At 66.7% G+C, this 56,352-nt stretch carries 52 protein-coding genes (2 of these 52 running past the window's edge); 23 read left to right on the forward strand and 29 right to left on the reverse strand.

The annotated features are described in order from the left end of the window. The 9 genes from H2037_RS04965 to H2037_RS05005 all read right to left on the reverse strand — a co-directional run. On the reverse strand, window positions 1–383 hold the 5' portion of the coding sequence (locus tag H2037_RS04965) for a hypothetical protein (protein ID WP_292118515.1). The gene continues 28 nt to the left of window position 1, outside the view; 383 of the gene's 411 nt are visible here — the first part of the coding sequence; it begins with the start codon at window positions 381–383; its stop codon lies off the left edge, out of view. Between the two features lie 3 nt (window positions 384–386). Then, a complete protein-coding gene (locus tag H2037_RS04970; RefSeq protein ID WP_292118518.1) occupies window positions 387–827 on the reverse strand; it encodes a DUF305 domain-containing protein in 441 nt (146 codons plus the stop codon). Window positions 828–855: 28 nt separating this feature from the next. Next, window positions 856–2,910 carry a heavy metal translocating P-type ATPase gene (locus H2037_RS04975; protein WP_292118521.1) on the reverse strand — a complete coding sequence of 685 codons (2,055 nt, stop codon included), beginning with the start codon at window positions 2,908–2,910 and terminating at the stop codon, window positions 856–858. Further along, window positions 2,907–3,506 carry a cation transporter gene (locus H2037_RS04980; protein ID WP_292118522.1) on the reverse strand — a complete coding sequence of 200 codons (600 nt, stop codon included), beginning with the start codon at window positions 3,504–3,506 and terminating at the stop codon, window positions 2,907–2,909. The genes H2037_RS04975 and H2037_RS04980 overlap by 4 nt, the downstream gene beginning before the upstream one ends. Further along, the gene (locus H2037_RS04985) at window positions 3,503–6,724 is read right to left on the reverse strand and encodes a CusA/CzcA family heavy metal efflux RND transporter (protein WP_292118523.1); all 3,222 of its coding nucleotides are present in this window, start codon (window positions 6,722–6,724) and stop codon (window positions 3,503–3,505) included. The genes H2037_RS04980 and H2037_RS04985 overlap by 4 nt, the downstream gene beginning before the upstream one ends. A 12-nt stretch (window positions 6,725–6,736) precedes the next feature. Further along, window positions 6,737–7,951 carry an efflux RND transporter periplasmic adaptor subunit gene (locus tag H2037_RS04990; RefSeq protein ID WP_292118524.1) on the reverse strand — a complete coding sequence of 405 codons (1,215 nt, stop codon included), beginning with the start codon at window positions 7,949–7,951 and terminating at the stop codon, window positions 6,737–6,739. Further along, window positions 7,951–9,204 carry a TolC family protein gene (locus H2037_RS04995; RefSeq protein WP_292118526.1) on the reverse strand — a complete coding sequence of 418 codons (1,254 nt, stop codon included), beginning with the start codon at window positions 9,202–9,204 and terminating at the stop codon, window positions 7,951–7,953. Before H2037_RS04995 ends, H2037_RS04990 begins: the two co-directional genes overlap by 1 nt. 56 nt (window positions 9,205–9,260) lie before the next feature. After that, the gene (locus H2037_RS05000) at window positions 9,261–9,605 is read right to left on the reverse strand and encodes a hypothetical protein (protein WP_292118528.1); all 345 of its coding nucleotides are present in this window, start codon (window positions 9,603–9,605) and stop codon (window positions 9,261–9,263) included. Between the two features lie 273 nt (window positions 9,606–9,878). Continuing rightward, window positions 9,879–10,796: a hypothetical protein gene (locus H2037_RS05005; protein ID WP_292118530.1), complete on the reverse strand. Its 918-nt coding sequence runs from the start codon at window positions 10,794–10,796 to the stop codon at window positions 9,879–9,881. 400 nt (window positions 10,797–11,196) lie between these two features. Between H2037_RS05005 and H2037_RS05010 the strand changes: the two genes are divergently transcribed. Genes H2037_RS05010 through H2037_RS05020 form a run of 3 tightly spaced genes read left to right on the forward strand, consistent with a single transcriptional unit; the run spans window position 11,197 to window position 13,848 of the window. Next, window positions 11,197–11,406: a hypothetical protein gene (locus tag H2037_RS05010; protein ID WP_292118532.1), complete on the forward strand. Its 210-nt coding sequence runs from the start codon at window positions 11,197–11,199 to the stop codon at window positions 11,404–11,406. Beyond that, on the forward strand, window positions 11,372–13,225 hold the full coding sequence (locus tag H2037_RS05015; RefSeq protein ID WP_292118533.1) for a type IV secretory system conjugative DNA transfer family protein: 1,854 nt from the start codon (window positions 11,372–11,374) through the stop codon (window positions 13,223–13,225). The genes H2037_RS05010 and H2037_RS05015 overlap by 35 nt, the downstream gene beginning before the upstream one ends. Beyond that, window positions 13,222–13,848, forward strand: coding sequence for an LPD7 domain-containing protein (locus tag H2037_RS05020; RefSeq protein ID WP_292118536.1), 627 nt, complete (start codon window positions 13,222–13,224; stop codon window positions 13,846–13,848). Before H2037_RS05015 ends, H2037_RS05020 begins: the two co-directional genes overlap by 4 nt. A gap of 293 nt (window positions 13,849–14,141) precedes the next feature. Here H2037_RS05020 and H2037_RS05025 read toward each other — a convergent pair whose 3' ends face one another. The 3 genes from H2037_RS05025 to H2037_RS05035 all read right to left on the reverse strand — a co-directional run bounded on the left by H2037_RS05025 (window position 14,142) and on the right by H2037_RS05035 (window position 16,473). Then, on the reverse strand, window positions 14,142–14,807 hold the full coding sequence (locus H2037_RS05025; protein WP_292118538.1) for a hypothetical protein: 666 nt from the start codon (window positions 14,805–14,807) through the stop codon (window positions 14,142–14,144). A 143-nt stretch (window positions 14,808–14,950) separates the two neighbouring features. Continuing rightward, on the reverse strand, window positions 14,951–15,790 hold the full coding sequence (locus tag H2037_RS05030) for a relaxase/mobilization nuclease domain-containing protein (RefSeq protein WP_292118541.1): 840 nt from the start codon (window positions 15,788–15,790) through the stop codon (window positions 14,951–14,953). A 161-nt stretch (window positions 15,791–15,951) separates the two neighbouring features. After that, the gene (locus tag H2037_RS05035) at window positions 15,952–16,473 is read right to left on the reverse strand and encodes a MobC family plasmid mobilization relaxosome protein (protein WP_292118546.1); all 522 of its coding nucleotides are present in this window, start codon (window positions 16,471–16,473) and stop codon (window positions 15,952–15,954) included. Between the two features lie 197 nt (window positions 16,474–16,670). Here H2037_RS05035 and H2037_RS05040 point away from each other — a divergent pair, with 197 nt between their 5' ends. Then, entirely contained in the window at window positions 16,671–17,828 is a 1,158-nt protein-coding gene (locus tag H2037_RS05040) for a hypothetical protein (protein ID WP_292118549.1), read from the forward strand. Between the two features lie 3 nt (window positions 17,829–17,831). Here H2037_RS05040 and H2037_RS05045 read toward each other — a convergent pair whose 3' ends face one another. The 3 genes from H2037_RS05045 to H2037_RS05055 all read right to left on the reverse strand — a co-directional run bounded on the left by H2037_RS05045 (window position 17,832) and on the right by H2037_RS05055 (window position 20,021). After that, a complete protein-coding gene (locus H2037_RS05045) occupies window positions 17,832–18,728 on the reverse strand; it encodes a zincin-like metallopeptidase domain-containing protein (RefSeq protein ID WP_292118551.1) in 897 nt (298 codons plus the stop codon). A gap of 72 nt (window positions 18,729–18,800) precedes the next feature. After that, complete coding sequence (locus H2037_RS05050; RefSeq protein ID WP_292118554.1) at window positions 18,801–19,094, reverse strand: DUF736 domain-containing protein; 294 nt, start codon at window positions 19,092–19,094, stop codon at window positions 18,801–18,803. A gap of 348 nt (window positions 19,095–19,442) precedes the next feature. Beyond that, window positions 19,443–20,021, reverse strand: a complete 579-nt coding sequence (locus H2037_RS05055) for an SOS response-associated peptidase (RefSeq protein WP_292118557.1) — start codon at window positions 20,019–20,021, stop codon at window positions 19,443–19,445. A 152-nt stretch (window positions 20,022–20,173) separates the two neighbouring features. Between H2037_RS05055 and H2037_RS05060 the strand changes: the two genes are divergently transcribed. The 6 genes from H2037_RS05060 (at window position 20,174) to H2037_RS05085 (ending at window position 29,129) form a co-directional block, all read left to right on the forward strand. Beyond that, on the forward strand, window positions 20,174–20,932 hold the full coding sequence (locus tag H2037_RS05060) for a damage-inducible protein (RefSeq protein WP_292118559.1): 759 nt from the start codon (window positions 20,174–20,176) through the stop codon (window positions 20,930–20,932). Next, window positions 20,847–22,367 (forward strand): DNA polymerase Y family protein, encoded by a 1,521-nt coding sequence (locus H2037_RS05065; protein ID WP_292118561.1) that lies wholly within the window; start codon window positions 20,847–20,849, stop codon window positions 22,365–22,367. Before H2037_RS05060 ends, H2037_RS05065 begins: the two co-directional genes overlap by 86 nt. Continuing rightward, window positions 22,364–23,485 (forward strand): ABC-three component system protein, encoded by a 1,122-nt coding sequence (locus H2037_RS05070; protein WP_292118564.1) that lies wholly within the window; start codon window positions 22,364–22,366, stop codon window positions 23,483–23,485. The genes H2037_RS05065 and H2037_RS05070 overlap by 4 nt, the downstream gene beginning before the upstream one ends. Beyond that, complete coding sequence (locus H2037_RS05075) at window positions 23,473–23,973, forward strand: ABC-three component system middle component 2 (RefSeq protein WP_292118566.1); 501 nt, start codon at window positions 23,473–23,475, stop codon at window positions 23,971–23,973. The genes H2037_RS05070 and H2037_RS05075 overlap by 13 nt, the downstream gene beginning before the upstream one ends. Further along, window positions 23,970–25,817: a hypothetical protein gene (locus H2037_RS05080; RefSeq protein WP_292118567.1), complete on the forward strand. Its 1,848-nt coding sequence runs from the start codon at window positions 23,970–23,972 to the stop codon at window positions 25,815–25,817. The genes H2037_RS05075 and H2037_RS05080 overlap by 4 nt, the downstream gene beginning before the upstream one ends. A 66-nt stretch (window positions 25,818–25,883) precedes the next feature. Next, window positions 25,884–29,129 carry an error-prone DNA polymerase gene (locus tag H2037_RS05085; RefSeq protein WP_292118569.1) on the forward strand — a complete coding sequence of 1,082 codons (3,246 nt, stop codon included), beginning with the start codon at window positions 25,884–25,886 and terminating at the stop codon, window positions 29,127–29,129. 41 nt (window positions 29,130–29,170) lie between these two features. Here the strand turns inward: H2037_RS05085 and H2037_RS05090 are convergent, their stop codons facing one another. From H2037_RS05090 to H2037_RS05115, 6 genes are all read right to left on the reverse strand, one after another. Then, a complete protein-coding gene (locus tag H2037_RS05090) occupies window positions 29,171–30,310 on the reverse strand; it encodes a DUF3800 domain-containing protein (protein WP_292118571.1) in 1,140 nt (379 codons plus the stop codon). A 124-nt stretch (window positions 30,311–30,434) separates the two neighbouring features. Next, window positions 30,435–30,659 (reverse strand): hypothetical protein, encoded by a 225-nt coding sequence (locus H2037_RS05095; protein WP_292118573.1) that lies wholly within the window; start codon window positions 30,657–30,659, stop codon window positions 30,435–30,437. Further along, window positions 30,656–30,994, reverse strand: coding sequence for a hypothetical protein (locus H2037_RS05100; protein WP_292118576.1), 339 nt, complete (start codon window positions 30,992–30,994; stop codon window positions 30,656–30,658). Before H2037_RS05100 ends, H2037_RS05095 begins: the two co-directional genes overlap by 4 nt. Beyond that, complete coding sequence (locus H2037_RS05105; protein WP_292118578.1) at window positions 30,987–31,898, reverse strand: nucleotidyltransferase and HEPN domain-containing protein; 912 nt, start codon at window positions 31,896–31,898, stop codon at window positions 30,987–30,989. Before H2037_RS05105 ends, H2037_RS05100 begins: the two co-directional genes overlap by 8 nt. 40 nt (window positions 31,899–31,938) lie before the next feature. Continuing rightward, the gene (locus H2037_RS05110; RefSeq protein ID WP_292118581.1) at window positions 31,939–32,862 is read right to left on the reverse strand and encodes a hypothetical protein; all 924 of its coding nucleotides are present in this window, start codon (window positions 32,860–32,862) and stop codon (window positions 31,939–31,941) included. A 142-nt stretch (window positions 32,863–33,004) separates the two neighbouring features. Further along, on the reverse strand, window positions 33,005–33,550 hold the full coding sequence (locus H2037_RS05115) for a TetR family transcriptional regulator (protein ID WP_292118583.1): 546 nt from the start codon (window positions 33,548–33,550) through the stop codon (window positions 33,005–33,007). Window positions 33,551–33,671: 121 nt separating this feature from the next. On the opposite strand from H2037_RS05115, the gene H2037_RS05120 reads away from it, so the two are divergent. Together H2037_RS05120 and H2037_RS05125 are read left to right on the forward strand one after the other, a co-directional pair. Further along, on the forward strand, window positions 33,672–34,613 hold the full coding sequence (locus H2037_RS05120; protein ID WP_292118586.1) for an NADP-dependent oxidoreductase: 942 nt from the start codon (window positions 33,672–33,674) through the stop codon (window positions 34,611–34,613). Window positions 34,614–34,790: 177 nt separating this feature from the next. After that, entirely contained in the window at window positions 34,791–35,726 is a 936-nt protein-coding gene (locus tag H2037_RS05125; protein ID WP_292118589.1) for an SDR family NAD(P)-dependent oxidoreductase, read from the forward strand. Between the two features lie 33 nt (window positions 35,727–35,759). On the opposite strand, the gene H2037_RS05130 is transcribed toward H2037_RS05125, so the two are convergent. The 3 genes from H2037_RS05130 to H2037_RS05140 all read right to left on the reverse strand — a co-directional run bounded on the left by H2037_RS05130 (window position 35,760) and on the right by H2037_RS05140 (window position 40,426). Then, complete coding sequence (locus tag H2037_RS05130) at window positions 35,760–36,386, reverse strand: TetR/AcrR family transcriptional regulator (protein WP_292118591.1); 627 nt, start codon at window positions 36,384–36,386, stop codon at window positions 35,760–35,762. Between the two features lie 361 nt (window positions 36,387–36,747). Continuing rightward, window positions 36,748–38,805, reverse strand: coding sequence for a ParB/RepB/Spo0J family partition protein (locus H2037_RS05135; protein ID WP_292118593.1), 2,058 nt, complete (start codon window positions 38,803–38,805; stop codon window positions 36,748–36,750). A 514-nt stretch (window positions 38,806–39,319) separates the two neighbouring features. After that, entirely contained in the window at window positions 39,320–40,426 is a 1,107-nt protein-coding gene (locus H2037_RS05140) for an IS110 family transposase (RefSeq protein WP_292118595.1), read from the reverse strand. Window positions 40,427–40,584: 158 nt separating this feature from the next. Here H2037_RS05140 and H2037_RS05145 point away from each other — a divergent pair, with 158 nt between their 5' ends. Next, entirely contained in the window at window positions 40,585–41,904 is a 1,320-nt protein-coding gene (locus H2037_RS05145; RefSeq protein ID WP_292118597.1) for a hypothetical protein, read from the forward strand. Window positions 41,905–41,914: 10 nt separating this feature from the next. Here the strand turns inward: H2037_RS05145 and H2037_RS05150 are convergent, their stop codons facing one another. Continuing rightward, window positions 41,915–42,814, reverse strand: coding sequence for an endonuclease/exonuclease/phosphatase family protein (locus H2037_RS05150; RefSeq protein ID WP_292118599.1), 900 nt, complete (start codon window positions 42,812–42,814; stop codon window positions 41,915–41,917). Window positions 42,815–42,998: 184 nt separating this feature from the next. On the opposite strand from H2037_RS05150, the gene H2037_RS05155 reads away from it, so the two are divergent. The 7 genes from H2037_RS05155 (at window position 42,999) to H2037_RS05185 (ending at window position 50,103) form a co-directional block, all read left to right on the forward strand. Then, window positions 42,999–44,258, forward strand: coding sequence for a DUF6035 family protein (locus H2037_RS05155; protein ID WP_292118601.1), 1,260 nt, complete (start codon window positions 42,999–43,001; stop codon window positions 44,256–44,258). 147 nt (window positions 44,259–44,405) lie between these two features. Further along, complete coding sequence (locus H2037_RS05160; protein ID WP_292118604.1) at window positions 44,406–45,230, forward strand: type IV toxin-antitoxin system AbiEi family antitoxin; 825 nt, start codon at window positions 44,406–44,408, stop codon at window positions 45,228–45,230. Next, on the forward strand, window positions 45,217–46,128 hold the full coding sequence (locus H2037_RS05165) for a nucleotidyl transferase AbiEii/AbiGii toxin family protein (RefSeq protein WP_292118606.1): 912 nt from the start codon (window positions 45,217–45,219) through the stop codon (window positions 46,126–46,128). Before H2037_RS05160 ends, H2037_RS05165 begins: the two co-directional genes overlap by 14 nt. 198 nt (window positions 46,129–46,326) lie before the next feature. Beyond that, a complete protein-coding gene (locus H2037_RS05170) occupies window positions 46,327–46,605 on the forward strand; it encodes a hypothetical protein (RefSeq protein WP_292118608.1) in 279 nt (92 codons plus the stop codon). 278 nt (window positions 46,606–46,883) lie between these two features. Next, complete coding sequence (locus tag H2037_RS05175; RefSeq protein ID WP_292118609.1) at window positions 46,884–47,486, forward strand: hypothetical protein; 603 nt, start codon at window positions 46,884–46,886, stop codon at window positions 47,484–47,486. Window positions 47,487–47,565: 79 nt separating this feature from the next. Continuing rightward, entirely contained in the window at window positions 47,566–48,984 is a 1,419-nt protein-coding gene (locus tag H2037_RS05180; RefSeq protein ID WP_292118612.1) for a serine protease, read from the forward strand. Between the two features lie 114 nt (window positions 48,985–49,098). Continuing rightward, entirely contained in the window at window positions 49,099–50,103 is a 1,005-nt protein-coding gene (locus H2037_RS05185; RefSeq protein ID WP_292118614.1) for a hypothetical protein, read from the forward strand. Here H2037_RS05185 and H2037_RS05190 read toward each other — a convergent pair. Beyond that, window positions 50,061–50,441, reverse strand: a complete 381-nt coding sequence (locus H2037_RS05190) for a helix-turn-helix domain-containing protein (protein WP_292118616.1) — start codon at window positions 50,439–50,441, stop codon at window positions 50,061–50,063. The two genes, H2037_RS05185 and H2037_RS05190, sit on opposite strands and share 43 nt — an antisense overlap. A gap of 90 nt (window positions 50,442–50,531) precedes the next feature. Here H2037_RS05190 and H2037_RS05195 point away from each other — a divergent pair, with 90 nt between their 5' ends. Both H2037_RS05195 and H2037_RS05200 read left to right on the forward strand, forming a co-directional pair. Further along, complete coding sequence (locus tag H2037_RS05195; protein WP_292118617.1) at window positions 50,532–51,281, forward strand: SDR family oxidoreductase; 750 nt, start codon at window positions 50,532–50,534, stop codon at window positions 51,279–51,281. Window positions 51,282–51,289: 8 nt separating this feature from the next. Beyond that, on the forward strand, window positions 51,290–51,694 hold the full coding sequence (locus H2037_RS05200) for a nuclear transport factor 2 family protein (protein WP_292118620.1): 405 nt from the start codon (window positions 51,290–51,292) through the stop codon (window positions 51,692–51,694). Window positions 51,695–51,705: 11 nt separating this feature from the next. On the opposite strand, the gene H2037_RS05205 is transcribed toward H2037_RS05200, so the two are convergent. Beyond that, entirely contained in the window at window positions 51,706–53,196 is a 1,491-nt protein-coding gene (locus H2037_RS05205) for an integrase arm-type DNA-binding domain-containing protein (RefSeq protein ID WP_292118623.1), read from the reverse strand. A 531-nt stretch (window positions 53,197–53,727) separates the two neighbouring features. Here H2037_RS05205 and H2037_RS05210 point away from each other — a divergent pair. Beyond that, window positions 53,728–54,378: a peroxiredoxin gene (locus H2037_RS05210; RefSeq protein WP_292118625.1), complete on the forward strand. Its 651-nt coding sequence runs from the start codon at window positions 53,728–53,730 to the stop codon at window positions 54,376–54,378. Between the two features lie 219 nt (window positions 54,379–54,597). On the opposite strand, the gene H2037_RS05215 is transcribed toward H2037_RS05210, so the two are convergent. Together H2037_RS05215 and H2037_RS05220 are read right to left on the reverse strand one after the other, a co-directional pair. After that, entirely contained in the window at window positions 54,598–55,851 is a 1,254-nt protein-coding gene (locus H2037_RS05215; RefSeq protein ID WP_292118628.1) for a DUF3422 domain-containing protein, read from the reverse strand. 29 nt (window positions 55,852–55,880) lie between these two features. Beyond that, window positions 55,881–56,352, reverse strand: the end of a protein-coding gene (locus H2037_RS05220; protein WP_292118631.1) for a TolC family protein. The gene runs 812 nt beyond the window's last position; 472 of the gene's 1,284 nt are visible here — the last part of the coding sequence; its start codon lies off the right edge, out of view — the gene reads right to left on this strand; the stop codon is at window positions 55,881–55,883.

Genomic DNA, 56,352 nt, shown 5'->3' on the forward strand with positions numbered 1-56,352 from the left:
TGATGATGGCGTGGGGTGAAACGGATCTCATCGCGGGCGATGTAGAGCGCCGTCGCGCCGAGAACGCAGACAAGCGCCATTGCGCCGGCCATCACCCATCCCGCCTTGTCCCGCCCCGCGACGCGGTAGGTTATCGCCGTCAGCAACAGCATCACCACGGCGAACGGCGCGTAGAGCGGGATCCGATACGTCGCCGCGAGCGGCACGGCGATGACGCAGACGACCAGACCCGCCAAGAGGCTGCAGCCGGCGGCGATCAGGGTGTCCGGGACGGGATCGAACGGCCGGGGACGGTCGCGGCGTTTGGCGCGTCCGCGACCGCGATAGCGGCCCGGCCGCCAGCGTGGCGCCTGGCTGCGAATGGGTGAGCGTTTGCCGCCCATGGTTCAGTTCGCCGGTTCCGCGGGACGAGCGGCGCGATTGGCGAGCCAGACCCGCATGCGCACGATCTCCGCCTCCTGGGTGCGGATGACCTCTTCGGCCAGTCCGCGCACCTCGGGGTCCGCGCCATGCTCCAGCGCGATGCGAGCCATGGCCACCGCCCCTTCATGGTGGGCGATCATCCCGCGCATGAAGTCGACATCGGCGTCGCCGCTGTAGTCAATCTCCATCGCCAGGTGCATGCGCTCGTTCGCCTCCTTGTAGGACCGGGTGGCCGGGCTGTCCGACACGGCGTCGGCGTGGCCCGCATGGGCGTCCACCGGGCGCGCGTCGATCGGCGCCCCCGCCGGGGGAGGTGCGGCGTTCTGCCGGGAGATCATCCCGAAGGCGAACACCGAGACGAGGAGGAAGAGCGCGATCACGCTGGCCCATCCGAAACGTTTCATGAGGGTCTCCAGTTCGATTGGTTCAGGTTCAGGATGCGGGACGGGGATCGCGCCAGGCGAGCAGTCGCAGGGCGTTGAAGACGACCAGGAGAGTCGAGCCTTCGTGCAGGGCCACGGCGGGCCCTATGCCGAGACCCAGGATGGTGGCCGGGACCAGGAAGGCGACGACACCGAGGCTGACGAAGAGGTTCTGACGGATGATGCGGCGCGTCTGACGGCCGAGCCCCACCGTGAACGGCAGTTTCGACAGGTCGTCCGCCATCAGGGCGACGTCCGCCGTCTCCAGGGCGACATCCGACCCGGCCGCGCCCATGGCTACGCCCACGGTCGCCGTCGCCATCGCCGGCGCGTCATTGACGCCATCCCCGACCATGGCGACCACCGCCTCGGCGCGTAGTTTCCGGATCGCCTCGACCTTGTCTTCGGGCATCAGGTCGCCCCAGGCCTCGGTCAGGCCGACCTGGCCGGCGACGGCCTGGGCCGCCTTCTGATGGTCGCCGGAAATCATGATCATCCGGCGGATGCCCAGAGCCCGCAGCGCCGTAAGGGTTTCCCGAACCTTCGGACGCGGCGTGTCCAACAGGCCGATCACGCCGAGATCCTGGGCGCCCTTGCGGACCACCATCAGGGTCCGGCCCTGATTGCGCAGGCCGGCGACCGCGATCTCGGCATCGGGTCCGAGCGGCGCTACGTCGTCGGCGCCGAACATTTCCGGCTTGCCGATCCAGACCGTCTCGCCATCGACCTCGGCTATCACGCCCTTGCCGGTGAGGCTGCGCAGGTTCTCGGCTTTCGCCCCCCAGGATCCGACCACGCGTCCGATCCCGTCCCTCACGATCGCCTCGGCCAAAGGGTGATCGCTGAGACGTTCGACAGCGATGGCGATGCGCAACAGATCTTGCTCGGTCGTCCGGCCCAACGGGACCACCTCGGTGATACGTGGCCGCCCCTCGGTGAGGGTGCCGGTCTTGTCGAAGGCGATGGCGTCCAGCGCGCCGAGGTTCTCCAGCGGCGCCCCGCCCTTGATCAGCACCCCGGCGCGGGCCGCCCGTGCGACCCCGGACAGCACGGCGCTGGGGGTGGCGATGGCGAGGGCGCAGGGGCTGGCGGCGACCAGGACGGCCATGGCGCGATAGAAGCTGTCGCGGAACGGCTCATCGACGACGACCCAGGCGAACAACAGGACAAAGGCTAGGCCCAGGACGAGAGGGACGAAGACGCGTTCGAAGCGATCGGTGAACCTCTGGGTCGGAGACTTCTGGGTTTCGGCCTCGCTGACCATCCTCACCACCTTGGCCAGGGTGGTGTCGTCTGACCGCCGCGTGGTCTCGATCTCGATGGCTCCGGCGCCGTTGATCGTTCCGGCGAACACGACCGAAGCGGCGGCCACACCCGCCGGCCTCGCCCGCGCCGCCTCGCGATCCGCCACCGCCTGCTTGTCCACCGGCATGCTTTCGCCGGTGACTGGAGCCTGATTGACGCTGGTGGTTCCCGCGATGACGAAGCCGTCGGCCGGTAGCCGCTCGTTGGGCCGGACGACGACGATGTCGCCGACCTGCAGATCCTCGACGGGCAGTTCCATGACCTCGCCGTCGCGACGGACATGGGCGGTCCGCGGCGCCAGGGCGGCGAGCGCCTCGATCGCCCGCTTGGCGCGACCGAGCGCATAGTGCTCAAGGGCGTGGCCCAGGCTGAACAGGAAGAGGAGAAGCGCGCCTTCGGCCCAGGCGCCCAGGGCCGCAGCGCCGGCGGCGGCGACCAGCATCAGGGTGTCGATCTCGAAGCGGCGGCGACGCAGGTTCTCGATCGCCTCGCCGACCGTGAAGAAGCCGCCGAACAGATAGGCCGCCAGGTAGAGGACCAGCGGCGCCCAGCCCGGAACCGACGGTGCGAACCGCTCGATCAGGAACCCCACAGCGAGCATCGCGCCGCTGGAGAGGGCGAAGATCAGCTCGGTGTTCGGCCCCAGCAGACCTCCGTCGCCGTAGCTGTGTCCCTCCTCGGCGGCGTGGTCGTGCCGATGCGGAGGCGAGGGATCGGGGGAGACGCCACGGGCGTCATTCCTTGCAGGTTCAAGGGTCATTTGACCACTCCGGTGTCAAAGGCCGCGCGCGCATCGCGCAGGATTTCGAGACCGCCCTTGGCGGCGATGGCGGCGACCACCACCCCGACCAGCAGGTCGGGCCAGGATTGATCGAGCCACATCACCAGGCCGCCGGCGATGAGGATGCCGCCGTTGGAGGCGAAGTCGTTCAGGCTGAAGGTCTCGGCGGCCTTCATGTTGACGTCGCCGCTATGCTGGCGACGGATGAGCAACAGGCAGACGAGGTTGATGACGGCGGCCACGACGGCGAGGACCATCATGGTCGGGCCGACCGGTTCGGTTCCGATCAGGCTGCGCCGCAAGGCGTCCAGCAGGACGAGCACGGCGAAGATCAGCAACATAATTCCTGACGCCCGGGCGGCGCGGGTCTTCCAGATCAGCGCCCGACCGACGGCGAGGAAGCTGATCAGATAGACGGCGGCGTCCGACCCGTTGTCGATCGCATTGGCCAGAAGCGCGCTGGAGTCGGCGGCGAGGCCGCCGACTCCCAGGCCCACGAACAACAGGGCGTTCAGAACCAGCACCGCCAGCAGGATGCGGCGCTGGTTCCGCTCCGTGTCGTGGGCCGCGCTCACTCGTCCAGCCCTTCGGCTTTGCGATGCTTCACGGCCTTGGCCGCGAAGGTCGGGAGGACGAGAAGGGTCAGGGCCGTCGCCGTCAGCAGGCCGCCGATGACCACAGTGGCCAGAGGCTTCTGCACCTCGGCGCCGGCCCCGTGGGCGAGGGCCATCGGGATGAAGCCGACGATGGCGACCATGGCCGTCGTCAGCACCGCCCGCAGACGGCTTGTCGCCCCCTCGATGGCGGCGTTGCGGGGATCGGCGCCGGCGGCCAGTCGGTCGCGGATCGCCTGCATCAGCACCAGCCCGTTGAGGGTGGCGACGCCGGAGACCGCGATGAAGCCCACCGCGGCGGACACCGAGAACGGCATCCCCCTGAGCAACAGCGCCAGCGCCCCGCCGACCAGGGCCAGAGGCACGCAGGCGAACACCAGTCCCGCCTCCGCGAAGGAGCCCAGGGCCATGAACAGCAGGACGCCGATCAGGATGAAGACGATGGGAATGACCAGTCCCAGACGCTGCTCGGCGCGCTTGAGATTCTCGAACTGTCCGCCCCAGTCGAGGCGGACGCCGGTCGGCAGCTGGATCTGATCGACCTGCTGCTGGGCGTCGCTGACGAAGCCCCCCAGATCGCGGCCGCGAACGTTGGCCTGGACCACCATGCGGCGGCTGCCGTCGTTGCGGCTGATCTGGTTCGGTCCCTCGGCGCTCTGGATGCGGGCGACCGAGGACAGGGGCACGGTCACCCCGGTCGACGACACGATCGGAAGGGCGGCCAGGGCCGCGGGATCGTTACGCGCATCGTCCGGAAGACGGACCACCACGTCGAAGCGGCGGTCGCCCTCGAAGATCCGCCCGGCCTCGGCGCCGCCGATGGCGGCCGAGACCGCTTCGGAGACGTCCGCGGCCGACAGGCCGTAGTTGGCCGCCGCGAAGCGGTCCACGCTCACCGTCAGGGTCGGAAGGCCGGAGGCCTGTTCGACCCGGACGTCGGCCGAGCCCTCGGTCTGACGCAGGGCGTTGGCGACCTGGTCGGCGACCTGCTGCATGGTGGCGAAGTCATCGCCATAGACCATGACGGCCAGGTCGGTCCGCACCCCCGAGATCAGCTCGTTGAACCGCAGTTCGATCGGCTGGCTGAACTCGAAGCTGTTCCCGATCTGTCGCGAGGCGACCTCCTCGAAGCGGGCGATCAATGCTTCCTTCTCGAGGTTGGGGTCCGGCCAGGCCTTGCGGTCCTTCAGCACGATGACGCTGTCCGAGATGTTCGGCGGCATCGGGTCGACGGCGGCTTCCGCGGTGCCGGTGCGGGAGAACATGGTCTCCACTTCCGGCTGGGCCGTGATGGCCCGCTCCAGCGCCATCTGCATGGCGAGGGATTGCTCCAGCGACGCGGACGGAACCCGCAGCGCCTGCATGGCGACATCGCCCTCGTCCAGGGTCGGAATGAACTCCCGGCCCAGGGTGGTGAAGGCGATCCCGCCGATCAGGACGGCGCCGAGCGCCGAGGCCAAAACGATCCTCGGACGGTCGACCGCGGCCCGGATGGCCGGTTCGATCCACCGACGCGCCTTCCGGAGGATGAAGGTCTCGTGTTCGTGGGCGTGGCCGTGTTCGTCGACCTCGACCTTCTTGGGATCCCGCACCAGCAGGGCCGTCATCGCCGGCACGAAGGTGAAGGAGAAGATGAAGGCGCCGACTAGGGCCAGCATGACCGTCGCCCCCATCGGGATGAAGGTCTTGCCCTCGACTCCCTCGAGCATCAGCAGCGGGGTGAAGACCAGAAGGATGATCAACTGACCGAAGGCGGCCGGCTTGACCATCTGACGGGCTGCCGCGGCGGCGACGCCGAGACGTTCTCGGCGCGTCAGCATCCGCCCCGCCTCGGCCCGTTTCTGGCTGAGCATCAGCAGGGTGTTCTCGACCACGACGACCGCACCGTCGACCAGGAGGCCGAAGTCCAGGGCGCCGAGGCTCATCAGGTTTCCGCTGATGCCGAAGCGGTTCATGCCGATGACCGCGAACAGGAAGCTGATCGGGATCATCAGGGCGGTGATCGATGCGGCGCGGATGTTTCCGAGCAGCAGGAACAGCACCACGATCACCAGCAGGGCGCCTTCGGTCAGGTTCTTGGCGACCGTGGCGATGGTCTTGTTGACCAGGGCCGAGCGGTCCAGGACCGTGACCGCCTCGATGCCGGGCGGCAGGGTGGACCGGACCTCCTCGAGGCGCTCGCCGGCGGACTGGGCGACCGTCCGGCTGTTGCCGCCGGCGATCATCAGGGCCGTGCCGAGCACCGCCTCGTGACCATCCCGGCTGGCCCCGCCCAGACGCGGCGCCTGGCCGATCTCGACGGTGGCGACGTCGGCGACGCGGACCACCAGGCCGCCGCGATTGACGACCGGCGCCTGGGCGAGGTCCTCGATGGTGAGGGCCAGGGCGTCGGTGCGGACCGTCAGGGCCTCGCCGGAGCGCTGGACATAGCCGGCACCGGCCTGGGTGTTGGCCCGGTCCAGCGCCTGGATCAGGTCGCCCAGACCGAGGCCGTAGCCCGAGAGCCGGGCCGCATCGGGACGAACCGCATACTCTTTCACATAGCCGCCGACGGTGTCGACGCCGGCGAGGCCTGCGGCGGTCCGCATCTGCGGGGCGATGATCCAGTCCTGAACCGTGCGCAGATAGGTCGCGCGGGCCTGGGGCGTGGTCAGCAGTTCGCCGTCCGGGGTCAGATAGGCCCCTCCGGCCTGCCAGCCCGGCTGTCCCGGTCTGGCGAGGTTTTCGGTGTTAAACGGCTTGTAATCGACCGTCCACATCAGGACCTCGCCCAACCCCGTGGTGATGGGGGCCATGGCCGGCTCCACCCCCTCAGGCATGGCTTCACGCGCGCCGGCCAGCCGTTCGGCGACCTGCTGGCGGGCGAAATAGATATCGGTCTGGTCGGTGAAGATGACCGTGACCTGGCTGAAGCCGCTGCGGCTGAGAGACCGGGTCGTCTGCAGACCCGGTATGCCCGCCATGGCGGTTTCGATGGGATAGGTGACCTGTCGTTCGATCTGCTCGGGCGCGAGGGCCGGAGCGACCGTGGTCACCTGGACCTGCCGGTTGGTGATGTCCGGCACGGCGTCGATGGGCAGTTTGGTGAGCTGGAACAGGCCCCAGGCCGCGACCAGGGCCGTGGCGAGCACCACGAACCAGCGGAAGCGGACGGAGGCCTCGATGATGGCTTTGAACATGCGATCGCCCCCTTAGTGACCGTGCTCGGCCTCGCCCTTGGCGAGTTCGGCCTTGAGCAGGAAGGCGTTGGCGGCGGCGATCCGTTCGGATCCCGTCAGACCGCGCAGGATCTCGGTCCGCCCGGCGGCCTGACGGCCGGCGAGCACCTGGACGGCCTGGAAGCCGCCCTCGACCTGGACGAAGACCACGGTGTTTCCGTCAACGGTCTGGACCGCCTCGGTCGGCACGGTCATGCCCCCGGTCGACTGGCCGGTGACGACCGCGCCGGTGACGGCCGAGCCGGCCGGCGGGAGCGTCGCGCCTGAAGGTCGGGCGCGGATCACGGTGGCCCCGCTCTCCCCGATCCCGGCGTCTGCGGCGACCCCGGTGACGACGGCGTCGAACTCGCCGTTCGGTCCGGTGACCCGCATCGCCGATCCGGTGCGAATATTGGCCGCCAGCGCCGGCGGCGCATTGAACACCATCTCGACGCGGGCGGGGTTGCTGACCTCGGCGACCACGCCGCCCTGGGCGACGAAGCCGCCCGGACCGACCTGGACATTGCTGACCACGCCCGAGATCGGACTGACGACGCTCAGCCGGCCCGAAGCGTTGGGCGAGCCGGCCGCGGCGGAACGGGCCCGCGCGGCCCGGGTGGCGGCCTCGGCGCTGAGGAACTGGGCGCGGGACGCTTCCACTTCCTGGCGAGCGACGATGCCCTGATCCGAAAGACTGCGATTGCGCTCGTAGGCCTGGCGCGCCGCCTCGGCAGACGCCCCGGCGGCGTCTGCGTCGGCCCGGAAGGTAGCCGCCTCGCCGCTGACGAGACTGACAAGGGGCTGGCCGACCCGCACCGCCTGGCCTGGAGCGACCAGCACCCGCTCGACCCGTCCGCCGACAGCGGCGGCCACCGCCGCGCGCGAGTCGACCATCGGCTCCACGCGACCGGCCAGGCGGGTCTCCCCGCCTCCGCCGCCGCCGACCCCGACGACGGTGATCCCCGCCGCCTGGATCTGGGCGGCGGTGAGCGTCACCTGGCCCTCGGGCGCTTCGCCCTCCTCGGCATGTTCGGCTTCGCCCTCGACGTGACCGGCTTCGTCTTCAGTATGGCCGGCTTCGCCTTCGGCGGCGGGCGGCGATGCCGGGTCGCCGCCTCGGGTGGCGAACCAGAGGCCGCCGCCGCCAAGGATCACCAGGGCGGCGACGCCGCCGATCAACAGGGTTTTGTTCGATGTGCGCTTGCGCATCACAGGGCTCCTTGGAAGGGGGCGCGGCCGTCCAGGCGCGCGAGATCGATTTCGGCGCGGACCCGCGCCAGGCGGGCGTCCACCGCGGCGGCGCGTGCGTTGACGAGGGCGGTGCGGGTGATGCGCAATTCCACCTGGGAGATGCGTCCGGCCTCGAAGCCGATCCGCGACAGGCGGTAGGCCTCCTCGGCGGCGGTGACGCCGGCGTCGGCCGCGCTCACCCGGCTGACCGAAGCGGCCAGACGGGCCACGGCCGCGGCGCGGTCGGCCTGGGCCTCCTGCCGCGCCGACATCAGCCGGGCGTCCGCAGCGCGGAACTCAGCCTGGGCCGCGTCGATGTTCCCCCGGTTCCGATCGAACAAGGGGAGCGGCATGCTGATTCCGAAGGTCAGGGCCGTGGCGTCCTCCGCCTCGAACCGGCGAATGCCGACGCTGGCGTTGATGTCCGGGCGGGCCTGAACCCGCTGAACATCGACCCGGCGCTCGGCGGCCGTGCGCTGGGCCTCGGCGACGCGAACCGTAGGGGCGTCCTCAATAGCCGAGCCCCCTGTCGCCGGCGTTTCGTCCAGCAGGCTCGCATCGATCGCGGTCACAGGCGCAGGGATCATCGCGACGGCGGTCAGCCGGGCGTAGGCGGCGTCCCGTTCGGCGACGGCCTCGTCCCGTGTGGCGCGGGCGGCCGCGGCTTCGGCTTCCCCTTGAATACCGCGCAGCAGGGGCTCACGGCCTTCCTCGACCAGCACCAGGGCGGCCCTGGCGTCGGCGACGGTAAGGGTCAGGGTTTCTTCGGCGAGCGCCGCCCGCCGTTGGGCGGCTTCCGCCTCGGCATAGACGAGCGCAAGGCGTCCGGCGGCGTCGATCACCGCCAGATCGCGCTGAAGTCCCACCGCGCCGGCCTCCGCACGCGCGGCGGCGACGCGGGTCGGACGACGCCCCCACAGTTCGAGATCCTGGCTGATCGCCAGGGTCATGTCGGCGTTGTTCAGCCCCGAATAGGGCCCGGAGCCGTAGGCGTTCTCGACATCGAAGCCGAGCACGGGGTTGGGCCGGACGCGCGCCTGACGGACACGCGCCTCGGCGGCGTCGTAGTTGGCGCCCGCCTCGAGGGTCGCCGGGGCTTGCCCGAGCTGGGCGAGAAGTTGGGCATAGGTCGGGGCCGGGTCAGCCCAAACGGGACTGGCCAGGCTCGCCGCGATCGCGACGAGGGCGCAGCCGACCGCGTAACGCGGCCGCCTGCGAAATGTGGGAGACATGATTCATTTCCAGATTTTCTGAGGACGAAGAGGCGCGCAAAGGCGCAGGACTTCGGTCAGACTCTGGGGGGACGCTTCAGCCCGTCGGGCGTGATGGAGGCCCGGAAATCATCCTGGCGGCCGCTCTCCAGCGGCGGTTCGCCGAAGGCGGGCGCGATCGCGTCCACGCCATTGGCGCGGGCGGTGGTCGTGTGGTGGCAGTGTCCGTGCGAGCAGATGCCGTGGCCGGCGCCCTTGTCGCTGTGATCGCCGCCGCCCTGATCGTGATCCACCATGGCATGGGCCGCGGGCGGCTCCGGCAGGCAGGTGGCGGCGTCGACGGCAGGCGCGAAGAAGAAGGCGGCGAACACGATAGTCGCCGCCACGATCAATCTCGCCCATGTCGTCATCGACCAGGTCATCTCGCGCTCGTTACTTCCGATCCCGAAAACAGGCAATGCGTTACAAAGTCCGCGCGAAGGCGGCGGTTGCGCGGCCTCCGGCTCTCGCCTGAACCAGGATGGCGATGGCGAACCGCACGATTACGCCGCATTGCAGCAGGCCCGGCCGAAGATCGTCCACGCGGTCTCCACCATCCAAACCGGCCCGCCGCTCGGCGACCGCGCGCGGTTGGCAGGCTCGATGACTGGCGTTAAATCGTGTGACGAAGCCTCATCGTCAGACCTCCGACAGGCTCAGGTGAATTGTTGGGCGGCGTCGTTGAGGGAGAACGCCAGCTTGAGCGCCCCCACCGGATCATCGCTCGGGGTCAGATAGGTCATCATGCCCTTGATCGCCGTGGGACGCGGACCGCCCCCATGTGTGGGAAGGGCGGACGCGGCGGCCTGGCCGATGAACATCACCGGGAGAGCCGCCTTGCGGCCCGGTCCCAGGGCGGCGCGCCAATCATCGGCCGGGATTTCGTCGAGGGGCGCAAGGATCGCCCGGATCTGCTGGAAGTAGTCGGATGTGAATTTGGTCTCCGGGAAGGGCATCGACGACGCCGGCCACAGGGCGTCGTAGTCGAGCAGGTTCTTCACGTTCAGCACCACCAGACCATGGTCCGCCTCGCATGCCTCGATCTGGTCGGACGCCTTCTTGATGTTGTCGTAGATCGTCCGCGGGCGGCGGCTATGCAGGGTTTTCAGTGCGAGGGCCCAGCGTTTGGAGCGGTACGTCAACATGACATCCGGATTATCGCCCTTTGACGCAGAAGGATGATCCAGCTTCACGTCATCGGCGAACCTCATGGCCAGGGCGGCGACATAGAGCTCGATCACCTTGTTCCCGGCATCATCGGTCACCGGGCTGGCCGCATTCTGCAGCACGGTGGTCTTCGCCAGCATCTTGAGATGAGGGATCAGCTCCCCGAAATCCTTGTGACCCGCGACCCCCACCACCTTGCCGGCAAGATCGACGAACCCCATCGCCGCGCGCAGAACCGGCCGGGGATCGGCCGGCAGCAGGTGCGGATCACGCCACATCTGGATGACGTTCGTCATCTGCAACGCCTCGTCCTGCGACGCGCCGGCGAGGTCTACGCCGTGATCTGAGAGGATTTCGAGGAACCGGTCGACCGTCTCCTCGGCGCTGGTGAAGGAAGGGTAGGACATCAGGGCTCCATCGGCGTGCGGCCGGTCGATCCAAGCTACCAGTTCTGACCTCCGGCGCCTCGCCCGGGGCAACGTTTCCGCAGTGGATCGACTCCGGGCGGGAAGCGCCCCTAGACTATGAGCTGGCGGGTTCCGGAACGGATAAGCGCTGATCGAGAGCCGGGGGACGCGAAAGCGTCGGCGGCGGTCATCGCTGAAACTCCCGGCTTCCGTACAGAAGTTCCAGACCCGCCCCCTTTTCGCTCCCGGCCGGAGACTTCACTCCGCGTCGGGATCGATGATGCCGTAGCGGACGGCGACCGCGACGGCCTCGATACGGGTCCGGACACGGAGCTTCGCACAGGTCTTCTCCAGATTCCTGCGCAACGTCAACTCCGGTCACCCCGGATCGATCACCACGGTGCATGCCGATTCCGCCAGCCTCGCCTTCGAGCAACTCACGCTTCTGGTCCGCGAGTCCGAGGGCGGGCGCGACCTGCCGCGCGACGACATCCGCACCATGCTGCACCTGATGGTCGATGTGGTGGTGCAGATGAAGAAGACCAACGGCCGGTTCCTGATGACGGAGGTGTGGCATGACCCGCTTCGCAAGCGCCGCGCCGGGAACTAGGGCGGCCCTGGTCGCGGTGGGTCTGACCGCGGCGCTCGCCCTCGTCACGACCGGCGCGCTGCTCATTGCCCTCATCGGTCTGGGCCGGTTCTCCGGAGAGATCGATCCCGTCCGCGTCCCGGCCTGGTTCTACTATTACCGCCACGATCCCGAGGTGCGGCGCTGGCTCGGCGTCGGGGCGGGCGTGATGGGTCTGATCCTTCTCATCCTCATGACCGCGATCGCTCTGGGTATGCGCAGACCGCTCCATGGCGCGGCCCGCTGGTCGACCGGCGCGGAGCAGCGTCGTCATCATTTGCGGGACCGGACCGGCATCCTGCTGGGCCAGACCGCCGACGGCCTTCTGGTCGCGGGCGGCCCTGTCCATGTGATGCTCTACGCCCCGACGCGGACGGGCAAGGGCGTGGGCGTCGTGATCCCGAACCTCCTGACCTGGCCCAGTTCGGTCGTCGTCCTCGACATCAAGCGGGAGAATTTCGACGCCACGGCCGGCTTTCGAAAAGAGGCGGGACAGCAGGTGCATCTGTTCAACCCGCTCGCCGCGGACGGTCGCACGGCGCGCTTCAACCCGCTCCAGCACATTGATCGCACCGCCCCGATCGTCGTTCTGGATGAACTCCAGCGCATCGCAGGCATGTTGTTTCCGGCGCACAGCCATGCCGACCCCTTCTGGTCCGAAGCCGCCCGCACCGGCTTCATCGGGGTGGGCGCCTATGTCGCCGCGACGCCGGACCTCCCATTCACGCTCGGTGAAATCTACCGTCAGCTCACCGAAGGGGACCCCCGCGAGCGTTTCCCCAAACTACTGGAGGAGCGACGCCGGATCGGCGATCCGGTTCCGGCCGGCGCCGCCTCCGCCCTGACCGACTTCTGCAGTTCGGGCGAGAACACCTTCGCCTCCATCCGCCAGTCGATCACCACCCGGATGGGTCTCTGGCTCAATCCCCTGGTGGACGCGGCGACGTCCGCGAGCGACTTCGACCTCCGCGATATCCGCAACGGCCGTCTGTCGCTCTATCTGGCGGCCTCGCCCGAGAACATGGACCGGATCGTCCCGCTCTACGCCCTCCTGTTCCAGCAACTCGTCGATCTCAACTGCCGCACCCTGCCGGCCGCCGACACGCCGCCGACGCTGGTCTTGCTGGACGAGTTCGCCCGGCTCGGTCGCGCCCCGGTGCTGGCCCACGCCTTCGCCTGGGTCGCCGGCTATGGCCTGCGTCTGCTTCCCGTCATCCAGAGCCCGTCCCAGCTACGCGCCCTGTATGGACCGGACATCACCGAGGACATCCTCACCAACTGCGGTCTCGAGATCGTCTTCGCGCCAAAGGAGCTGAAGGTGGCCCAGGAGTTGAGCGAACGCCTCGGCTATTACACCTATCGCGCTCGCAGCCGCAGCCGCCCGATCGGTCTCGGCCAGGGCCGCCGCAGTCTGACGGACTCCGACCAGAGGCGCGCCCTCATGCTTCCGCAGGAGCTGATGCAGTTGTCGGAAAAGGCCCTGATCGTCCTGAAGGCGGGCCTTTCGCCGACGCGCGGCCGCAAGCTCGTCTACTACCGCGACCGGCGCTTCACGGATCGACTGCGCCCCCCGCCACCGCCGCCGGCGACGGCGCCCCGTACGCCCACACCGCCGCCGCCGGAGCCCCTGCCCCTGACAGAGGTGGAGACCGACATGGATTTCGACAGCATCGTCCGCCGCTTCACGGCTGAAGGCCTGACGCCCCCGGCGCCGGGTGCGACGGAGGCGGAGGTGCAGGCCTGGCTCCAGCGCGTCGTCACAGCCCCCGTCGGCGCTCCGTCCCGGGAGCGGCTGCCATGACATCCGCTCGGCCAAAGCCCGCCCCGGGCAACCGTGTGTCGCCCAAGCCGGGGACGCGAGCGGACGGCCGCTCGCTCGACAAGGGCGATGTCCCGACCCAGTTGCTGGATCGCTACCTGATCGAGCGCGACCGTCAGGGTCGCCCGGAGCGCTACTATCGCGACCACAAGGCGGCGGACCCGATGTTCCGCGATCATGGCCGGGCCCTGTCCTCGCCGCAGGCGTATCCGGACGCCGTCGCCTCCATGTTGCGGATCGCCCAGCACCGCGGCTGGTCCGGCATCAAGGTCTCGGGCGACGAGGCCTTCCGCCGTGAGGTCTGGGTGCAGGGACGATCCCTGGGCCTCGACGTGGCGGGCTACAAGCCGACCGAACGGGATCGGCAGGCCGCCAATGAGCCAACCGAACGCGCCGAACGCCGCGCCACGCCCCCCAGCCGGGAGGAGATGAAGCGTCGTCTGGACATGGCCGCCGTCGTGGTCCGCACCCTCATCTCGGACCCCGCCGCCCAGGCTCGCCTGCTCCAACAGGCGTGGGCAAGAGTGCGCCCCGAGTCGGAGAAGTCCCGCGATCTCGAAAACCGCGACGCCCGTCAGCGAGCTGAGCGAACCCGGCAGCGCTGATGAGACGGATGCTGACGGCGGGTCGAGAAGCGGTCACCGGCAACGTCAGCCATGGGGGTTAGCGGACATGCGTGGCGGCGGACAAACGGTGCTCTGAGCGCACTTGAGTGACGCCAAGCGAAACCGGGTCGCCCTCGATTGACCCGTCGAAATTTGGGGCGCTGGAGGACCGATCCGGAAAGCTTGGGTCGTCGGACGGTGGAGCTGACCGCTCTCACCGAGAACATAGTGTCCATGCGGACGCAAATCCGCGACCTGACGCACCGGCTTTGGAAGGCTCCGGGCGTGAAACCTTAACAGTCAGGTTGATTACTCACCACGGCTTCCAGCTTGGTTTTTCGATCACGCAGGTAGATCAAACCAAACTCGCTCGCGATAATGAACGAGCGGCGGAACGCTTCCACGGCTTGATAATATTTCGCCTCGCCGTCACGTGCGGGATCCTGCGCCGATATGAAATAATAGACCATCCGCTTTTCCTCATCGAGGCGCGCTATGCTGTTGTGAAGGAAACGGCTGCTAAGGTGCACAAACTCGCAGGCGTCGTTGTAGGTGCCCTCCACCCAAGGCATCGTGGGCTTGAGGCGATTGACGAGGTAGCGGTCGGTCATCCGCTGACCATTATCGCTCTTCCACTTATCCATCTTCTCACCCGTCATCATCGCAGCGGCGAACGCTTCGGGGTCGGCGACCATGGAAAGTGCGCCAAGCCTCAGAGCACAGTCGAGTTGAAGACGCACCAGGGGCGCGGCGCAGGTGAAGTTCTCATCCTCGATCATCATGCGGAAGCCGCGCGCCAATCCGAGGCTTCTCTTCACGCTTGCCAGAATCATCTCATCGACCTTCCAGCTGCCACCCGGGACCATCACGGCGCCGAGGTCGCGGATGAGCTTGCTTTCCAGTTGGCTCAGTTCTTCCAACCGTTCGCTAAGGGGGCGTGGCGCTGGGATGTCGGTCATGGGCTCAACATAGGACGAGTCCGCGCAGCTGCGAGCCAAGCCGACACGACGGTTGGATCCGAACATCCCTCCCGTGCGGGGCGCATGTGCCGGGTTCACGCTAAGCCACCCGGCTTTTGCCCCAGCCAGACATCAAACGATCTTCAGCGGGTCCGCCCCCTGCCCCGCTCCGACCGCCCCCGATCCTCTCCGAGCGCCCGAGCGAGGATCTCCCGCCGGGTCGCCACAGACGGCATGTTCCGGATGAACGTCTCCAGATCTCGTCCGAGGCTGCGGTCCGCCTCCGATTTCGACGCCTGGAGCCGCAGGGCTTCGACCACGAGCGCCTTGCGGATCTGCGCCTGTCTCTGGCGTAGTCGCACTTCCCAGGGCGCCGCTTCCGCCGGCGACCGGGCCGCGTCCTTCAGGGCGCCTTTCAGGGTCTCCGGCATCGCCCCCTCTCCGCGCTCGAACCGCTCACGCAACTTCCGAACGGGCGTGCGTTCGCTCTTGCGCACCACGCCCCGCGCACGTCGCGGCGTGGCTTCCGCCTCGACGCCGCGATCGCGTAGGGCCGCTGCGAAGGTCTCGCGCCAGAGCTGGAGGTCCGCCTTGCGCGGATTGAGCCTTTCCCCGTCGCGTCCGAGCGCCCGGACGGTGAGATGGACGTGGGGATGTCGATCGTCCGTATGCAGGGCGAAGACATAGGGATGGCGATCGCCGAACACGGCGTCCGCGAAGGCGCGCGAGGCATCGTGAACGCGGCCGGGATCGACCCCCGCCGGCATGCTCAGAACGATCGACAGAGAGACCGGAGCATCCTTTCGGGACGCCAGCACATCCAGTTCGGCGCGCCAATCCTCGGCCAAGGCGCGGACCTCCGCCCGTCCCGACAGACGTTCGCCGTCGGGTCCCTCCAGGACCAGTTTTCCGTTCCGGGTGATGTAATCCAGGTGGCGTTGCAGATGGCCACCGTCCCGCGTTCGTCCGGTGATCTTGACCATCACCTCCGGGACCCGGCGTGCGACGCGCTGAAGCCTGGCGTTTGCCGGCTCGCTTCCCTTTCCTCTGGTGACACGCAGCACCGCGTGCGCCAGCCTCGCCCGCCGCATGCGGACGGGAGGACGCAGCGCCTCCTCGAACCCGGAAGGGACGCGAAAGTCGTTCACGGGTCGGTGGACCAGTACGACAGGTTGCCCGCGAAAGCGTCCCGCACCCCGGTCAAGTGCGCGCGAATTTCGCGGGCGTAGGCGTCCAGCTGGGCGACTTCCAGGTCCAGCACCGCGCCCTCCATCACCGCCGTATTCAGGGCCCGGGCGATCTGGTTGATGTTGACGCCGATGCGGCGAAGCTCGCGCTGTACCTCGAGAAAGGCGATCGCCTCGCCACGGCTGAGTTGGGGGCGCCCATGCAGTCGCGCACGGATCAGGGCCACGGTCCATTGTGTCCGGGATTGGCCTCTCAGGGCCGCCTCGCGCTCCAGGGCGGCCATGTCCACGAGGGTCAGTCGCAGGCCCAATTTGCTCGACAGGCGCGCAGGCGGCGGCGTTTGAGCCTCCGGAAAGGGCGCCTGCGCCGCCGCCTCCATCAGCCGGCGCAGGAGCCGGGCGCGCCCGCCGCTCAGGGCCGCGGCGGCGTCGAAGCGGCGGATCAGATCGGGCGGGACGCGGAGGGTGAGGCGATCCATGGGGGTGTCGGTCTGTCAGACATTGCCGGCGCAAAGCCTATCCTGCCCTAGACCGTCACCCCCTTCGCCCCGTAGGCCTACGGGGCTCCCCGCCCCCCCTCGGCGACCGATTCCGGCCGCTCGCCCACCGCCCTGAAGGGCGCCCCAGCCGGGCGGACGATTTGCTTCAGATGGGCTGTGCGCCATGATCCGAAAGCATGACGGATCCAGCCAAAGCCCGCGCGGCGCTTCAGCTCATCGAATACATCTCCGACCGTCTCACACAGACGCGCCTCCTGTTCGCCTCGGACGCCGAACACAAGAAAGCCTTCCATGGCGAAGCGGCCCAAGCCGTCCGGGATTGGCGCCGTTCGGCGGTCTGCATGTTTCCGGGCTGTGCCGAACGCACGATCGTCGCCTCGCACACGCTTCAGCGTGCCGGGCCGATCTCCCCACTGCTGGAAGACGATCACGTCCTCACACCGCGATCCTACAAGGGGCGTTTGTCGATGGTGAAAATCGGCGGTGCGGAGGCATCCACATTTCCGGGGTACTGCGCCGGGCATGAGAACGCCTTCTCGTCGTTCGAGAGGGGGCGCACGATCAGAAGCGAGACCGATCTCGCCCTGCAAATCTTCCGCAGCCTTTGCCGGGAGATCCGGCGCAAGGAATTCGATCTGGCCCGGCTAGAGACACGCGTCGCCGATCTCCATGCGCGCCTGTCCCGAGACGTCGAGCATGAGGCGCGCCGTCTGGGGGTGGAGTTCAGCACCTTCACCTACGAGGGCATGCACCTCAATCTCGCGGAAGACTACATCGAAGAGGCGGGCCGGACTCTTGCCGAACTTCGGGCGCTCCATGCCGCCCACTACCCGGCGGTTGAGCGATCCGGCCCCACCGGTCTGGAGGGCATCGCTTTCGAGATCGAGCTCCCCTTTCCGGTAGCCCTGTCAGGGATGACCGATCTGCACTTGCCGGATCGCACCGTCATGTGCCTGCTTGGTGTGATCCCGCAAGACGCTGGAACCCTCATCTTCATGGTCGGGCCGCCCGGGTCCCAGGACCGGATCAACGGCCATCTGGAACACAAGACCGCCCGGCTTCCGCTCATCGACACGATCGAGCGCTGGATGATCCGGGGGACGGACCACTGGTTCATCAAGCCCTCGGTCTGGCGAGCGATACCCGCCGCGCGCCAGCGCGCGCTGCTCGCCGAGATGCAGAAGGCGGACCACAGCATTGCGACGCCACTCACGCTGTCGATCTTCGATGACATGCGACGCGAGGCGGCGGCGGTTGCTTTCCCGCCGCCGCCTGCCGTTCGCAGCCCCTTGGTGGAGGCCTATGTCGCGGAACAGCTCAACAGGATCTGTTGACGCTCACGCCGGCGGTTGCGGCTGCAGACCGTGGAGATAGTCGACTGCCTTCTGCGCGTGCGAGGCCGCCGAGACGATGAAGCGCTTGTCGTCCTTCAGGACCTGGAGCCAGCTGCCGATATAGGCGGCGTGGTCCTCCCGGGGTTCGAGGGCCAGTCCCAGATCGGCGCAGAGGAAGGCGGCGCCGAGTTCGGCGACCAGCTCCTCGCGGGCATAGCCGGCGTCCCCGAAGCGCTGGCGCCCCAGGTCCCGGTCAAGACGGGTGGGATGGCGCGTCCAGTGGGTCATCTCGTGGCCGAGGGTGCTGTAGTAGTCGTCCGCCGTTTCGAAACATTCGAACGGCGGCATCTGCACATGGTCAGGACCCGGGGCGTAGTAGGCGCTGCCGCCGCCGTGCCGGATCTCGGCGCCGCAGTGTCTGAAGAAGGCGTCGATGCGGGCGATCCGTTCATCCGGATTGATGTCGATGGCTTCCGGGTCGCCGTAGCGCTCTGGCAGGCCGTCGATCTGGTCGACGTTGAAGACGGTGTAGGCCTTCAGGAACGGGATGCGCTGCTGGACATCCGCGCCCGTGTCGTCGGTGTCTTCACGGACGATCTGGTTGGCGTAGACGACCGTCGCGCCGCGTTCGCCCTTTCGGACGTGGGCGCCGAGGGCCAGCGCCTGACGGAAGGTCATCCAGGTGGACCGGCTGAAACCCCGGCTGGCCGCCTCGCCCCAGAGCAGGACGACATTGATGCCGTTGTAGGGCGTTCCATCATGGCGGAGCGGACGGCTGACGGAGATCGAGGCCTTCCAGGGCTGGGTCCAGGGGCGGACCCCGGCTTCGAGCTGGGCGATGATCTGTTGGGTGATCCGGGTATGGATGTTCGGGCGTGCGGGATCGGCGGGGCGCGTCATGGCGGCCTCCTCGAAACGGATTGTGGGAAGAAGGAGCGGCGGCGCGATCTTCGCGCCGCCGCGGCTCTTGGTTCAGCGGGACCAGATCAGGCTGTGTCCGCCCTCGACCTCCACCAGGGAGGCGTAGATCGGCGCCGGGAAGCTGGGATCGTCGAGCTTGACCGAGAGGTAGTCGCGGTCTTGCTGGCTCTTGCGCTTCCAGGCGGCGCCGAACTCGGTCTGGCCGGCGAAGATCCGGAAGTCGGGGGCCTTGTCGTCGTTCTTCTCGTTGGGCCGCAGAACCGCCGACTTGACGTTGAGGGTGAGGGTCTTGATCGAACCGGTGTAGCCGTCGCCTTGAGCGGTGAAGGTGCCGATGGTGGCCATGTCAGTCTCTCCTTTGCTTCGGGCCACGCCTGCCGCGGCCTCGATGGCGATCGGGAGACCGGGGCCCGGGCGGCGCGCAGGGAGAGCGGAGCGAGCCCCCCGCAGCGAAGCGGAGGACCGCGACAAGAGACTTTCTTGTTTCGCGAGGAAGGCCGTCAGGCCGGGGATGAAAGTCGCGCAAGCGGTTGCGCCAGCCGACCGGGTTTCGGTCAGATCCGCCTCATCGAGAGGCCGCGCCGGCTGGCGCGAAAAGGATGCGAGACCCCCGGCCGCCCCGAACACCCGGTCATCGCCATGGCCCCCGGCACGGTTGATCAGGCTCCCACCCGCCCAGGCTCAAACCGGCGCTCAGGCTGCGGCGGGGAAGACCTTCTCGACGTCAAGGCTCCCGGCGGGCAGAGCCCGCAACAGTTCGGTCTGTGGCCGCTGAAGGTCGAGCCAAGCCGCACCGTCCTCGGGCCGAAGCACCACGATCTGCCGGTCGTGATAGGGGGCGATATCCTCCCCCGGCTCGGTGGTCAGCATGGCGAAGGCGCCCTCCTTGATCAGGCCCGCCACCCAGAAGAGCCGCTGGCCGGACAGGGTGAAGCGCCATTTGGTCTTTCGCTTCTGTTCGGGCTCGGGGTCGGTGAATTCGAAGAAGCCGTCCGCCGGGATCAGGCACCGGTGCGACCCGTCGAAGGATCGCCCATCGGAACGGAAGTTGAAGACCGGGCGTCCGCCCGGCCCTTTCCAGGCCCAGGGGGTCATCACGGCCTCGGGACCCTCCGCCCCCATCTGGATGATCGGGGCCCGATCCCCGATGCGGATCGAGGCCATCGGACCGAAGTTCGGCATGCCGCCGGGAAAGACGAGCCGGTTTCCCGTCGAATTGAACGCCGCGATCACGTCGTCGAACGGCAGGATGAGCTGGTACTCGTTGCACATCACGCGATCTCCCGGGCCCTTGAACCGAGGATTCCACGAGGCCGACCTGACCGCAAATCCCGGGGATAAGGCGGCAACCGGATTGACTCCGACGCCGCCTTAGAACCAGAACGTTTCAAGAACATTTAATCCCCCTCAAGGAGGACCCGTCCATGCAGGCCGTCTGCCCGGCCGACCTAGACCACCTGCGCGCACAAGTGCGCGCCCTGGAGCAGGCTGATCGCAGATCGGTCGGCGTGCTTCCGTTCAAGGTCGCCGCGCTGGACGCCGCGCTTCCGGGCGGAGGTCTTGCGCTCGGGGCGCTCCACGAGGTGGCCGGGGGCGGCGACGACGCGGTCGGCGGCGCGGCGGCCGCGCTGTTCGCAGCGGGCATCGTCGCCCGTCTGCCCGGACAGGTTCTGTGGTGCGTCACTCGCCCCGACCTGTTCGCCCCCGCGCTCAGCCATGCAGGGCTGGAACCGGACCGGGTCATCTACGTCGAAGTGGGCGACGAGAAATCTCTGATGGCGTGTTTCGAGGAAGGGCTGCGTCATGGCGGCTTGGCCGGCGTCGTCTGCGAGACGTCGCGCCTGACGATGACCGCCTCGCGCCGGCTTCAGTTGGCCGCCGAGGCGTCCGGGGTCATGGGCTTGGCGGTCCGACGATGGCGGCGCGCGGCCGAGGCCGCCGACTTCGGCCAGCCGACCGCCGCCGCAACGCGCTGGCGCGTCAGCGCCGAGCCTTCGGCGCCCCTGCCGGTCCCCGGGATCGGTCGGGCGCGATGGCGGATCGAACTCATGCGTTGCCGCGGCGCCGACGCGGCGGACTTCATTGTGGACGCTTGCGATGAGACGGGTCGTCTCGCTCTTCCTGCCGAACTGGTCCGTCGATCGGCTGCGACGGCGGCTGGGCGCCGACGCGCCGCCGCCTGATCGCCCTCTCCTTCTCACGGGCCGAACCGGCCGCAAACGAATCGTGACGGCCTGCAATGCCGCCGCCGCCGCATGCGGCGCGCGCGTCGGCATGGCGGCGACCCAGGCGCAGGCGCTGATCCCGGGACTGGACGTGAGAGACGCCGACCCGAACGGCGACGCCGACGCCCTGGAGCGTCTCGCCCTCTGGGCGATGCGCCGATACGCGCCGGTCTGTCAGGCCGATCCGCCGGATGGTCTGGTGATCGACATCACCGGCGCCGCGCACCTTCAAGGAGGCGAGGCGGCGCTGTTGCGTGATCTGACGGCGCGCCTCCAGGGGGCGGGCGTTAGCGGCCGTGGCGTCATCGGCCCCACCTGGGGCGCCGCCCATGCGGTCGCGCGTTTTCGCGCCGACCAGACCCTCATCGCAGACGACGGCGTCGATGCGGCCCTCGCCCCCCTGCCTCTGGAGGCGTTGCGCCTGCCGGCGGACCTCGCCGCCAGCCTGAGGCGGATGGGTTTCGAGCGGATCGCGGACATCGCTCATCGACCTCGCGCCCCGCTTCAACTACGTTTCGGCGCGATGCTGGGGCGGCGGCTCGACCAGGCCTATGGCCGGGCGGCCGAGCCCCTGGTCCCGGTTGAGGCGCCCGAAACGCCGCGCGTCGAACGGATTTTCGCCGAGCCGATCGGCGCGGCCGAAACCCTGGCGCGCTACGCCGAAAGACTTGTCGAGACCTTGTGCGTGCAACTGGAGACGCTCGGTCTCGGGGCTCGTCGACTGGACTGGCTCTGTTTCCGCATCGACAACCGGATCGAGGCTGTTCGCATCGGTCTGGCCCAGCCGATCCGGGATGTGCGCCGTCTGACGCGGCTGCTGACCGACAAGATTGAGACGATCGATCCCGGCTTCGGAATCGATCGCATGACGCTCGCGGCCAGCGCGGCCGAGCCGCTGAACTGGCGCCCCGCCGCCACGCGCCTCGGCGCGGAGGCGGCGCCGGATATCTCCATGCTGGTCGATAGCTTGTCGAACCGCATCGGCGCCGACCGGCTGTATCGTCTGGCCCCGGTCGAGAGCGAGGTTCCCGAGCGGTCGATCCGCAAGGTCGCGCCCCTGGCGGCGCCGACCGGAGCGGCGTGGACGCCAGACTGGCCGCGTCCCACGCGGCTGTTCCGCAGACCGGAGCCGATCGAGACCATGGCGCTTCTGCCTGACAACCCGCCGACCCACTTCACCTGGCGCGGCGTCCGTCGACGGATACGTCGGGCTGACGGCCCGGAACGGATCTTCGGCGAATGGAGTCGCCGCGATGCCGAGATGTGGGCGGTCCGGGACTACTTCCAGGTCGAGGACGACGCGGGCGAACGCTTCTGGCTGTTCCGCGCCGGCGACGGCGAGGACGCCACCACCGGCTCACAGGCCTGGTTCATCCACGGGCGTTTCGGATGATCGACGCACTGTTGAGTGTACCAATCAGCGCGCGACTCGCGCAAAGATTGCCGGATCCGTATGCGGTTGTTACCGTGACGCTTTCTGGGAAACCGCGCGAACATGGGGCGATGATGACCAGTCTGGCCATTCGCCTAAGCGAACTCGACGACGGGCAACTCGAAGAGTTCGTCGAAATCTGGGTGGAGCGTCGCGAGTCGAAGTACACGCAAGTCGAGCGCATCGGCGGACCCAACGACAAGGCGCGCGATGTAATTGGGTTCTACACGGCTGATCGGCACGAAGGTGCGTGGGATCTTTTTCAATGTAAGCGGAAAACCCTCGGGTCGAAGCTGGGGCGGAAGGAGGCTCTGCTCGAACTCGGAAAGATGTTCCACCACCATGTAAAAGGCGCCTATGCGACCTTGCCGTTGAAGTTCACGTTCGTGTCGCCGCGAGGGATCGTGGGGCCGCTCATGGACCTGCTGAACAACCCAAGCACATTGAAAGCTGCCTTGCTGGCCGAGTGGGACAGCATCTGCAAAACTAAGATCACCGCAAGCGCAGACGTTCCGCTCACAGCAGAGCTGCGCGCTGCAATCGCCGGGTACGACTTCAACCGGGTGACCGGCCTCACCGCGCCGCTGATCGTCAAGGATGAGCACGCACGGCCGGCACTGGTTCAGATCCTCAAGGAGCTACCAGGACACGCCCCCCAAGGTGAAGCACCGGATGTCATTGCGAACGATGAGACCGAATACTTGGGTCAGCTGAGGGCTGTTTACGGCGAAGCCGCCGGAACTGACTTTCCCGATAATGCTGCGGTGTTGGCCGATGCCACTTACGGAGACCAGCTTCGAGACCAGCGTACGCGCTATTTCGAGGCCGAGGCGTTCAAGCGATTTCACCGCGACAACACAGACAAGGCCTTGGTCGTTCAGTTTCAGAATGACGTCTACCACGGTGTGATCGACGTCCATCGCGAGCCGGCCGATACGCTGCTTGATCGGTTGGGGAAGGTGATGAAACACGCTGCGGGTCTGAATACCTCAATCGCTGGCCGCCTCGCCCGAATCCCCGTCGTGCAGGGCATTTGTCACCATCTGGCGAATGATCGGCGGCTAAAATGGACGAAGTAGCCCCCGATCTTCCACGACTGTTCAACTCTCCGCTCGAGGCAGGGATAAGGGCCGTCACCATCTTGGAAGCTCTCAGGCCGATGACGCTTGATTTAGCGGACCTCGTCGTCCTGGACCACGCCGTCGTGCATTCCGGTGATCTCGGCGGGCCGCATAGTCTCCACCCGGCTGTCCCTGGCCGCAAAGGCGAACTTCTGGTCAGACGAGCTCTCGTCGAAGAGAGCTTAATCCTAATGCGTAGATTTCACATGGTCTTGGTCTGCCCATCCGACGAAGGGCTTGAATACCGCGCTTCCGACGAGGCTGCCGCTTACGTCGAGCTGCTGGAGAGCGAGTACTCGGTGCGGCTGAAAACCGCCGCGGGCTGGATCGCCGAAGAGATTGCCTTGAAGGGCAAGGCAGGATTCCTCGGCGAGGTGAGGATGAAGCTCGACACATGGACCACGGCCTTCATCGGACCCAATGAACAGGGGACCTTGCTGCTTTGACCGCTCGCATCATCATCCGCGGACTAGCGTTTACGGGACCGAACGTCCCGCCCGTGGACATCGCTTTCAGCGACGGTCTCAACGTGGTTTGGGGCGCGTCGAACACCGGCAAATCATTTCTGGTCAAATCTCTGGATTACATGACTGGCGCCGGTGTCGAGGGCATACCGGGCATCACGGAACGGGACGGCTACGAAAAGGCGTGGCTGGATGTTGAACTAGGCGTCGGTAACGATGTTCAAGTGGCTCGAAGCCTCCGCGGCGGGGACTTCGAGTATCGCGCCGGTTGGCCCGCCCCAGGCACATCCATTGCAGCTGATCGCACGATCCAGGGCGAGCATCGAAGTGCGGAAAGCTGGTCTGCCTATCTTCTCGCGGCCATCGGCCTCAAGCCGGATGTGAAGATCGCCAGAACGCTCTCGGGTGAGAAAGTCACGTTCTCGTTCCGCTCTTTTGCGCCGTATGTCTTCATCGAGGAAACGCCGATGCTTGGCGACCTCAGCATGATCGACGTGTCCGATGGCCGGAGCGTCACCCAAGACAAGAATACGCTCAAGTTCATCCTGACCGGCGTGGACGACTCCGCCCAGATCAAGGCGCCGGGCGTCAAAGAGCAGCGGACAGGAAACCGCGGCAAAATCGAGCTGCTGGACGACATGCTGCGCATCGCTCGGGCCGAATTGGGTGACGACGTGCCGGAGGATCTGGATGAGGCCATCGAGGCGCAGACCGAACAGATCCGCAGCATTCAGCTCGAAGCCTCAGAGGCGCAAGCCGGTCTGGACAGAGCCCGCGTTACGCTTTCGGAGACCCGGGGCAACCTGATGGCGATCGATGGCATGCTCGAAGAGCTGTCTCTCACGATCGAGCGGTTCGGCCTACTGGACCGCGTGTACCGCAGCGACAGCGAGCGGCTGACGTCGCTTTTGGAGGGAAGCGACGCGCTGCTAGCGGGCGGCGCCCGCCCCTGCCCGCTGTGTGGCGCCGCTTACGAACACCAGGATCATGGCCATGGGCGTGAGGATGTTCAGGGCAGCCGTCGCGCCATCGCCGCTGAGCTGGCAAAGATCGGTAGAGAGAGGGGCGAGCTTCAGGCGACGCTGGCGTCGCTCTCAGAGCAGGCTTCGGCTGCCGACGACGTGAGAGACAGTCTCCTTGCCGACATCAGCCGGTTGGAGAAGGAGGTTCAAGCTGGCCTCCCCACTGAAGCTGAAACACGACGGCGGTTCGAACTTGTCTCCGACGCCCGCGAAGTGCTTCGGACGAGGGCTCGGCTCGTCGAGCGCGTGAAGGAGCTCGAGGAGCATCGGCGCGTGCTGGATCGCTTCAAGGCGACCCGGAACCAGGCCGGGGCCGTCGTTGGTCTGTCGGGCGGTTCGGGCTTAGCCTTGGCGACGCATGTCCAAGGCGTGCTGGATGCTTGGGGCTTCCCCGGAAATCCCAAAGTCACATTCGATTCCGCAAGCCACGAAATCCAGATCGATGGAAAGAGCCGTTCGGCCAACGGAAAAGGGGTCAGGGCGCTCATGCACTCGGCCTTCAAGATCGGGATCCTGAAATTCTGTCGTTCGGAGGGCCTGCCTCACCCCGGCTTCCTCGTGCTGGATAGTCCGCTCGTCAGTTATCGCGAGCCGCACAGAAGTCGACACGGAGCACTGGGCGCTGATGAAGCCGTCGTGAAGGCGAGCGGATTGAAAGATCGGTTTTACGCATATCTCGCCTCTCACAAGGGCGATGCGCAGTTCATCGTGATCGAGAACGATGCGCCTAGCGGCGCTACACCGGACACATTGGTTGTCTTCGCCGGACCTGATTCAGACGGGGAGCGAGAAGGCCTCTTCTGAGCTTTGGTTGCGTGCCGGTGTTTGCGGGATGTGGCCTACCTGCAGGCCAGAACATATCATGAACACATGACCAGCCGTTACGCCGAACTTCAATGCGCCTCCCATTTCTCGTTCTTGCGCGGCGCCAGTGCTTGCGACGAACTATTCGCCCAAGCCGTCGTCTGCGGCTTGGAGGCGCTAGCCGTCACCGACCGCAACAGCGTTGCGGGCATTGTCCGAGCCCACGAAGCCGCAAAGGCGACCGGCGTGCGTCTGATCGTCGGCTGCCGCCTCGAACTCCTCGATGGGGCCGCCATCATGGTCTATCCGACCGACCGGGCCGCCTACAGCCGTCTGTGTCGCCTGCTGACACTCGGCAAGGGGCGGGCGGGCAAGGGCGCCTGTCATCTCGACTGGTCGGACCTGGCCGACCACGCCAACGGCCTGATCGCCGTGCTCGTGACCGATCGCGCCGATACCCAATGTCGGCAACGCCTTTCGGCCCTGTCCGGCATATTCGGCAGCAACGCCTACTGCGCCCTGACGCTCCGCCGCCGCCCTCGCGACCAGATGCGGCTGCATCAGCTATCCGAGCTCGCCGCCGAGATCGGGATCAAGACTGTCGTGACCAACGACGTCCTCTTCCACCACCCCGACCGCCGCGTTCTCCAGGACGTCCTGACCTGTATTCGCGAGGGCTGCACGATCGACGACGTCGGTTTCAAGCGCGAGCGCTTCGCCGACCGCCATCTCAAGCGAGCCGAGGAAATGCACCGGCTGTTCGCCCGCTACCCCGATGCGCTGCGCCACACCATCGAGATCGCCGACCGGTGCCGATTCAGTCTGGACGAGCTGTCGTACCAGTATCCGAAAGAGGCCGCCCTCCCCGGCCTGACGCCGCAACAGGCGTTGGAACAGTTGACCTGGGAGGGTGCGGCCAACCGCTATCCAGACGGCGTGCCGGACAAGGTCCGCGCCAGCCTAAAGCATGAGCTGACACTGATCGAGACGCTGGGTTACGCCCCATATTTCCTGACGGTGAACTCGATCGTCCGCTTCGCCCGAAGCCGCGACATCCTTTGTCAGGGTCGGGGGTCGGCCGCCAACTCGGCGGTGTGCTTCGTCCTCGGCATCACCTCGATCGACCCCGGCCGAAACGATCTGCTGTTCGAGCGCTTCGTCAGTCAGGAACGGAAGGAGCCGCCGGACATCGACGTCGATTTCGAGCACGAACGGCGCGAGGAAGTGATCCAGTGGGTCTATGAGACCTACGGTCGCGACCGGGCGGCGCTCTGCGCCACCGTGATCCGATATCGGTCCCGCGGCGCCCTGCGCGATGTCGGCAAGGCGCTGGGACTATCCGAAGATCTGATCAAGACCCTCTCATCCCAGGTCTGGAGCTACTCCAGCGAGGGCGTCGAGGATCGGCATGCCGAGGATCTGAACCTCAACCTTCAGGATCGCCGACTGCGGCTGGCGCTCGACCTGTCGCGCCAGTTGATCGGCTTCCCTCGGCACTTGAGCCAGCACCCCGGCGGCTTCGTCCTGACGGATGACCGTCTGGACGATCTCGTTCCCATCGAACCGGCTGCGATGAAGGATCGCCAGGTCATCGAATGGGACAAGGACGACATCGACGCCCTGAAGTTCATGAAGGTCGATGTGCTGGCGCTCGGCATGCTGAGCTGCATGAAGCGCGGCTTCGACCTACTGGCCGACCACAAGGGGGTCCACCTCGACCTGGCGACCATCCCGGCTGAGGACCCGAAGACGTATGCGATGATCCGCAAGGCCGACACCCTGGGAGTCTTCCAGATCGAGAGCCGGGCGCAGATGGCGATGTTGCCCCGGATCAAGCCCCGCACCTTTTATGACCTCGTCATCGAGGTTGCGATCGTTCGCCCCGGACCGATTCAGGGCGACATGGTCCATCCCTATCTGCGGCGGCGCGAGGGCAAGGAGCCGGTCGACTACCCCAAGCCGGAGTTGGAGCGGGTGCTGGGCAAGACGCTCGGCGTGCCGTTGTTTCAGGAACAGGCGATGCGCGTCGCCATCGAGTGCGCGGGGTTCACGGCTTCAGAGGCCGACCAACTGCGGCGCGCCATGGCGACCTTCAAGTTCACCGGCGGCGTCAGCCACTTCAAGGACAAGCTGGTCAACGGCATGGTCGAGCGCGGCTATACGGCGGAGTTCGCGGAAAAGACCTTCAGCCAATTAGAGGGCTTCGGCTCCTACGGCTTTCCCGAGAGCCATGCGGCGTCGTTCGCCCTGATCGCCTACGCCTCGTCCTGGCTCAAATGTCATCACCCCGACGTCTTCTGCGCGGCTCTGCTGAACGCCCAACCCATGGGGTTCTACGCCCCGGCCCAGATCGTGCGCGACGCCAGAGAACACGGCGTCGAGATCCGCCCGGTCTGCATCAACGCCAGCCGCTGGGATTGCACCCTGGAGCCGACCGACCGTGAGGGCCGATCCGCTGTTCGCCTCGGCCTACGCATGGTGCGCGGCCTGGCGAATGCCGACGCGGGGCGCCTCGTGGTTCAGCGGCAGGCCGCCGCCTTCACCAGTGTCGAGGATGTCTGGCGGCGCTCCTCGACGCCGGTCGGCGCCCTCACCCGTCTCGCCGAGGCGGACGCCTTCCTGCCGTCACTGGGCTTGCAAAGACGCGAGGCGCTATGGGCGATCAAGGCCCTGCGCGATGATCCCCTGCCCTTGTTCGCCGTCGTCCAGGATGATGGCACGACAACGCCTGAGGTCGCGGAGGCGGATGCGACCCTGCCTGTAATGCCGGCGGGCCAGGAGGTGGTCGAGGACTACAGGCATGTAGGCCTGACCTTGCGCGAGCATCCGGTCGCCTTCCTTCGCGACACGCTCCAGTCGCGCCATGTCATGACCTGCGCCGACGCCTCGACGATGCGGGACCGCCGCCTGACCCGCGTGGCGGGCCTGGTGCTGGTTCGGCAGAAGCCCGGCTCGGCCAAGGGCGTGATGTTCATCACCATCGAGGATGAAACCGGCGTCGCCAATCTGGTCATCTGGCCCAGCCTCTACGAACAGCAGCGCCGGATCGTGCTGAGCGCCAGCCTTCTTGTCGTTGACGGAAGGGTTCAGCGCGAGGGCGACGTCGTCCACATCGTGGCGACCCGTTTGCACGATGGTTCGGATTTGCTGGCGTCGCTGGGCCGGCGCGAGCATTTCCCGCTGCCCCATGGTCGGGGTGATGAGGTCTATCGCGGCAGCGCGCCCGACGCGCGTACGCCGAAGCCCCGCGACATCTACATCCCCGATCTGTCGCTCGACGCCATCAAGGTCAAAACCCGCGACTTCCGGTGAAGCGCCCGATCACGTCGTCCAGCACCGGCGACCATCGCGGACTAGGGCCGCACCATCGGATCGCGGCGGGGCAGCAGACCGCAACGCAGGACGTCGGGGCTGGACATCATCAGGTTCATGCCGAACCCCGGTGATGCATCCAGGCTACTGGCGAGGCGCAGGAATACGGCCCGATGCTCACGACCAGGCGCATCTCCGGCCAGGCAGTCACGAGCATGCCGCATCGCGAAACCGGCGATCAGGTCAGCGGCCTGTACGCCCGGGGAACCGGTCGATGGCGTGAAGCTCAGCTCGCCGGATTCCATGAACCGATAGTCCGCCCGCGCAAGCGCGATGACGCCGTCGCCGCCCGCCAGACCTTCTGCGGCCTCTTTCGATGACCGGAGAATGTCCGCGAAATAGCGTTGGTCGTCATGGATGATCTGGACATCAGCCAGTCTGCCGCCCCTGAGTTTGTTGATGCGGGCGTAGAGATTGGTGAAGGCCGACAGATGCGGAAGAATCCACACGTCCTTGCCCGTGTGCCCCGGGTCGGGGAGCGGAAGGAAGCGCCGCTGAACCTCCGGCTTCGAGGCGCCCGCCTTCCGGAAATCCTTGAGGCTGTCGAGGGTGAAGAAACGGATGGCGTGCGCCGGATCTTCCCTCGGAGGCCCGGGAGGAAAGTCGTCGAGGACCGCACGGAAGGCGGCCTTCAGGCTCCCTTCTCCCGGCTCGCGACACGCCTGAATGAAGGCGTCGTAGACGCCTGCCGACGCCTTCTCGTGAAGTCGCTCGGCGAGCTGGGTCCGGAACCAGAGCGCCTTCGGCTCCTGATCGGACGGCGACAAAGGCCGCAGGATGAGCGTGTTGATCATGGTGGCCGAGAGGGTGAAGCGCTTGTCCATCACCTCCAGAAGGACGCCGCCACCGCGCGCGTCGATCGCGTCGAGCAGATCCGAGACCACGGCCGGTGTCGCATGACCCTTGCTCGACTTCAGTTCGACGGCCTGAGGGAAATGTCGACGCCGGATCGCCGCCAGTTGTTCGGCGAGACCGCCTTCGTCATCGATCCCGACGGCGGCGAGCACGAAGATCGGCTGGTTCTTGAAGTCGAGACCGGTCCCGGCGGTGGACAGGTCGCCGCTCGTCCCGCTTTCGTCGAGAAAGTAGCGCGCGGGCGCAATGTAGTCGGCTTGGGTCATGGCGTTGTCGCGGGTCCTCGGAGCCAAAGGCGAACCGGGCCGTCGGGTCTCCCGATCCCGGGCGCACTGCTCGCGGGCGCGGAGACGCAAGCCACGAGCAACGAGCGGAAAGCGACCGCTGGGCCTAGAAGCCCGTCACGAGCCTGATCGTGTCCGGGGCGATGCCGGGCTTGATGCTCAGCCCCTGATAGATCACTTCCAAATCGTCGCCGCCGGCCGCTGCCGGTTGCGGGGTCAGCCCGGTTTCCCGGCAGAACGCGTCCCACAGCTCGAAGCCCACGGTGGCGCCCTGGAGATCGTCACCGTGATAGGCGTGGATGGCGCGATCCACCTCATCCTTGACGCTCATGTCGTTTCCTCCGGGCTGAAATCGATCACCCCGCGAACATCGCCGGCGAGGATGGGATCGCCCTTAACAACGCCGCGGGTCGGGGTGCAGATCATATAGAGGGGTGTCGGGTTGAACGTCTCGAAGATCGCGATGACCGTTTCGCCCTCGGGCTCCTTTTCGCCGACGGTCGAGACATAGTCGCGACCATTGTGACGATAGGCGACGCGGTAGATCCGCCGTTCCGTGGGACGAAACGCCACCTTGGCCATGAACGCTTTGACCGAAGCGTAGACCTCCTCACCGGTCTCTGGCGTGTCCGCGAACGGGACGAAGAATGTCGGCGCGTCAGACATCGTCGGCGGCCTCCGACCGGAGTTGAGCCAGGCGCTCCTGGCACGTCGTCGTCGTCAATCCGCGCAAAATCTCGACCCGCTCGGTGAGCCAGTCCAGCTCCTCGCGACTGATCTTGTAGTGCTTGGAGTAGCGTGCCTTGACGTAGGCCTCGCGGAGTAGCTCGAAGCAGCGGCGCTCGAACTTGGTCTCTCGCGGCCACGCTGCAGCCAGCCTGGCGTCGATGCCCTCGGCCTTCTTACGGAGGAAGGCGAGGTTGTGCGCCTTGCCGCTGTAAAGCGTGACCACCAGAAGAAGGCAATGATACAGGTGCTCGGTCGCTTGATGCAGATTAAAAGCAGCCATCTTCGGCTTGTCTTGCATCACACAGAAGGCTGCGACCTCAGAGAAATCCTGCGAACTAGCCATCCACTCTGCGAAGAATTCCTCCGCTTCGGCCAACGCAGCCTTGGCCTTGATCGTCGCCGGCTTGTGCAGCTTGCTTGCAGGCGTGTCGTACAGGATGACGCCATCACGCAGGATGTCGGCGAAGAAGTACCGCCCGCGATCGAGCTGTTCGTTCACGTCGTCCAGACTGTGAACGATGATGCTGACGGGCGTACGGATCTCGCCCTCGCCTGGCATCGTCCGGTTGGTCGCGTCGAACCAGAACTCTCCGTCCGTCAGGTCCTCATGATCGACGATGACCAGCAGGTCGAAGTCCGAGAAATACCGGCCCACCGGATCATGGACCCAGTCGCCGCGGGCATACGATCCGTAGAGGATGATCTTGAGGATCCTGCCGTTCTTCAACCGCTCGGCGCGACGCGTCGAGATCGCTTCCTCGAAGGAGTCGCGGATCACATCGACGACGTGACGCAGTTCGGACTGCTTGGGCAGCGGCAGATGATCGAGGTTCTTCTTCACTCCGCGAGTCTCCGCGATCTGGTCGGATACAGCAAGTCAGTCATAGTCGCATCTCAAGCTTGTCGAGGTTGAGCAGCGGCGCATTGTCCTGCTCCAAATGACGAATGTCGCCAATCAGGGTCCGGGACACATAGAGCGTCTTGATGCGAGCATCGCCGCGGAGCTGGACGGCCACAGTCTCGGTGATCGCCTGCTCGCCGATCCGACCCGGAATCAGATCGCGACGAACGGTGACTGTCCTGTCCCATTGGTCCAGGTCGTCGGCCCAGCGCTGACGGAGCTCGGAGATGATCGCGCTCTGCTCGGTCATATAGCTTCGGACAAGCTTGTGCAGATCGAGCCGTTCAGGCGTCGTCGGCTCCGCGTCCCGCATCGCGCTGAACTCAGCGACGATGCCCTTCCATTTCGGGAATCCGGCGAACTCGCGCAGGTCGAGCTCGGGGCGAAACGCCTGTACTCTCTGCCGGCCCTTTTGCTCGGGCAGGTCGATCCACCGGCTGCTATAGGTCTGGCTGTTGACCGCCAGACCCTGGTGCTGCGCGTGATTACGAAGCTTCTCCATCACCCGATAGGCGAAGCTCCCGTCGTAAAGCCTGCGCTTGAATTGCTGGTGTTCATCGAGAACGACCGGCCCGTAGATCGCGCTCACCGCGCTCTCCGCCACGTGCTGGAAGGTTCGTACGCTGCTAAGCAGATTGCTTATTGCGCGGCTCATCTCCCGACGGGTGGAATGCCATCGCACGCCCGAGAAGTCGCGGCGCGTCTCACGCGAGATCAGTATCCCGGCCACGGCTCTTTCGAAGTCCGCGTAGTTGCTCACCGCGACATCGAACGTCTCTTCGACCTGCATGACGAGCGCGAGCCGCCGTAGAGCCTCCTGGACCTCGATGAAGTCGGCTTCGGTGATGGGGACCACGTCGGGCTCATCGAACGTCTCGTGGACAATCTGAAACGTGTCGCTCATCGCGAACTCTCTCCTGACGGACTGGGCGTGATCGCGCGCGTCGCGCAGTCTCCCGTCCCGCGCGCCTGCGCCCTCAGCCGCCACGAGAACCGGCGAGATCGTGAAGCGACGGTCCGATCTTCAGACACTGTCACCACCAGCCTCAGGCCGCCTGCCGCGTCGCCCATCCCAGGATGAGGACATCGAGACTGTCCAGGGCCGCCTCCGACACCTGAGCGGAATGCTCGCAGTCCTCGGCGTCACCGAACACGGCCCAGCCCGTCACCAGCGCCTGCACCGACCAGTGCATTCGGGTGGCCGTGACCTCGTCGAGTCCGAAGCGGCCCAGCACCGAGACGATCTCGGTGGCCGTGCCCTGGAACGCGTGCTTGACGGACCGGGCGCTCATCAGCAGCGCCCCCGCGTCACGGGTCGTCTCCTGCGCGCGCCATATGGCGCGCCCGAAGGCCCGCAACCAGGATTGCCAATCCTCGGAGGGCGGGATTGAGCCCAGACAGTCGCGCAACAGACGCTCGCCCATCGCTGCGCGCAGATCATCCTTATCGGCGATGTGCCAGTAGAGCGACGGCGCCTTGACCCCCAGGCTTGCCGCTACCTTGCGAAGGCTGAGGTCCTCGAGTCCCACCTCCTCCAGCAGCCGCAAAGCCTCTGTAACGATGACGGGACGGGAGAGCTGCCTGTCGGCCACATCGACTTCCTTCGATCACAAGAGCCATCGACTATCGCCACTCTTACACTGTAAGTCGATAGTTAGCGAACGCCCCGACCCACGGCGGGAATGCGGAACACGCTCATGTAAGGATATCGCGATGCCCCAAACGAAAATGGCGCTCCTCTCCGACTACGGAGACCTCGACACCCTCTCGATCGACACGGTCGATCTCCCGCCCCCTGGTCCCGGCCAGGTGCGCGTTCGCGTCGCCGGAGCGGCGGTCAATCCCGTGGACATCAAGACGCGCAAGGGCCTTCTGAGGGATTGGTTCAACCTCGCGTTTCCTGCCCAGCTCGGCAACGACCTCGCCGGCGTGGTGGAGGCGGTCGGCGAAGGAGTCGCCAAACTGCAGATCGGCGATCGGGTCGCCGGGCTTGTCGATCCGGCCCAGGGCGGCGCGTATGCGGAGCGGGCCAACGTCTATGAAGCCGCCCTCGTGAAAGTACCAGACAATCTCGACCTGATCGACGCCGCAGCGGCGCCGACCGGGGCGCTGACCGGCACGCAGTTGATCGAGAGAGCGATCCGGCCGAAGGCGGGCGACCGGATCCTTGTCACGGGCGCTGGCGGCTCCACCGGCCGGGCTGCGGTGTTCGCGGCCCTGGACGCCGGCGCCACCGTGTTCGCGGGCGTCCGTGCGTCCGGCGTCACCGCCGTCGCTGACCTGCCGGTCGCCGGTGTCGTCGTTCTCGAAGACCAGTCCAGTCTGGAGACAATGGGGCTCCTCGACGCCATCGCCGACACCATCGGCGGGGAAACGACCGAAGGCCTGTTCCGATATGTGAAACCCGATGGGAAGGTCGTCTCGATCGGCGTCCCCGGCCCCAATCCTCCTGCGGGATCCACCCAGGCCTACAGCGCCTATGTCGTCGCGTATGACGGTGAGCGCCTTGAGCGGTTCTTCACCGATCTCGACCGCCTCGGTCGCGTCATGCCGGTGGCCCGACGCCTGCCGCTGGAGGATGTCCGGGAGGCCCATCGCCTGATGGAGGTCGGCGGCCTGAACGGCAAGATCGTCCTCGTCCCCGAGGCCCATTGACCGCCCCCGGCCCGGCCGGCGGCCAGCCGTCGTCCGGACCGGGCAGCGTCGATGCGGTGCGGCCTCCCGCCGCGTGGAACGGCAGGCTGATCGTACGCATTAATTAGACTATTCAGTCTCGTTAATGGTCGCTCCGTCCCCATGAGGCGTGCGGACGACGCATCGCAAAGGTCAGTCATGAGTCATCTCGATTTCGAAGGCCGCGTCGCTCTCATCACCGGAGCGGGGTCGGGCATGGGGCGGGAGCACGCACTCCTTCTCGCCCAACGCGGCGCCAGGGTGGTCGTCAACGACATCGCCGGCGAAAAGGCCGAGACCGTCGCCCGGATGATCGTCGAGGCGGGAGGCGAAGCGGTCGCCGACACCCACGACATCATCACGGGGGCCGCCGCGCTCGTCGAAACGGCGATCGACGCCTTCGGCCGTCTGGATGTCGTCATCAACAACGCCGGCATCTCCCGGTTCGGACGCTTCTGGGAGACCGAACCGGAGGCCTGGTGGCATGTGTTCGACACCCATTTCCGGGGCGCGGTCGAAGTCTCGCGTCACGCCTTCCCGCATCTGATCGCCTCGGGGAGCGGACGCCTCATCAACATCTCGTCCAGCGCCATGCTCGGCGCGCCGCAGTTCTCGGCCTATGGCGCGGCGAAGGCGGCCATCTGGGGGCTGGGCAACGCCCTCGCTATCGAGGGCCGGGACGTCGGCGTTCAGGTCACCACCGTCCAGCCATCGGCCTGGACGCCGATGACGGAGGACGCCTTCGACAATCCCGCCATCAAGAAGGTGCTGAGAGAAAAGCTCCCGCCGGCGGCCGTGTCGGCGTTTGTCGCCTGGCTCGCCCACCAGGACACGCGCGCCTATGGCGGCTGTTTCCAGACCAGCGGGGCGGCCGCGGGGCGCGGCGTGTTCGCCGCCTATCCGCGGGTCCTGTTGGCCGAGTCCACCCCTGAAGCCTGGGCTGAAGCCGCCGACGCGCTTGAGGCGGGCGGCGCACTGACGCCTTTGACCAGCACCAGCGAATCCTTCCGCGCCGAACTCGTCTTCCTCGACCCTTCGATGGAGGACGAAATCCCCCGCGACGCGGCCGATGTGACGAAGCGCGACCCGGGCTGACAGCCGCCCCCTGACATCACGACCGGCTCGAGGTCAGACCCCGCACAGGCGGGTGAAGGCTTCGAACCGGTCGTCGAACCAATCCGTGGACTTGCGCCCGTCGAGGGCTGTCCGTGAGCCCAGGCTCTGCTGGAGACGATAGGGGGCGCCGTTGATCAGATCGAGAAGCAGATGGGCCAGCGCGCGGGGATCGCCGGATCGCAGCCGGCCCGCGTCCTGGGCGCGAACGATCAGGTTCTCGAAGGCCGACATGCTCAGATCGTGCCAGCGCTTCTGGCGGCCTTGGAGTTTGGGATTGGTCAGGGCCGCCGTGTTCAGATAGGCGGCGAAGTGGGCGTTCTCGGGCCGAACGGCGACCGTGAAATAATGGTGGGCGAACACCTTGAGCGTCTCGAGCGCCTCGCCTTCGGCGCGACCGGGCAGGATCGACGCCTGCATCCGGGCCAGTTCACGCTCCACCACGGCGTCGAGCAACGCCTCCTTGCTCGCAAATCGCCTGTAGAGGGTCTGTTTGGCGACGCCGATCTCCGCCGCGAGCCGGTCGATCGAGATGGTCGCGAAGCCGGCGGATCTCAGCGTGTCCATGGCGCGGTCCAGCACCAGGGACTCAAGCGCCGCAGCTTCCTGAAGACTCGGGCGTCCTGCCCGTCTTTGCGCCATCTGAGGCTCCCGCGAGGTCTTCACCCCTTATCCTGTCGTGCCGCCGCCAGACCAAACGGTCTGCGAAGTCGCGCCCGAGCGTCCAAGCCTCAAGGTGTGAACCAATGATCGTTGCGCGACGCTCCGGCAACGGTCAAGGGAAGCGCATTACTGTCAGGGCGTTCCACCTAAAACGCTCGCCGTCCAACCAATCGAAGAGGCCGCGAGCCGTCGGGGCCTGCTACTCCGCGCTCTCGGCGATGCTTCGGCTTGCGAGCCAAAGCCTCAAGACGCCTCCTGCGAGACCGTCGAGGGTCGCCAGACAGAAAAAGGCCGCGCGCCCCCGAAGGGCGCGCGGCGAGTTTTCCGGTCCTGACGCGGTCTATTCGGCGGCGAACCGATAGGCGTCATCGTCGGAGGCGGGCGGCTCGGTCTCTTCGCCTTCCGGCTCCGGCGCGTCCGGATCGGCCGCCGGAGCGGTTCTCAGGACGGTCGGAAGCCAGCCCTTGCCCTCGACCAGCCGCTCGGCGGCCTCGGCCATGTCGCCCTTCTTGAACCCGGCGATCCGCCCGGCCTCTTCGGGCGTGGTCGCCTCGGTCACCGCTTCCAGCACCCGCGCCTTGGACACCCGCGAGAAATAGCTGGCGGCGGTCGCCGTCCACGTCCCGGTCATGTCCAGACCGGTGACGGTCGCCAGAACCTCGGCGTGGGCCAAGGCGTCCGGCTTGCGGTCGTGCGGATCGCGCACAGCGTAGAGACCGACGCCCGCGCAGCAGGCCATCAGGTCCAGAAGCTCGGACGGCGGCAGGGTCGTCAGAACGGCCCAGAGGTCCCGCGCCTCTTCCGGCAGACGGGCACCCCACGCCTCCAGCCGGTCGGCCACCCGCCGCCCGGCGGGGCTGTCGCCGACGCCGGGGGCCAGCCGGTCCAGACCGGTGACGCTCAACCGCAATTGCAGGGGCGTCCACGTCCCCCATGCCGGATAGAAGACCTGCAGGGCGAGCGCGTGAACCACCACCGTCAGGGCGATGTTTTCGTCGGCCTGAACAGCGTCGCGCAGCCCCATCGTCCGATGGGCGGTGAGGTCGATCACCAACCGTTCCGAGAGGGGCGCCAGCCCTTCGTCGGCCTCCGCTTCGGGAGCGGGCGGGGCCTCCCCTTCCCGGTCGCCGTCCTCGGACCAGCTCTCGGGCGCTTCGGGATCGGGTCGCCGCTCTTGGACCACGTCCTCGGCCCGCACCAGACCGCGCTCGAACCGGGCCAATCCGTCATGGCCCAACAGGACCATGACCCCGGCGCGCGCCTTGACCTCGGCGGGATAGTCGAAGTCCGGGCCGAAGGCTTGCAGGGGCGCGTCGATCTCCTCGAGACGGGCGTCGGCCTCGGGCGTCAGCCCTTCCGGCCCGGCTTCGGAGACGATGCCGTCATACTCCTCCGACAGGTTGGCGATCTCGGCGGCGTCCGCGTCGCTGCGCCCGACCTGCGCCGGATAGACCCGGCCCAGGGCGCTGACCTCGGCATATTCAGACACGGCCTGAGCCCATTTCCAGCCCTCGCGCCCGCGCGCCTCCTCGGCGAGCGCGGCCAGCTTGTCGCTGACCATCCGGTCCAGAAGGGCCGGGTCTTCCAGCCAGCCGCCGCCGTCCTCGGTGAACAGATCGCGCAGCACTGTCCCGCCTTCGGCCTCATACGCCTCGACGCCGATGAAGACGGCCCGGCGGTCGTCGGCCCGCACCTTGGCCTCGGTCATGGCCCGGCGAATGGCGTGAACGGGACGGTACTCGCCCAACTGCTCGAACACCTGCCGCTGCCGGTCCTGATCGGCGCTGACGCAGAAGGCCATCAGCTGGTCCAAGGCCAGCGCCCCGTCCCGATACGCCGTCATCAGCTCCGGCGCCGCCGCGCCCAGCCGCAGACGCTGGCGCACCACGGTCGCCGTCACCCCGAACCGGGCGCCAATCTCCTCGGCGCCATAGCCCTTCTCGTCGGCGAGGCGCTTGAAGGCTTCGAACTGGTCGGCGGGATGCATGGCCTCGCGGGTGGTGTTCTCGTCGAGGCTGATTTCATGGGCGTCGTTCTCGGTATCGACGACCACCTTGACCGGATGGGTCCGCTTGATCTGCTTGCGCTTGGCCAAGAGCCGCAAGCCCTGACGGCGCCCTTCGCCGATGGTCACGAGATAGTTCCCGGTGGCGGTCCCGTCCTCGCCGCGCTCGATCTCGACCACGGGCGGCTGCAACACCCCCTTGACCTTGATGGAGGCGGCGAACGCCTCGATGGTCGCCGCGCTGTGCGGCACCTTCCGGGCGTTCCTTGGGGACGCCTTCAACCGGTTCAGCGGAACCACGATCTCCGCGCCGTGCACCGGCTCCTGAACCGCTCCGGTCGCGGCGGCGACAGCCGCCGCAGGGATACGGGCTTGGGTGGATTGAGCAGTCATGTCTGCCTCCTTTGGGCAAGGGTTGCAGGCACGCGAAACGCGCGCCTGAAACCCTGCCCGTCGGCGAGACCGGGGTAGCAAGGGCCAGGGCGGATCGGCCGGAGGGGGATCGCCCGGCCTGCACAAGCCTCGCACCGATCGCAGTCATCGCTCCCGTCGCCGGCGCGGAAGGCCGGGGAGACCGGCCGATCCGGCGGCGCAGCCGCTTCACCCTGGCCCGCGCGAGGGCGGAGCCCTTCCATGTCCTTTTTCAAGTGTCTGGACGTGCGAAAACCCCTCCGCGCCGCAGGCGCGGAGATGAGCAGGATGAGAGGTTCGTCAGGTTGGGGGCGGAGCGGCGCTGGCGACGGTCGATCAGTCTTCCATTCGCGTGTTGGTTACCGCATGAACGCTTTTCGTCGCGGGCTGGCCTCTGACTTAGATCGGGCGTCGGCACATGACCTGCCCACTGGGCTCTCGAGGATGTCCCTGACCTTCCGCTCCGCCCCCGGCCTGACGGGCCAGGGCTCGGCGCTCAAGGCGCCGCTGGCCGCACCTCTTGACCGATCGCCCAGATGAAGCCCGACAGCTCCCGAGCGATGGCGGCGATGACGACAGTCGGCCGCTTGCCGCCGGCGCTGAGCCGGCGATATCGATCGCACAGGCGCACCTGGGCCTTCCACGCCACGTCCCGCACCACCTTCGGCTGGCGAGAGACGAGGTCGGTTTTGCCGGTCGAGACCCGCGGCGGGTAGCGATAGCTCCAGGCCGCTTCCACGAGCATGCGCCGCGCTTCGCGGTTGCCGGTCTTGGTGATGCCGCCGCGCCGGATACGCTCGCCGCTGGAATGCTCCGATGGGACCAGGCCGAGATAGGCCATCAGCCTGCGCGGATTCTCGAACCGGCCGAGATCGCCGACGGCCGCCACGAAGCTGACGGCCGAGATCGTGTCGAGGCCACGCAAAGCTCGCAACGCCTCGACCAACGGCGCCAGCGACCAGCCTGCCAGCATGGCGGAGATCCGCGCTTCGAGCTGATCGCGGCGGTCCTGGGACGCCCAGACGGCCTCCACATAATCCTGAAAGACGACGCGGTGCGCATCCTGCTCGAACGCCTGACCCGCCAGCCAGCGGCGGTGCCTCAAGGTCCACGGCTTGCCGACCGGGTAGGTACGACCATGACGCAGCAGGAACGCCAGAAGCTGCTGGCGCGCCCGCATCAGCGCCATCATCGCGTCGCCCCGGGCCCGCACCAGATCGCGCATGGCCTCGTGCACCTCGTCCGGAACCCAGACCGCCGTCAGACCGCCCGCGCGATGCTGGAGCGCGAGCATCTGGGAATCCCGCCTGTCGGTCTTGATGCGGTCGCCTGGCTTGCGAGCGATCAGCGTCGGCGCCGCGACCAGGCAGCCATGGCCCATCTCCGTCAGCTGGCGGTAGATCCCGTAGCCACAGCCGCCGGCCTCGTAACAGAACTCCAGCCGACTATCAGACCGCGACAGCCGATCCGCCAGCTTGCGAACCTGTTCCGGCGTGTTGGCGACCTCGCCGCAGAACCTGACGGCGCCGTCGCGACCGTCCTCTGCAGTGGTGACGCTGATGCTCAGCTTGTGAACATCGAGCCCCACAAAGAGCCTGTCCATTCCTTCCTCCTCGACGCTGCTGAAGGCTGCAGCATCCGGCATCACGCCGGACGAGGGAAAGGACATACGGACTTAGCGCTGCGGCGGTGCTTGACGTCTCCTGTCCGCGGCGTGTTCTTCATCGCCATGCACCGCCCGCCGCCAGTTCGAGAGCGCCCGTGATCGGCCCGCGTTTCCAGCGGGGCGGCGGCATCAACGGGTCGGAGCGGGCCCTGGCCGCTCTTGCGGACCGATCATTCCTACGGCTCTGGACCTGGCCCAATCTGTGGATGAAGCAGAACAGCGAACTCGCCGACATCCTGGTGGTGTTCGGCGACCATGTGCTGATCTTCTCCGACAAGGGCGCGGCCTATCCGGCGACCGACGACGCCCGACTGAACTGGACGCGCTACTACCGCCGCGCCATCGCCGAGTCCGCGCATCAGATCAACCGGGCGGAACGGTGGATCGAGCGGTTCCCGGACAAGGTCTTTCTCGATCCCAGGCTGGAAACGCCTTTGCCCGTCCCGCTGCCGCCGCTTGAGCGGCGGGTGGTTCATCGAATCTGCGTGGCGCCGGCGGCCGCGGATGCGGCGCGAGCGGAAGGGCTCGCCGGCCTGAGGCTCGCCCCCGCCGTCGTGGGAGACGCGGAGCGCTTCGCGACCGGTCGGGTCGAAGAGTGCCGCGGCTGGGTGCATGTGTTCGACCAGATCACGCTGGACAATGTGTTGTCCGAGCTGTCAACCGCGCCTGACCTGATCGCCTATCTGACGGCCAAGGAAGCGCTTGTCGAACGCGGTGGTCTCGCCAGCGCCCCGTCCGAAAGCGACCTGCTCGCGGGCTATCTTCTGAACAATCGGCGTTTCCCGGCGGATGGAGCGCCCCTGACGGTCGCGGCCGGGCTCTGGACCGGCCTGCAAGAGCACCCCCAGTACCTCGAACGGCAGCGCCGCGACCGGATCAGCGTCTTCTGGGATCGGCTGATCGAGCGCGTGTATCGAGGCTTCGTCGCCCGGGATCTGGAGCTCGGAAACGAGATTCCGATGCCCGATCTCGAGCCGATCCTGCGTCTCATGGCGGCCGAGGACCGGTTCAATCGACGGCTGCTGTCCATGATTATCGTGGAGCGGATCGAGGGACAGGGCGGGGCCACCCTGATCCCGTCCTCATCGCCGGACCTGACCTATCTGACCTTGATCCAGCCGTATGATCGGGACGAGACCGAACGCGACTACCGGTATCGCCGGGCCCAGTCCCTGCAGCTGCGGATCATGGCGGCCAAGGCCGCCAATCCGGGCTTGCGCAAGATCATCGCGATCGGGCTCGGACAGGCGAATGCGCGGGGCGGATCGGAGGATCTCGCCTTCGCCGACACCCAGGCCTGGTCGCCCGAGATGATCGCCCACGGCCAGCGGGTTCGCGACGAGTTGGGCTATTTCCGTGATGATCGGGTGGTGCTGAACCGCCAGATCGAGGACGAGTTTCCCGAGCTGGACTGAGGCCTCGGACCTAGCCCTCGATACGCACCGAGATCGGGCAGTGGTCCGACGGATGCTCGGCTTCGGGGATGCCGCCGTAGCGGTACTCCTCGAACGACCCCGGCTCGAGGCGTGCGGTGGCGGAGGCCCCCGTTGCGATGAAGTCGATGTATTCGCGGTAGCGGGCCTTGCAGCCCGCCGGCCGGTCGCCCGAGGTCAGGGTCAGCACCGAGCCCTCGGGATCGCCGTCGTTCAGATCGGCCAGGAAGGCATCGCCCTGGCTGGCGAGCCGGCGGTTCCAGTCGCCCAGGACGACGAACGCCTCGCCGTTCCGGGCCCGCGCTTCGCTCCACCCCTCCAGCACCGGAAGCTGGTCGAACAGCACCGGGCAGTCCGGGTCGGTCGGCTCGCGGCCGGAGTTGCAGCCGGACTTCAGATGCACCGCCAGCAAGCGCACCGGCCGACCGCGCGACACGGTCACGTCCACGCCCCAGCGCAGGTCGGGATTGCCAAGGGCCAGGGCGCTCAGGTCGGGGTTGCGGGTCCAGGGCACGCCCTTGCGGATGGCGAAACCGACAGCCTGGTTCTGGATGAACAGGCCCGGCCGTCCCCGGCATTCGCCGCTCCGCGTGCTGGGCGGCCGGCCGGACATCACCACATCATAGATGGCGGGATCTAAGACCCGTTCGGCGGCAGCCTTGCTCTCCACTTCCTGGAAGGCGATCACATCGGCGCCCAGTGCGGCGGCATGATCGCGCAGGCGGGCGTAGTCGGCCTCGGTGCGCGGGCTGCAGCCCTCCCCGTCCCGCTCCGCCAGATGCTCCATGTTCCAGCTGGCGATCCTGAGGCTGCCGGCATCGCGGGTCGATGTCATGCCGACGCAGCCCGACAGGAGGGCGGCCGAGAGGGTGAGCGCGATCAGGGATTTCATCGTGGGGTTCTCGCCGTGAAGGGTGCGGCCCGGCCGACGGCGGGTCGGCGCGGACCGCGGCCGGGCGCGAGGTCGGTCGCGATCCGGCGGTCCCGCCTATCGCATCGGATCGATTCCCGCGATCCATCATCCGCCCTCTTGCACAGAGCGACGCCGTGAACATACTGGCAACACGGGAGTCGTCATGGTCGCCACGGTCAGGAAGCCACAACGGACGCTGGAACGGGCCACCGACCTGTCCACCGGCGCGACCCTGTCCAGCGACGATCTGCTGGCGATCGATCCGGATCGCTATCAGCGAATTCGACGCAATGCCGCTGCGGCCCGCCGCGAAGGCGGCGCCGCCTATGTCTGCGAGATGTGCGGCCACGCCGTCTATGCGCCGAAAGAGGCGCGTACCCTTCTTCCCTACTGGCGTCATCACAAGGGGGCGCCGACGACCTGCCCCTGGTGGACCGGCGATCCGGCGACGGTTGACCAGCGCAGCGCCGCCCAGTTCCAGGGCGCCCAGGAGAGCCCGCTGCACAGCTGGCTCAAGCATCAGGTCGGGGCGGTCCTGGCGCTCGATCCGGCCACCGAGACCGGGTCCATCCATATCGACGAATATCTGAAGGGAGAGACCGGGAGCCGCCGGCCGGACGTCAGGGCGGTCAACGGCTCCCGCAAACTGGCGTTCGAAATCCAGCTGTCGAGCACCCAGCTGCCGATCATCGACAGTCGCGAGCATTTCTACGGCCGCGAGGGCTATCATCTGATCTGGCTGACGTGGAAATTCCAGGCCGTGCCGCGTCGTTTGATGCTGACGGCCTTCCTCGACATCTTCTATTCCCACAACAAGAACCTCTTCTCACTCGACGAGGAGGTCCTGGCGCGGGCGCGCGAAGAGGGCCGGTTCCTGGTGCGATGTCATTGGGAGGAAGGCCGTGAGTGGCGCTCGACAATCCTTCCGCTGGCGGACCTGACATGGCCCGCATCCGGCCTGCCCTATGGGGTCTCGCCGTGGCGCGTCGACTTCCTGCGGCGCTGGTGTGAAGCCGTGGAGGACGGGCGCCTGCCCTGGCAGGCGCGACAGGATCTGCTGGCTGAGCTGATCGAGCACCTGGCCTTGCCGGACATGGCGCCGCGCGACCTGGATGACCTGCAGATCCCGGTGCTGATCAGCATGATCCTCTCCCTCGAGCTGGGCAGACCCGTTGCGAGCAAGCAGAGCAATCTGGTCGAGATGCTCAACACCTTCTTCAGCAACAGCGCCGAACGTCACAAGTTCGCCGGCCTCATCCGCCGGGTGGCGGGAGCGACCAACCAGGGCGTCGCCCTCGAGAAGCAGAGCGTGGCGCGCAAGCTGCGCGCCTCCCTGACCTCGCCCCAGATCACCCAGGGCTCGGTGGAGGGCCGGATCGTGCACCGGCTCTTTCCCGAGATTCTGCTCCGGCCCTCCGCATAGCACCAAGGCGCGGCGGCCCAGCCCCTCCGTCAGGCATCACCTCGCAGTTCAGCAATTCGGCATTTTGATCACGCAGGGTTCTCTTATCCGGACATTATCAAACTGATTATTTGACAAACCCCCAGTTTGTGCACCATAAGTGCTCAGATGCTAGGAAAGCTAAACAAGCTGGAACGGATGCTGCCGGAGGGTCTGGTGGTCGATTCCGCGTGGATGAATGAGCACGGCTACTACAACTCCCTGCGCGCCAAATACGTCGCCCAGGGCCGCCTCGAACAGCCGGCGCGCCGGACCTACCGTCGCCCGCGCGGCCCCCTCACCTGGGAGGTGGTGGTCCTGTCGTTGCAGACCCTGCTCGATTATCAGGTCGTGCTGTGCGGCCGAACCGCCCTGGAGATGCAGGGCCTCGGCCACTACCTCCGGCGCGAGACCCGGACGGTCCACCTGTCCGGCCCGATCAAGCTGCCGACCTGGCTCAACGATCTCCCGCTCGATGTCGAGTTCCGCCAGCAAACCCCTGCCAGGCTGTTCGAGCACTGGAAATACTTCTCGCTGCGCGGCGTTGAACCGACCGCGCCGGACAGCCCCTGGGCCTGGGGGTCGGCGGGCGTCACCGACCAGAGACTCGGGCACTGGGAACACCCGTTGCGCCTCTCGACCCCGGAGCGCGCCGTCCTTGAACTGCTGGACGAGTTGCCCGACCACGAGGGGTTCGAAGCCGTCGACAAGGTCTTCGAGGGGCTGACCAATCTCAGCCCGCGACGGCTGCAGTTGCTGCTTGAGGACTGCAAGAGCGTGAAGGTGAAACGCCTGTTCTTCTTCTTCGCCGACCGCCACGGGCACGCCTGGCTGAAGCGGCTGGACCGCGCGCCCATAGGGTTGGGCAGCGGCAACCGGATGCTGGTGCGCGGCGGACGCCTGGACCCGACCTATCATATCACCGTGCCGGAGACGCTCGATGCCGTACGGTGAGATCTACGACCGGCAGGTTCGCCTGCTGGTGCGGGTCATCCCCCTGCTCGAAACCGAACAGGCGTTCGCGCTGAAGGGTGGGACCGCCATCAATCTGTTTGTCCGGAACATGCCCCGGCTCTCGGTCGATATCGACCTGACCTATCTGCCGGTCGAAGACCGCGCGACCTCACTGGCGGCGATCGACGCCGCGCTGAAACGACTGGCGGCGGTGATCCGTGACCGGATTCCGGACAGCCACGTCGCGGAAACCGTCAGCAAGGAGGGGACGGTTCAGAAACTGGTCGTCGCCGCCGACGACGCCCAGATCAAGATCGAGGTCACGCCCGTGCTCCGCGGCGCGGTCTTCGCTCCCGTCCTGCGCCCCGTCTCTCCCCTGGTGGAAGACCGGTATGGGTACGCCGAGGTCCAGATGGTCTCGCAAGCCGATCTCTACGCGGGCAAGATCATGGCGGCTCTGGACCGGCAACACCCGCGCGACCTGTTCGACATCCGCGACCTGTTGGCGACCGAAGGGATCGACGACGCCCTGCGTCAGGCCTTTCTCGTCTATCTCATCAGCCACGGGCGCCCCCTGGCCGAGCTTCTGCGACCCAATCCCAAGGACATCGAGCGCGAATTCACCGAGGCGTTCGACGGGATGACGGATGCGCCCGTGGCGCTGGAAGACCTCCTCGCGGCCCGCGACAGCCTGGTCCTGGACATCGTCGACGCCATGCCGGAGGCGCACCGCGCCTTCCTGATCGGGTTCAAGCGCGGCGAGCCCGACTGGGAGGCGATCGGACTGGCCGGCGTGGCCGACCTGCCGGCGGTGCGCTGGAAGCAGTTGAACCTCGATCGTCTGGACGCCGCTCGGCGCGAGGCGTTGACCAACCGCCTCCGCGCCGTCTGGGCGTGAGAGGGGCGTTTGAAGTCGAGGGCGGCGTTGCCACCTCCGTTCCACCCTGTAATCTGGCGGGGACGGGTTCCGGATCGATAGGGACCGACCTTGAGCCGGGGGACGTCCCAGACGTCGGCGGCGACCGGTCCTGAAACCCCGGGCTTCCACGCAGAAGTTCCAGACCCGTCCCCCATTCGCCGTCCCGAAAGGATCGCCGTGGCCGACGAGATCACCGCAGAGGAGACGGCCCTCTACGAGGATCTGGCCGAGCGGGCCGGAGAGGTCGCGCGAAGGCTCCTGGCGGAACGCGGCCTGATCTATCTGGACGATCTCGATCCTGAGGCGGCCCGTGACCTGCTGGGGATCGCCTGGCGCGAGGCCGCGCAAACGCGGTTCGAGGGTCTGGATGTCAGCGAGCTCCACGCGGAGATTGACGCCATGATCCAAACCCTCGTCATGACCCCGCAGGGCGGCCCCTTCACCTCGATCCAATAGGGCGTCGCGCGCGTTCCTCGGCGGCGCCTTGGTTCAGCGGCAAGATCGTCCCGCGTCCGGCTTCGGCGCGCGAGCGGACGCCCCCAGCGCCGAAAGGTCGCCGCACCTGACCGCCAGGGGCTCGCAGGCCGACGTCCGCGACAAGCGTGGCAATACACGCGCGAATCTCGATAATCGCGAGAGTTGCAACCCTTCCTCTGCCCGCCCGGCGTCCGGAGTCCGCCATGACCTTCCAAACCTTCTCGGAGCATTGGGCCGGGCCGCTTTCGAACGTGGTCATGGTCCTGCTGGCGATCATCCTCCTCTATCCGGTGATCTGGAAGCTGAGCATCAGCCAGATGAGCGCGGCGTTCGAGGCCCTGAAAACGGCGAAGGACCTGCCAACCTACCTCGGCCACATCACCGAGGCTTCGGAGCGGCTGCAATCGCTCAATCGGGAGATCGGCGGCCTGCGCGAGAAGCTGGGTGAACTCGACACGATCCAGGAGGAACTCGAGATCGCCAATCGTCGGATCGCCGACCTCCAGAAGCTGAGCGAGGAGCGCCCGCCGGAACCGGTCGCAGCCGAGCCCGAAGAGATCGACGAAGTCCGCAACTGGGAGGCCGTGAGCGAGATCTGGTTCGAGGTGAAAGACATTGTGGAGGACAGGATTGGCGGCATCGCCGACGGCCGCATCCGCCGCAAGTACAACTCCATTCCGCGCTACACCTACGAGGAGATCACCCCCCTTCTCGTTCGTGACAACGCCCTGACCGCGGCGGAGGCCGAGGTCGTCAACGCCATGGACCGGACGTTCCGGTCGCTTCGGAATCGAAAGACGCCTGTGACCCCCGAACGCGTGAGAGAGTTCCAGGGCTGGCGCGCTCGCGTCGGGGGCTGACCATGACGTCGATCATCCCCGGAAATCTTCAGACAGGGCTGGGCGGCCGGCGATCACAATCGGCGGACGTCGCCGCCTGATGTCTCACACTGTCCGCATCACCGAGGCGAGCCCGCGTCTCGCCGACCTCAAGCTGTCCTGGTCGACGCCGATCTTTACGGACGACGACGGGATCGGCTCCCCCGCCTCCCTTCACCAGGCGGGGGACGCTTTCGTCGCCGTGGTCCGGTTCACCGCGGAGGGGCCGGTCGTGCTGGGAAGCGGCGTGATGGTCGGGCCCGGCCTCGTCATAACCGCGACCCATGTTCTCGATGAGTTTCGAGCCGCCGGAGCCAGCCCGGTGTTCATGACCTTCCTGCCCGAAGGCGCTCGCGCCTGGTTGCCGCTGGATATCAGCGCCGGGTCCAGGCCGAGCGCGTTCGATCCGCATCGCACGGTGACGTCTGACCTGTCACTGGTGAGTTGCACCCTGAACTCCGCCCCCCTGGAGGAACGCCCGCTGGGGCTCGCGCCCTTGAAGGTTGGTCTGCCGCTGATCGGAGATCGGCTCTGGGCCATCGGCTTTCGCCATCAGGACATCAGCGGAAGCGCGGCCCGTGTCAGTCCAATGATCTCATCGGGCCTCGTCACCCAGGCCTTCCCGACCGGCCGCGGCGACCGCATGTCGGCCGCCTGTTTCGAGGTCGACATGGAAACGATCGGCGGAATGAGCGGCGGCGCCGTTGTGGACGTCGACGGCAATCTGGTCGGCATCGTTTCGTCGTCGCTGGAGGGTGGGCCGTCCTACATGACCCTGATCTGGGACGCCCTGGGACTTCGGGTAAAGGGACCGACGCCCCGCCTGTCGCTTCAGCCGACAATCACCCTCCTTGGCGCGCAGAGTTGGCAGGTCGTCCGGATCAAGGGCGATGTCGAGCGCAATCCCTGGGGCGAAATCACGGTCCACTTCAGCCAGGACGAGGCGCGCCTTCTCACGGTTTCGGCTCCGGACGCCTTTCCGGATGACGGTCGCCGCCAACTCACGGCCGACGAGCGCATGGCGTTCATGGACGAGCACGGTGGCGAACTTGAATCCCTCGCCACCGAGGCCGTGATCGACTGGCTGGAGGGTCTCCCGCTTGATCACGTCTACGCCTTCCTCGGCGCTGCGCAGGTTCCGGCCGATCTCTTCCCTGGCCTCTCGGGGTTCGAGATCGAGGACATGGAGGGGGCGGAAGATCTGGAACTGATCACCGCAAGGGAGGGCTCGGATGGATCGCTGGAGATCGCGTTCTTCCTTCGCCTCCAGTCCTACGTCTGGATTCTGGAAATGCCGTCCGCCTTCGCCGAGGCTCATGCCGAGGCGCTCGAGGCCCATTTCATTAACATCGAGACAGAGGGTGGCGAAACCCGGATGGAGCGCGTGCAGCGCGCCTATTTCCGGGCCACGACCCGTTTCGACCGGACGGACGGAACCTTCGGCGAAATATCGGTGACCTCGAGCGCGGTCATCCCATGACCCTGGCCGAGCCCTTCGCGTGGGCCGAAAGCGAGCTTGAACGACCGGCGACGCCTCCTGCGAACCCTGCCCTGCGGCTCTCTCGCGCACTCCAGCCCTGAACCGAGGCGACCGATGCCAGACCCCTCACCGACTCTTCTGGAAGAAGCCCGCGAGGTCCCCGAGCGCGCGCTGCGCATCTACGCGCGCCTCTGGCAGTTCGAGACCTGGCTCCGGTCGATCGTCTATGTCGAGTTGCGGGCCAAGCTCGGCGACGGTTGGCGGGCGTCCTTGAAGTCGAGCACGCGCTCCTACGAGGCGGACAAGTTCCTGAAGCACATGCCGACGCCGGAGATGAACGCCCTGAGCTACGCGTCTCTGGGACAGATGACCGGTCTGATCGATGAACACTGGGACTGCTTCGCCCCGTATCTGCCGCCGAAGATCCTCTGGGACGCCAAGCTGAAGGAGGTCGAGCAGATCCGCCACAGGATCGCTCACTTCCGGACAGGCCATGCGGACGACCACCCGCGCCTTTTGCAGTTCCTCCGGGATCTCGATCAGGGCTTCTGGAGGTTCTGCACGAGTTACAACGACAGCCTGCCGGTGCTGCCGCCGGAACGCGACCCGGTCACGCGCCGGTTCATCGGCTACGATCCGCTTCCCTGGGGCGAAATCGAACCGGGCCGTTGGGCGCGCATCGGTCTCGTGGACAAGTCGGAGCCGGTGAATGTTCTGATCAGCGCGTTGCGTCGTCCCTGGGCGGAGGACGCCGCATCCATCGATGGCGCGACCGGGCGGTTGTACGACGTGGTCTTCATGGGAGGAGACCGTCGGGTCTTCGAGTACCGGAGCCTGCTGGAGAGCACCCGGGCGGACCATGACCGCCTCGTCCACATCGTCCTCGGAACAGGCGATACCCTACGCCTGACGTTACCGGCGGTGCTCGGTGCGGAGGTTGTGATCGGGATCGTGGACCGCTGGCTCCTGGCGGCGAGGAACAATGTGAGACGGGGTCATCCCATCGCGACCGAGAGCGCGAACGCCCTCGCCGCCGACTGGCCGGAGTATGTTCTCGGGCCGGGCCACCCCCTGGCTTATCTGGGGCCGGACATGCCTTGCAGCTTCTTCGACGCGTGACCTTCCAGAGGGGCCTCGAGCGCCTCGATCCGCGCGCGATGGAGCGAGCCCCAGTCGCAGAGCGGGAGCAGGGCTTCCACCAGGGACATGCCGAAGGGCGTCAGGAGATAGTCCACCTTGGGGGGCACCTGTTGGTAATCCCGCCGGACCAACACCCCGGTCGCCACCAGGTCCCGTAGCTGCTGGATCAGCACCTTCTCGCTGATGCCGGCGACCAGCCGCTTCAGGTCGCCGAAACGCCGGGGCCCCGAGCGGAGGTGATAGAGGATCAGAGGCTTCCACTTTCCGCCCATGACCGAGAGGGAGACGTCGAGACCGCATTCTGGAACCGGGTTCATCGTACAATCTTACACTTACCTTTAGGTCAGTTCTACCTTGAAGGTAATTGGTGGCCATATGGCGTGCTCCCACAGCAAAGGAGCAAGAGCATGGGCAGGCTAGAAGGCAAGGTCGCGGTCGTGACGGGCGCGAACAGCGGCATCGGTCGGGCGTCCGCCAAACTGTTCGCGCGTGAAGGCGCCCGCGTATTCATGACCGGCCGCCGGCAGAGCGACCTGGACGATGCGGTGGCCGAGGTCGGCGGAACCGCCCGCGGGATCCAGGGCGACGTCTCGAACCCTTCGGATCTCGACCGGCTCTACAAGATCGTCGCCGAGGAAGCGGGACGGATCGACGTCCTCTTCGCCAATGCCGGCGGCGGCGAGTTTCAATCCCTGCAGGATGTCACGGAAGACGCCTTCGACCGCACCTTCTCCACGAACGTGAAGGGCACGCTGTTCACGGTCCAGAAGGCTCTGCCCCTGCTTCGCGACGGAGCCTCGGTGATCCTGACGGGATCGACCTCTGCCGTTACGGGTTCGCCGGCGTTCAGCGTCTATGCCGCCAGCAAGGCCGCCATTCGCAGTTTCGCTCGCAACTGGGTGCTCGATCTCGCCGATCGTCGGATCCGGGTGAATGTGCTCGTCCCGGGCAGCACGGATACGCCTGGTCTGCGCGGACTGAGCGAAACTGACGCGGCGCACAGCGCCCTCATGAAGTCGTTCGAGGCGGGTACGCCGCTGGGACGCACCGGCCGGCCTGAGGAGATCGCCGCCGCCGCCCTGTTCCTCGCCTCCGACGAAAGCAGCTTCGTCAACGGCAGCGAGCTGTTCGCCGATGGCGGCGCGGCCCAGATCTGAGAGACGTCATGAGCGTTCAACACAACCTGTCCACGGTTCAGACCTTTCTTGAGGGGCTGGGCGGCGGACATCCGCCGGAGGCGCTTGCGACCGTGTTCGCGCCGGACCTTTCGCTGGAGATACCGGGGCAGTCCGGGGCCTTCCCCTGGGTCGGTCGGGGAGCCGGTCGTGAGGCGATGATCGCCTTCATCCGCGATCTGCGCGACCTGACCGAACCCCTGGCGTTCGATGTCGAGGACATCCTGGCCAATGAGGGCCGCGCGGTCGTCGTCGGGTCGCTCCGCACAAGGGTTAGACGGACCGGCAAGGTGATCGTCTCTCCGTTCGTGCTGATCTTCGGATTCACCGACCAGTTGGTGAGCCGCTTCCAGATGCTTGAAGACAGCCATGCGGTGGCGGAGGCCGCCCGGTAGGCTGAGCGTCGCTAAGGACCGACGCGCTCAGACCCTGCCCGACTTGCAGCGGGCCTGCGGCTGGGCGCGTCGATCAGCACAGACGGCAGGGCGTGCACCGCCACCCGCGCGGCCTGCACCTCGAGCTTTCGGAGCGCCGCGCGAGATCCAGACTTCAGGCGGGCCGTATCGGGGTGATCTCCCATGAGGTCGTCGACCAGCATCCGGCTGGTGCTGTTGAGCCAGCGGCTGAGCTCGGCGCTCGGCTTTCGCCCGCGACCGACCGAAGATCCCAGGATGAACTGCGACAGCTTTTCCTGCTGCTTGCGCAGGTGGTCGCGCATCAGCTTGGAGCGGGTGATGTAGCCGGCGTTCACGCCCGGAAGAGAGTGGTTCATGAGCAGGTGCATATCCACCTCGGACACCTCCGCGGCCTGACCGATGGTCCGATAGGTCTGGCGAAGGTCGTTGCCCCAGTGGCTGAGGACCGCCCGGTTCTCCTTGTGCTCCACCAGATGGCCGCAGGGCGCGTCGCTCGGGAACAGGAATGTCCGGCCGCTCTTCGGATAGATGATCGGCCCGATCCGGCGCAGGCGGAAGATGCACTCCATCATCGCGCGCGAGAGCGGAATGTCGAACGCCTTGGCCTCCCCGCCCTTCGGCTTCTTCAGGTGCAGGACCCGCTCCTTCAAATCCAGATCCTCGATCCGGACCTTCTTCATCACCTCCGGGCGCGAACCGGACAGGAGGAGGAACAGGTGGAACTCCCGACGGATCGGATTCTGGATCAGCGCCAGTTGTTCGAACCAGGCCGGAAGATCGGCGACGCCCATGGCTGTGTCCTTGCGATGTTCCGGGTTCCAGTCCACCGCGCTGACAGGGTTTTCGGCCGGCAGCTTTCGACAGGTCTTTCGGGCATGCCGATAGACGGCCCGGAAGCTGCGCATCGCTCCGTTGGCGATGGCGGGTCCGTTCGCCTTGGTGATCATGTCGTGCCGGTCGGCGATCAGGATCGGCTTGTCGCCGAACTCTGACAGGGGGCGATCGAGCCAGTCGGCGAACAGCCGCTCCATGTGGTCGGTGTAGCTGCGCAAGGTGCCGCTCGCCCGCTTCTTGCGCTCAAGGTGGGAGATCTTGAAGCGCTGCCATGCCTCACCCAGGGTCGGCACGCCGTCGGGCGAGGTGATGACGACGCCGCTGGCGTCGACAGATCCCGGCTTCACCCTCTTCACCCGTGGCGGACGCGGATCTTCTCCCTTGCCGATCTGGCCAATGAGCGCCTTGGCCTTGATGCGGGCGTCGCGGGAGTTGATCTCGCCGACCTCCCCGACGGCCATCCGGATGCTGGTGCGCGTGCCGTCGTCGCGATGCAGGTCGGCCTGGATGGTGAAGGTCTTGGACGTCTTGCCGATGACCACGAAGAAACCGCCCAGGTCGGTGTCGCGGGCGATGTAGGGCCGGTCGTGAGCGAGCGGCAGTCCGATCAGGTTCTTGTCGGTGAGGCTTAGACGCAGGTTCGACATTTGCTGACTTTTTCGGGCGAAAAACGGTGCAGAAAAACGGTGAGAAAAACGGTGAGATTCACGCCGCCGGTCAGCAGCGTTTCAACCCGTAAATCTACGATAGCCCACGATCGCGCGCGAAAATAATCAATTATATCAATACACTGCATCGCACCCCTTCGCTGATTCTGCGGGGTGCGGAGGACCACACATCAGGTTCTCTTAATCAGCGGGTCCACAGTTCGAACCTGTGATCACCCACCATCGTCTTTTTTGAATTCACCGACAATTTACACGAGTCCCTCGGGGCGACCGGAAGCCGGCTGGACAGGTCCTGCAGAGGCCGATGAACAGCCGAATTCCACGACGTCGCAACGTCAGCGGCCTGGTCCAACGTCGCCTGGGCCATGCCGGGCAAGACCGACACTCATCCCAACAGCGCCATTGATCCGCCTTCTGCCTATAGGCCGACCCTTTCCAGCTCATAAGAATTATTAGTTTGCGTAAATATGTATGTAATTGTTGAGTGAGGCGTCTGAAGGAAACATTCACATGACCGGACTTCCCCGCCTCAACGAACCCGCCCCCGACTTCCTCGCTCGGACCACGCACGGCGACCGCAGCTTGGCCGACTATCGCGGCAAGTGGCTGATCCTGTTCTCCCACCCCTCCGACTTCACCCCTGTCTGCACGACGGAGTTCATTGGCTTCGCGAAACACGCCGATGCGTTCGCCGCTATGAACTGCGAACTGCTGGGCCTGTCGATCGACAGCATCTTCTCGCACCTGGCCTGGACGCGGAACATCAAGGAGAAGTTCGGCGTTGAGATCCCCTTCCCGATCATCGAGGACCTCAAGATGGAGGTGGCCGAGGCCTATGGGATGATCCATCCCGGCGCCGCCGACACCTCGGCGGTACGCGCGACATTCCTGATCGATCCAGAAGGCATGCTGCGCGCCATGGTCTACTACCCAATGAGCAACGGGCGCAGCATCGACGAGTTCGTCCGGCTGCTGACCGCGCTTCAGGCGTCCGACGCCAACGGCGTGGCGACCCCGGAGAACTGGCGTCCGGGTGAACGGGCCATCGTCCCCCCGCCGAAGACCGCCGCCGCAGCTGAGGCCCGCGCCTCAGAAGGCTACGAATATACCGACTGGTACTTTTCCACGCGCGAACTTCCCGACGCACCGAAAGCCGCTTGATACGAAGCCGAGCCGGACCGCCGAGCGGTCCGGCTCGAGTTATCACCGAACTGACGACCGAGAGAGACATCATGTGCAGAGCTGTACGCTGCAGGACGTGCGGGAAAATGGGCTGGGCCGGGTGCGGTCAGCATGTCGAGCAGGTACTGAAAGGGATTCCGCCGGAAGGGCGCTGTCAGGGTCACGCAAAAACCGGCGGCGGCTTTTTCGCACGCTTCCTCAAGCGCTAGAGGACGACACGCGGCGCACCCTCCAGCGCAGATAGCCCCACACGACGAGCACGATCGGGACCAGCAGGACAGCGGCGACCATTTCCTGCTGCGCGCCGACGTATTTCACCCCAGGCTTGATGATAATATTCACCAGGCCGAAGACGTAGTAGCTCACCGCCACCACCGACAGGCCTTCGACCATGTGTTGCAGCCTGAGCTGACGGGCGCCGGTTTCCCGCATAGACGTCAGCAAGACATGGTTCTGGGACTGCAGCCTCATGTCGATGCGGGTTCGCAGCAGGGCTGTCGACCTTTCGACGCTCACGGCCAGCCGTTCCAGCCGTCCAGAGAAAGCCTCGCAGGTTCGCACCGCGGGCGTGAAGCGGCGCGCGATGAAATCCTCCAACCCCTGATATCCCTCCACGGGTTCCGACGACAGCTCGCCAAGCCGGTCGGCGACGATCCTCGCATAGGCCTGCATCGCGCCGCGCCGGAAGCCCGTTTCCTCGTCTAGAGCTACGGTGGCGGCTGAAATCCTGCTTAGCTCCTCCAGGGTCGTCCCATCGCCGTCGATCCGGGCCAGCCGCCTCGATACATCGACCAGACGCGCCTCGAGGGCGTCCAGCCTCTCACCGGCGCTCCGAACCAAGGGAAGCGTCAGCAACGCCAGGTTTCGATAATTGCCCAGTTCCTGGACCCTCTGAACCCATCGTCCAAGATCTGCGGGATGAGTTCCGCCGCTGGCGATCACCAGTCGCCCCCAGCCGTCTTCGTGAATCCTGAAGTCGGACCAGAGGCCGAGCGCCCCATTGCGAACGCTGATGGTGTCTTCCGCCTCAAGGCGGGAAACCGCCGGGACGAGCACCTTTTCGTCCTCGTCGACAACCACCTGCACGGCCCGCACGACCTGGCCGGGGGCCTGTTCCAGCCATGCGAGAAGTTCCTCTTCGAACCCCTCCGGAGAGAAGACCGCCCCCTTCCCGTGGCAGATAAGCGTGTAGGTCGACGCCTCGCTGTGTCTTTCCCAAAGCCACTCGCAAGATTTGCGGCGACCCCTGCCATGTCGGGGAAATACATGACCTTCCCGCCCCGCCAGCGTCCCCACGCGTTCCTGCTCCCGCTCCCGGTCCTCCGGCCTGACGAGAAGGACCACCTGCAGCATGCGGCAAGGACTGGGAAGCGGCGGCATGCGGCGCAGATGCATCTCGTCGACGATCTGCTCGCGCATCGGGTGGGTGTTGAGATTGACCGTCCTGGGCATCGTCACGCCTCGCCGCAAGCATGTTTCCGTTAGTCCTCGGGAGCCAGTCCGGCGCAGGTGGCGTCGCCGAGAACCGCCTGGCGACTGCACAGCGCCACGAGAGCGTCGCGATCCGCCTCGGCGCGGGCGCGCTCCGCATCGGCCAGTCTCGTCTCCGCGTCGAGACGATCGACCAGGGGCCGCTGATCCGCGTCGACCTCGTCGGATACGCTTCGGGCCGCGATGGCGCTGGCTTCGAGCGCCGCAATCGCCGCGACCTGACGCAGCCTCGCCGACCGGTCCGTATGATAGGCGGACAGCGCCCGCGCCTCTACCGCATCGCGTGTCGCCCGCGCCATGGCTTCAGCGCCGCGCGCGGTCGCGACCTGTTCGGAGACGCTGGCGGCGGTCGAACCGCTGTCGAACAGGACCCATCGCCCCTGCAGGCCGACCCGCCATTCGTCGCTGCTGTAGCCGGGAAAGAACTCGTCCCGGACCCTCGCGGCCCTGGCCGTCAGCGCG

Origin of the sequence: Brevundimonas sp. (genome assembly GCF_013912065.1) — a bacterium.
In the GTDB taxonomy this organism is placed as follows: domain Bacteria; phylum Pseudomonadota; class Alphaproteobacteria; order Caulobacterales; family Caulobacteraceae; genus Brevundimonas.

Excerpts from the sequence above, each read along its gene's own strand:
- H2037_RS05075 (WP_292118566.1), top strand. The coding sequence starts at position 23,473 with ATGGACGAAGTAGCCCCCGATCTTCCACGACTGTTCAACTCTCCGCTC.
- H2037_RS05190 (WP_292118616.1), bottom strand. The coding sequence starts at position 50,441 with ATGAACCCGGTTCCAGAATGCGGTCTCGACGTCTCCCTCTCGGTCATG.
- H2037_RS05090 (WP_292118571.1), bottom strand. The coding sequence starts at position 30,310 with ATGACCCAAGCCGACTACATTGCGCCCGCGCGCTACTTTCTCGACGAA.
- H2037_RS05210 (WP_292118625.1), top strand. The coding sequence starts at position 53,728 with ATGACCGGACTTCCCCGCCTCAACGAACCCGCCCCCGACTTCCTCGCT.
- H2037_RS05125 (WP_292118589.1), top strand. The coding sequence starts at position 34,791 with ATGAGTCATCTCGATTTCGAAGGCCGCGTCGCTCTCATCACCGGAGCG.
- H2037_RS05020 (WP_292118536.1), top strand. The coding sequence starts at position 13,222 with ATGACATCCGCTCGGCCAAAGCCCGCCCCGGGCAACCGTGTGTCGCCC.
- H2037_RS05040 (WP_292118549.1), top strand. The coding sequence starts at position 16,671 with ATGACGGATCCAGCCAAAGCCCGCGCGGCGCTTCAGCTCATCGAATAC.
- H2037_RS05060 (WP_292118559.1), top strand. The coding sequence starts at position 20,174 with ATGCAGGCCGTCTGCCCGGCCGACCTAGACCACCTGCGCGCACAAGTG.
- H2037_RS05120 (WP_292118586.1), top strand. The coding sequence starts at position 33,672 with ATGCCCCAAACGAAAATGGCGCTCCTCTCCGACTACGGAGACCTCGAC.
- H2037_RS05180 (WP_292118612.1), top strand. The coding sequence starts at position 47,566 with ATGTCTCACACTGTCCGCATCACCGAGGCGAGCCCGCGTCTCGCCGAC.
- H2037_RS04985 (WP_292118523.1), bottom strand. The coding sequence starts at position 6,724 with ATGTTCAAAGCCATCATCGAGGCCTCCGTCCGCTTCCGCTGGTTCGTG.
- H2037_RS05175 (WP_292118609.1), top strand. The coding sequence starts at position 46,884 with ATGGTCCTGCTGGCGATCATCCTCCTCTATCCGGTGATCTGGAAGCTG.
- H2037_RS05140 (WP_292118595.1), bottom strand. The coding sequence starts at position 40,426 with ATGGACAGGCTCTTTGTGGGGCTCGATGTTCACAAGCTGAGCATCAGC.
- H2037_RS05050 (WP_292118554.1), bottom strand. The coding sequence starts at position 19,094 with ATGGCCACCATCGGCACCTTCACCGCTCAAGGCGACGGCTACACCGGT.
- H2037_RS05150 (WP_292118599.1), bottom strand. The coding sequence starts at position 42,814 with ATGAAATCCCTGATCGCGCTCACCCTCTCGGCCGCCCTCCTGTCGGGC.
- H2037_RS05035 (WP_292118546.1), bottom strand. The coding sequence starts at position 16,473 with ATGGATCGCCTCACCCTCCGCGTCCCGCCCGATCTGATCCGCCGCTTC.
- H2037_RS05155 (WP_292118601.1), top strand. The coding sequence starts at position 42,999 with ATGGTCGCCACGGTCAGGAAGCCACAACGGACGCTGGAACGGGCCACC.
- H2037_RS05100 (WP_292118576.1), bottom strand. The coding sequence starts at position 30,994 with ATGTCTGACGCGCCGACATTCTTCGTCCCGTTCGCGGACACGCCAGAG.
- H2037_RS05025 (WP_292118538.1), bottom strand. The coding sequence starts at position 14,807 with ATGACCGACATCCCAGCGCCACGCCCCCTTAGCGAACGGTTGGAAGAA.
- H2037_RS05200 (WP_292118620.1), top strand. The coding sequence starts at position 51,290 with ATGAGCGTTCAACACAACCTGTCCACGGTTCAGACCTTTCTTGAGGGG.
- H2037_RS05215 (WP_292118628.1), bottom strand. The coding sequence starts at position 55,851 with ATGCCCAGGACGGTCAATCTCAACACCCACCCGATGCGCGAGCAGATC.
- H2037_RS05055 (WP_292118557.1), bottom strand. The coding sequence starts at position 20,021 with ATGTGCAACGAGTACCAGCTCATCCTGCCGTTCGACGACGTGATCGCG.
- H2037_RS05160 (WP_292118604.1), top strand. The coding sequence starts at position 44,406 with ATGCTAGGAAAGCTAAACAAGCTGGAACGGATGCTGCCGGAGGGTCTG.
- H2037_RS05185 (WP_292118614.1), top strand. The coding sequence starts at position 49,099 with ATGCCAGACCCCTCACCGACTCTTCTGGAAGAAGCCCGCGAGGTCCCC.
- H2037_RS05195 (WP_292118617.1), top strand. The coding sequence starts at position 50,532 with ATGGGCAGGCTAGAAGGCAAGGTCGCGGTCGTGACGGGCGCGAACAGC.
- H2037_RS04990 (WP_292118524.1), bottom strand. The coding sequence starts at position 7,951 with ATGCGCAAGCGCACATCGAACAAAACCCTGTTGATCGGCGGCGTCGCC.
- H2037_RS04970 (WP_292118518.1), bottom strand. The coding sequence starts at position 827 with ATGAAACGTTTCGGATGGGCCAGCGTGATCGCGCTCTTCCTCCTCGTC.
- H2037_RS05205 (WP_292118623.1), bottom strand. The coding sequence starts at position 53,196 with ATGTCGAACCTGCGTCTAAGCCTCACCGACAAGAACCTGATCGGACTG.
- H2037_RS05030 (WP_292118541.1), bottom strand. The coding sequence starts at position 15,790 with ATGGTCAAGATCACCGGACGAACGCGGGACGGTGGCCATCTGCAACGC.
- H2037_RS05130 (WP_292118591.1), bottom strand. The coding sequence starts at position 36,386 with ATGGCGCAAAGACGGGCAGGACGCCCGAGTCTTCAGGAAGCTGCGGCG.
- H2037_RS04975 (WP_292118521.1), bottom strand. The coding sequence starts at position 2,910 with ATGACCCTTGAACCTGCAAGGAATGACGCCCGTGGCGTCTCCCCCGAT.
- H2037_RS05095 (WP_292118573.1), bottom strand. The coding sequence starts at position 30,659 with ATGAGCGTCAAGGATGAGGTGGATCGCGCCATCCACGCCTATCACGGT.
- H2037_RS05070 (WP_292118564.1), top strand. The coding sequence starts at position 22,364 with ATGATCGACGCACTGTTGAGTGTACCAATCAGCGCGCGACTCGCGCAA.
- H2037_RS05005 (WP_292118530.1), bottom strand. The coding sequence starts at position 10,796 with ATGTCCTACCCTTCCTTCACCAGCGCCGAGGAGACGGTCGACCGGTTC.
- H2037_RS05085 (WP_292118569.1), top strand. The coding sequence starts at position 25,884 with ATGACCAGCCGTTACGCCGAACTTCAATGCGCCTCCCATTTCTCGTTC.
- H2037_RS05045 (WP_292118551.1), bottom strand. The coding sequence starts at position 18,728 with ATGACGCGCCCCGCCGATCCCGCACGCCCGAACATCCATACCCGGATC.
- H2037_RS05165 (WP_292118606.1), top strand. The coding sequence starts at position 45,217 with ATGCCGTACGGTGAGATCTACGACCGGCAGGTTCGCCTGCTGGTGCGG.
- H2037_RS05015 (WP_292118533.1), top strand. The coding sequence starts at position 11,372 with ATGACCCGCTTCGCAAGCGCCGCGCCGGGAACTAGGGCGGCCCTGGTC.
- H2037_RS04995 (WP_292118526.1), bottom strand. The coding sequence starts at position 9,204 with ATGTCTCCCACATTTCGCAGGCGGCCGCGTTACGCGGTCGGCTGCGCC.
- H2037_RS05110 (WP_292118581.1), bottom strand. The coding sequence starts at position 32,862 with ATGAGCGACACGTTTCAGATTGTCCACGAGACGTTCGATGAGCCCGAC.
- H2037_RS05065 (WP_292118561.1), top strand. The coding sequence starts at position 20,847 with ATGAGACGGGTCGTCTCGCTCTTCCTGCCGAACTGGTCCGTCGATCGG.
- H2037_RS05000 (WP_292118528.1), bottom strand. The coding sequence starts at position 9,605 with ATGACCTGGTCGATGACGACATGGGCGAGATTGATCGTGGCGGCGACT.
- H2037_RS05135 (WP_292118593.1), bottom strand. The coding sequence starts at position 38,805 with ATGACTGCTCAATCCACCCAAGCCCGTATCCCTGCGGCGGCTGTCGCC.